Source organism: Exiguobacterium sp. s26 (assembly GCF_018618235.1).
Taxonomy (GTDB): Bacteria; Bacillota; Bacilli; order Exiguobacteriales; family Exiguobacteriaceae; genus Exiguobacterium; species Exiguobacterium chiriqhucha.
This window is the reverse complement of the sequence record NZ_JACSLS010000007.1, coordinates 57,672-115,342: the sequence shown is the minus strand read 5'-3', so window position 1 is coordinate 115,342 and position 57,671 is coordinate 57,672. Positions and strand designations below refer to the sequence as shown.

Here is a 57,671-nt window from a genome sequence, read left to right as displayed (position 1 = left end):
GACGAAGTCGACACGTCCGGCGTTGAGTGCCCCGAGCAGGCTACCGAAGTCCATGTCCTCAATTTTAAGTTCGTAGCCGAGGCGTTCCGTAACCGTTTCGGCAATCTCGATATCGAATCCGACAATCTCGTCTCCGTTCGCCGTATCGACAAACTCATATGGGAAGTAATCGGCGCTCGTTCCCATGACGAGTGTTTTTTTCTCTTCGCCCGTCGTCTCTTGGCTACATCCTGCTAGTAATGCACTTGCCACTAATCCCCCTGTAATGACCCACTTTTTCATGTATGAATTCCTCCTTCAAGATATGAGACTAAGTGTATATGTATGATTATTAATTGTAAAGCATAAAAATACAAATACGATTAAAAAAATACATCCAGGAAAAAGTCACAGGATGCATCAGGTGGTCAATCAATCGCTTGGAGATAGCGATGACTTCGGATAAATACGCTTCGAACGGGCGATTCATATCGATTGTAAGCGTATGCATAAGTGGGTGTTGTGAAGTCGATTCGAGCAGTGCCGTCTTCGGGACATCGTAATCGACGATGACCGCATCCAGTCGTCGAGCGATTTCCCGAGACAGCGTCGATTTGCCGGACCCAGGGAAACCGGACATTTGAAGAAAGAACATGGGATACCCTCACGTTTCGTTTGATTTCCCGCGGCTGAATCCGGCGAACAACCGGCCGCCGAACGGGGTGAGCGTCTCATCGACGTAACGGATGAGCGCGTCGGGTTCGTTCGTTTGATAATACGCCTCAAGGGCAGTGACGAGTTCTCGGGCTGCTTGCGCATCGTAGCGGTCGAGAGCGCGGTACGTCCATTTGGAAGATCCCGTCCATTGTCGATTCGTGCGCAGGATGAACTCGCAGACCAACGTGGCGAGAGTGCCCGCGATGAATAACCCTTCTGCCCGAGTGGTGCATCCAATCAAATCCTCGAGTGCATCGGTCAGGAAGTATCGCTTCATCTCAATCGTCTCGTCCGACCAAGCCTCGGGCCCGCTGTCGAGCAAGGCTCTCGCTTCACGCTTGATGTCTTCGACGATATTTGTGTCCTTCAAGATGATGCCTTCGGTGACCATTCTCGGTAACGATGGAATGGCGCGCCGGCAATCCTGTTCGAAGAACGTCCGATACGACGTCAAGTTATGGGCGAACAGCTCGATGGGCCATCCGGACTCGATGAACGACTCCCGAAAAGACGAGACGAGGGTGTCGTCGAAGATGATGATGTCTAAATCCGACGTTGCGGTCGCCTCACCACGGACGACGCTCCCGGCGAGCAGTGCGGCCCGACAGTGGGGGAAACGCGTTGTGACGAACGTCTTCGCTGCTACAATTGGTTCAAGTTTAGGAATCATAGGTGTTGCTCCGTACCGACGCGCGTTATAAAGTCACGAACCTCTGTCCGTGAATGCAATATGATGACTTGTTTGTTATCAGGAAGGGCTTGCAATCGGTTGATCACAGTCGGGCGTTGCGATTTCGGATAATCCCACACCCATTTCAAGAACTTCGGGTCAAACCGTTCCTCACAACCTGGTCCCATGTCCGGACGTGTCTTGCCACGATAGGAAAGCATGCGCTTCAAGACGCGATACGTACAAATGATCCTCGGCAAGTCGAGAAATACAATCGTGTCGGCAGCATGAAGGCGCAAGTCGAGCGTGCCCCCATAATTGCCGTCGATGATCCATGAATCGCGTCCAATCAATGCGGACTGCGTTCTAATTTGTTCTTGCCGTGTGGCGGGTGACCAATTTGGTTTCCATAGTAAGGCGTCTAAGTGATGGACGTCGATGCCGAGTTGAGTTCCCAACACGCGGGCGAGCGTCGATTTGCCCGAACCTCCTGAGCCGATGAGAAGTATTTTTTGCATCGAATACCACCTTTCAAATGTCAATCTTCATAAATTTACTGACGTCTGTGAAACCGAGTTGTTCATATAGTTGCATCGCCGTTTGATTGTGAGCATACACATTCAGGCGCACATCGGTATAGCCCATCTGTTTGAACGTGGCAAGCGCCTCTCGCATCAATAGTTTGGCATAGCCGTGACCGCGAAACGCGGGCTTGATATACAGGTCGTTCACCCAACCGACCTCTGCACCCGTCAAATAGTCGAACGCTTTATCGATTTGCGTCCAGCCGATGAGCGTCTCACCATCGACGAGACAGAGGAAATAGGCACCAAATTTCGCAGAGTGTTCGTACGCTTCAACCATCTTTTCCCGGTTATCAGCCGAGACGTGATTGGTTGCTTCTTCGCGGTTGACGCCTGCAAGACTATAAATTTCGGTCAGTTGTGATTCGGTTGCTCGTTGAAACGTGAGATTCATATCGATTCCGCCTTTGTTAGGAGTCTGTGGATTCAAGGATACGCCATTTTTCAATGACACCGTCCTCTTCGTATAGGACGCGTACTTCCATCTGGTTCAGTACGAGCCGTTGCTCGCTGGCGAAGAGCACAATCGGATAACCGATTGACAGCGGTTCGTCCGCTTCAAAGACGGGGCTGTGCGCTTGCATGGCATAATAGCCGTCCGAGCGCGTGTTGGCCGCCCCAGCATCGACTTGAATCACCGTATCGAACCCTTGGAGTCGTAACACGTAACTATAAGTCGTGCGCGCCCCGCGTTCGAGCCGCCACTCCTCGATAATTGCCTCGCGGCCATCGTTCACTTCCTCGAGTAACACTTTTTGTGCAGTGTACTCGCGTTCATACGGAATCATCTCCTGAATGTTGACAGCCGTCATGGTGGCGACTTTTTGTGATTCTTCGGATGGAGGTGTGATCAAAATACCGATAAAAATCAAGATTGGAATGAGCAGATAAATGATGACCCGACTTCGCATATGGTTTCACCTGTCCTTTATCGATTTTTTCGCCATCTACCGGCAGAACCCTGCCTGACCGGTGAAATATGTCTAAGGAACACGTTGAAATGTCTCGGATTTCAGGAAGCCATGTATGATGAAGGCGGGAGGGGATTCAATATGCGAATCGGGATTATCGGTGGAGGAGTTGCCGGATTGACGACGGGTGCGCTGGCGAGCCGAATCGGCCATGACGTGACCGTATACGAGTCGTCACGAGAATGGGGTGGTTGTGCCGGAAAATTCGAACGTGGGGACTATCGGTTCCCGGCCGGGGCGACGCTCGGGATGGGATTTGAACCGGGCGGCCTGCATGAGCGAGTCTTGTCCTACTTAGGTGAAACGATTGACGTTCGCCCGTTAACCGAGGTGATGCAGATTCATCTCGACGGACAGACTGTCCATTATCATCAAGACCGGGATCTGTTTTTAGCAGAACTTGAGTCGATATTTCCAGAGCTCGCTCCGCGAATTCGTGCTTTCTTGAATGAAGTGTGGACCGATTTCGAGACGATCCGTCCTTTGTTTGAGACGCTACCGGCGTTGCCGTTTCGGTCGATTCGTGACGCATCGGTTGCGATACGAGCGTTTCGACCGGCACAGCTCCGGTCGTTCCGGAAGCTGTATCGACCACTCGGTACAACGTTAAAACGGCATCGATTGAAAGGGACCGCGTTCGAGCGGGTCATCGACGGGATTTTGCTCGATAGCTTGCAGACCGGTGCCCGCGAGGCGAGCCATTTGCTCGCGGCCGTCGCGCTATCCATTTACCATGAGGGAGCATATTACGTCGATGGGGGATTGTACACACTCGCCCACGCATTGGAGCGGTCGATTCGAAGAGACGATGGAAAAACGATCCTCGGACGACAAATCGTTAAAATCGAGCGGGTTGCTGAAGGCTGGTTGTTGACCGATCGCCGTGGTCGGCTCGACCTCGTCGATGTGGTCGTGTCGGCCATCCCGCTCGAGGCGACCGCTCAGTTGGTCACGGGACAAACGGCTCGACAGTTCCAGAGACAGTACGGCCGTCAACTAGAACGGTCGCAATGGGGAACGTTCAGTCTGTATATCACGTTACCGGAAGCGGCGTGCACGGGACGTCCGCTCTTCCAACAAGTATATAGTGATGATTTGCCGTCAGGTCACGCCTTCATTTCGATGTCGGATGCGGACGATACGCGCCGAACCGAACGGCCGGAACGAACATTGACCGTCTCGACCCATATCGATTTGTCGGAGTGGCAGGCTTGGAAAGACAAGGAGACGTATGAGAAACTAGAGACAGAATGGACCGAGCGCCTCGTCAAGGCAGTGCGACGGGCGTTCCCGAGTTGGACAGGCACATCGTCGTTGTTGCTTCCGGGCGGACCGGGGGCATGGGTGAAATATACGAAACGTCCGCACGGTGCGGTCGGTGGATATGCCCAAACACCGCAACAAGCGTTATTCCATGCGGCGAGCTATCGGACGAACCTTCCGAATTTTTACGTTTGCGGCGACACGGTGTTTCCAGGTGCCGGGACGATTGGGGCGATGACGAGCGGGCTCCACGTCGCCCGAGCGCTCGGTTCGAAGTTATGAGGGGGACAAGTTGAGATGCAGAAAAAACGGTTTGACGAATTGACGACGAGAGAGCTCTATGAGTTATTGGCGCTCCGCACCGAAATCTTTGTCGTGGAACAAGATTGCCCGTACCAAGAAGTCGATGGGAAAGATGTGACGGCGGTCCATTACTGGATTGAGGCAGACGGTCGCCCGATTGCGGCGTTACGTGTCCTCGAGGATGAATCGCCAATCGCCATCGGTCGTGTCGTCACAAAATCGACGCATCGGGGACAAGGCCATTCGCGGCGCTTGATGCAAGAAGCCGTGGCCGACTTTGGGGATCGCGATTTGTATTTGCAAGCGCAAACGTACGTGGAGCCGTTCTATGCAAGCTTTGGGTTCACACGAACGAGCGAGGAGTACTTAGAGGATGGGATTCCCCACGTCGATATGGTTCGGACGGCGACCGTCTCGAAGTGAATCGATGCGGTACCGTTTGCCATAAGTTCGTGGTAGAATGATGAGGAATACTTGCGTGCGTAAAGACGTGCGTTCAATCATAGAGAGCAAAGGGGTTTACGATGGTGACTGATCAAACTGTGATTCAAAAAGCGAGAGAATTAGCCGACTTATTGGCGAGCACGCCGGAAGTGGCCCGCTTCAAAGAAGCGGAAACGAAAGTGAACGAAAGTGAGCGCGTTCAAACGTTGATTAAGCGTATCAAATACTTACAAAAAGAAGCCGTCAACTGCAAGCACTACGGGAAGACGGAAGCACTCGCCAAAGTCGAGCTAAAAATCGACAAGGCGATGGACGAACTCGATTCGATTCCGGTCGTTCAGGCGTTCCAAGAGACGCAAGTCGAAGTGAACGATTTGCTTCAATACGTGACGGTCACACTCGCCAACTCGGTGACAGATCGCATTATCGAATCGACGGACGGTGACGTTCTCGCCGGTAAAACAGGAAGCGGCATGGCAGCGGAGAAATCACGCGGCGGCTGCGGATACTAACAAACAGACAGCTGGCCTTTGGTCAGCTGTTCTAATTTCTAGAGGTGAACACGAATGGAAACGATACATCAAACCCCGATGATGAAACAATATTTTTCAATCAAGGCCGATTATCCAGACGCCTTTCTTTTCTACCGGCTCGGTGACTTTTACGAGCTGTTTTTTGAAGATGCTCAAATCGTCGCCAAAGAGCTCGAATTGACATTGACTGCGAAAAACGGAAAAAACGCCGAGCACCCGATTCCGATGTGCGGGGTCCCGCATCATTCCGCTGCGATTTATATCGAGCAACTCATTGAAAAAGGGTTCAACGTGGCGATTTGTGAGCAGATGGAAGATCCAAAAGCGACGAAAGGACTCGTCAAACGTGAAGTCATTCAAGTCATCACGCCGGGTACATATATGGCCGCGCTCGGTGAGAAAGAGAACCGGTATTTAATATCGGTCGTGAACGTCGCAGACCGTTTTGGGATCGCCCGCGGCGATGTGACGACAGGTGAATCTTGGTTGACGACCTTACCGTCGCGCGAGGCCGTCCTACGCGAAGTCGAAGGGTTGGTCCCGAGTGAAATCATCGTTGATGACGCCGAGTTGGCAGACCATCTCTCATCACTCGGCATTCCGCTGTCGGTGCAGACAGAGCGATTGGCGAGCTCATTGTCGAGCGGCGCCCGCGACGAGGCGCAAGTAAGTGCGTTCGAACTCCTTTTCGCTTACTTGACGCGGACGCAAAAACGCGCCCTCGATCACTTGCAGCCCGCTGTCGCCTATGAGGTTGAGGCCCATATGCAACTCGATGCGAATACGGCCCGCAACTTGGAGCTGTTCCGTTCGGCCCGGTCCGGGGAACGGAAAGGATCACTTCTCGCCCTGCTCGATGAGACGACGACAGCGATGGGGGGACGACTATTGAAACGTTGGCTCGAACAGCCACTCTATACGGAACAGGCGATTCGTGAACGCCAAGATGCCGTCGAAAATTTAGTCGATGATTTCATGCTCCGCGATCAATTACGGGAGCAATTACGTCACGTCTACGATATCGAACGGCTCGTCGCGAAAGTCGGTTACGGGACGGCCAACGCACGTGACCTTGTCCAGTTGCGGAACACGCTTGAACGCATTCCAGCGGTACGAGAGTTGCTCGCGAATGTCACGGCAACGCGATTGCATCACATCGATGCGACGCTCGACACGTTCGACGCGCTATCGGAACGACTTCAGGCGGCGCTCGTCGAGACACCACCCATCTCAATTAAAGAAGGCGGCATGATTCGTTCAGGCTATTCGGCCGAACTTGATGAACTGCTCGAGGCGAAAGCGAACGGGAAGACGTGGATTGCCAATCTCGAGCAACAAGAGCGGCTCGCGACCGGCATCAAGTCGCTGAAAATCGGCTATAACCGTGTCTTTGGCTATTATTTGGAAGTGACGAAAGCGAATGCGCGCTTGCTCGAAGAGGGGCGGTATGAACGGAAACAGACGCTTACGAACGCCGAACGCTATGTCACGCCTGAGTTAAAAGAAAAAGAAGCGCTCATCCTCGGTGCCGAGGAGAAGAGCTGTACGCTTGAATATGACTTGTTCGTCACGTTACGTGAAGAAGTCAAACAAGAGACGAAACCACTTCAACAACTGGCCCGCTCGTTAAGTGAACTCGACGTCCTGCTCGCGCTCGCCATTGTCGCCGAAAAACGGGACTATGTCCGGCCGACGACGTCGAAGCACGTCCAAATCGATCGTGGACGCCATCCGGTCATCGAAACGGTATTGCCTCGTGGTGAATACGTCGCTAACGACTTGACGCTCGATGACACGCGGCGCATGCTCTTGATCACCGGACCGAACATGTCCGGTAAATCGACGTATATGCGTCAGTTCGCACTGATTGCCATCCTGCATCAAATCGGTTCATTCGTGCCGGCCGAAGCGGCCGAACTTCCTTTGTTCGATCGCATCTTTACCCGCATCGGGGCAGCCGATGATTTGGTGAGCGGACAGTCGACGTTCATGGTCGAAATGACGGAGACACGTCAGGCGGTGACGGAAGCAACAGCAGATAGTCTCATCCTTCTCGATGAGATTGGACGAGGAACCTCGACGTATGACGGTATGGCGCTCGCACAGGCCATCGTCGAATATATCGCGGCCACCATCGGCGCGAAAACATTGTTTTCGACCCATTACCACGAGTTGACCGTGCTCGAAGACACAATTCCAGCCCTTGAGAACGTGCACGTCCGTGCCATTGAACGGGACGGACGTGTCGTCTTCCTGCATGAAGTTCATCCGGGACGGGCCGACAAATCGTACGGGATTCATGTCGCTGAACTCGCTGATTTGCCGCCTGATTTGATTGAACGGGCGCGAACGATTTTGTCTGAGCTCGAGACAGAACCGAAACCGGCACGGGCAACTGTAGAACAGCCGGCTCCGGCTGAACCTGTGGCCCAACTGTCACTTTTTGAGACGGAAGATGACATCAAACGACAACTGCTCGACCTCGATTTGCTGGCGATGAACCCGATCGAGGCGATGCAGGCGCTCTATGCGCTCCAACAATCCGCGAAGAAGGAGTGAGTCGATGGGAATCATTCAAGAGTTACCGGAACAACTGGCCAACCGAATCGCTGCCGGGGAAGTCGTCGAACGCCCAGCCTCGGTCGTGAAAGAGCTCGTCGAGAATGCGATTGACGCCGGTGCCACGAAAATCGAAGTCGATTTGGAGGAAGCCGGGATACGTCTCATTAAAGTCCGGGATAACGGGCATGGGTTTTATGAAGAGGATGCTCCGCGAGCTTTTTTACGTCATGCGACGAGCAAAATTCGGGACGAGCACGACTTGTTCCGGATTCGCACGCTCGGCTTCCGTGGGGAGGCCCTCGCCTCGATCGCCTCGGTCAGTCATGTGACGCTGAAGTCACGCCGGACCGAAGAGGACGGATTTGAGATGACGCTCCAAGGGGGTGTCGTTAAGGCGCAAACACCGGCCGCAGCCAACGTCGGAACAGAGATAGCGGTCAGTCAATTGTTCTACAATACACCGGCCCGCCTCAAATACTTGAAGACGTCGGCGACCGAACTCGCGAGCATCACCGATACGTTGAACCGGATCGCCTTGTCCCACCCGGAAGTTCGCCTCACGGCGTTCCATGAAGACAAGGAACTCCTGCGGACGAGTGGCAACGGCGACATCAAGCAAGTCATGCTTGCCATTTATGGGCGTCAAGTTGCGGCGCAAATCGTCACCGCGTCGAGCAAGACGAACGACTATAGTTTGAGCGCCCATCTCGTCCGGCCTGAAGTGACACGTTCGAACAAGCAGTACGTGACGCTCATCTTGAACGGTCGGAGCATCAAGAACTTTGCGTTGACCCAAAGTGTACTCGAGGGCTACCATACGTTACTCCCGATTGGTCGTTATCCGATCGCCGTCCTCGAAGTGAACATGGACCCGATGTTGATTGACGTCAACGTCCATCCGACAAAACGGGAGGTCCGACTCTCGAAAGAGAAAGAGCTGTGCCAGTTGATTCGCGAGACGATCCAACTGACGCTCCGGGAACAGCGTTTAATCCCGTCGGTCAAACCGAAAGAGCAACCGGTCAATCGGACCGAACAAGAGCGACTTGATTTCACGGTCGAACGGACACCTGTCACGGATGAACCGCCGACGTGGAACTATCCGATTCCACGTGAGCCTGTCACGTCACCGAGTCGATGGTCACCGACCCCGCTCGTCAATGAAGCGCCTGCACCGACCGACCCGATTGTCGAATCAGACGCAATTGAGACGAAAGGAGAGCGGTTGCCGCCGCTCGACGTCATCGGCCAATTGCATGCGAGCTATATCGTCTGCGGCGCCGAGGACGGTATGTATGTCATCGACCAACATGCGGCTCAGGAACGGATCAAATACGAATTGTTTTATGAGCAACTCGGGAATCCGGACAAGGAATATCAATTGTTGCTGCTCCCGCTCACGCTCGAATTCACGCAAGAAGAGACGCTCGCGATTGAAGAAGTCGCTCCGCTCTTGAAAGAAGCGGGGCTCGAATTGGAGCCGTTCGGTGGCAACACGTTCCTCGTCCGGGAGATTCCGACGTGGTACCCGCAACATGATTTGGAAGGGACGGTCCGCGATTTGATTGAGATGGCGATTCGGGACCGCTCTGTCAATCTCGCCAAATATCGGGAAGACGCGTCAATCTTGATGGCGTGCAAGCGCTCGATTAAAGCGAACCATCCATTGAACCATGAGATGATGCGGCAATTGCTGCATGACCTCAATCAGACGACGTCCCCGTATACGTGTCCGCACGGGCGACCGATCTTGGTGAAATGGAGCACGTACGAACTTGAGAAGTTGTTCAAACGGGTTATGTGACACGCTTGTAATCTTTTTTTAACCGGCTGTAACGTTTATGTCCTGGTGCCTATGGGAACAATATACACATGTCACTCAACGCATCGAGGTTGAGAGGTGGCTTTTTCACTGCCTCACCCTCAAGATGTAGACATGATCGATAAACCAGTAGGGGGAAAAGATTATGGCAGACACGCTTAAAGTAACGAAACGAGAATTACGACCACGTTCGGTCCGCGCAAACTTGCGTAAAGAAGGTAAAGTACTAGGTGTCGTCTACGGCTATAAAGTCGAGAGCACACCAGTTGCATTCGAGGAGATGGCACTTCGCAAGATTCTCCGCGAACACGGTGACAATGCGTTAATCGAGTTGAACATCGACGGCAAGAAAGTAAACACGCTCGTTCACGGGACAGAAGTTGATCCGTTCACGAACGAATACAAGCACGTCGAGTTCATGGCCGTGAAGATGGACGAAGCGACGGAAGTCGAAGCAGACGTCACACTCGTCGGCGACGCGAAAGGTGTCAAAGAAGGCGGCTTCTTGGCGCAAACGCTCTATAAAGTAACGGTATCGGCGACACCGGCTAACATTCCGGAACGCATTGAACTAGATGTTTCTGAACTCGGTATCGGTGATTCGGTCACGGTAGCTGACATTCCAGAGAACAAAGACTATGACATCGTCTCGGATGGCGAGCTTCAAATCGCATCTGTTAACGAGCCGGTCTCTCTTGAAGAGCTCGAGGCAGACACAGACACAACGACAGAAAGTGAAGCCGAAGCAACTGAAGAAGAGTCAGCTGAGGCATCATCTGAAGAGTCTGAAGAGAAGTCTGCAGACAAAGAATAAGCTGTATCGAACGACCCTTTGCGAAGGGTCGTTTTTTTCGTCACAAATCCGACAAATGTAAACGATTACGATGTGAAAAATGTGTCAACACGGTCCAAGGTCGATTGCAATTTATTGGATTCGGGCTTATATTGTTAATGATTTCACATGTTCGTTCTTATTATATGGGTTCATTCAAACAGAAAGAAGGGTTTGTGACATGGCATCAATGGAAATCCATGCACTCGAATCATTACGGAAAAAAGCTCAGGCATCTTCGCAAATGATTCATTATCGGCCAATGGAATACTTTTTACGGGCAATGCTCGCGGGGATCTTTATCGGATTCGCTTCAATCTTCACACTTAAAGTCGTCAACGGGATGTACTTGATCGATTCGCCGTTCACGACACTCATCGGTGGGTTCTCATTCGGGATCGCCCTTGTCATGATCATCTACGGCGGAGCCGAACTGTTCACGGGGAACACAATGTATTTCACGACCTCGACGTTACGCGGCTATACGACGCTCAGCGACACGATGCTCGTCTGGTTACTTTGTTTCGTCGGGAACGCGCTCGGTGGCGTCTTGTTCGCCTTGTTGCTCGCCCCGACCGGCGTCATCCAAGAACTCGGGATGGACAACTGGCTGTTCGCGGTCGTCGAGAGCAAGATGCATCATACGACGGTCGAGATTTTCTTCCGTGCCATCTTCTGTAACTGGATGGTCTGTCTCGCGATTTTCTTACCAAAACAGATGAAAAATGAGTTCGCTCAAATCTTCTCGATGATTTTCCTCGTCGCCGTCTTCTTCGCGTCAGGATTTGATCACGTCATCGCCAACTTCGTCTTGTTTGCGCTCACGCTCGTCGTCCCACACCCTGAGGCGATTAGCTTTGCCGGCGCCATCCACAACTTGATTCCGGCCACGTTCGGTAACATCATCGGCGGCGCCTTGTTCATGGGTGCGATTTATACGTGGTTGAACGCGAAAGGCTTGCGCGAAGCCCAAGAGTCAGAGGAAAAAGAAGAAGTTGAGTTAAAAATCGTGAAACCGGCAAAAGAATTATAAGTTGGATCACTTGAAAGAACGGTCGAGTCCATATGCGGGCTCGGCTGTTTTTGCGTTTATATCACAACCAACGCTCACAATTTAGACTCCACATCTCTATGCTCAAACATGACATAATCTATATATGGAATTGAAAAGAGTTATGAACTCGATTCATATCAATATATAGTGAGGTGATGCGGAGTGAACATGCTCCAGCTTTATGAAGATGTCTGTGTTCTCCCAGATCAAGATCTCGTACAAGAGAACGCCAACGTCGACGGGAAATCACCACTTGGCAAACTGGCACGATTATCCTCGGAAGTATCGAAACAGCTGTCGACAACGTACTTATTGTCAGAGCGGACACGTCAGGCCGTCGCAGACAACTTTTTGTACATCCATGACGCCGACTATTACGTGACGGGATCGACGACGTGTTGTCAAATCCCGCTCGGCGAGTTGCTGACGAACGGATTTCATACCGGACACGGGACGATTCGACCGCCCCAGGACATCCGTTCGGCGATGGCACTCGCTTCGATCATTCTTCAAGCGAACCAGAATATGCAACACGGGGGTCAAGCGTTCCCGATGTTTGATGTCGATTTAGCGCCATACGTCGAAAAGACGTATGAACGTCAACTCGAGCGGCTCAAGAAACTTCCGGTCGAATGGTCGACCGAGCAACTTCTCGAAGTCGCTGAGACCGAGACAATCACAGCGACGTATCAAGCGTGTGAGGCGTTCATCCATAACGCCAATTCGATGCATTCGCGAGGAGGCGGCCAAGTGCCATTCGTCTCCATCAACTATGGGACTGACACGAGCCGTTGGGGCCGGATTTTCATCCGCGAGTTGTTGCGTGCGACCGAGCGAGGGCTCGGCAACGGGGAGACGCCGATTTTCCCGATTCAAATCTTTAAAGTAAAAGAGGGTGTCAATTTTCATGAAACCGACCCTAACGTTGACTTGTTCCGACTCGCCTGTCGCGTGACGGGCAAGCGTCTATTCCCGAACTTTTCCTTCGTCGATGCCCCGTTCAACTTGCAATATTATGATGGGAGCCATGACTCAGAAGTCGCTTATATGGGGTGTCGGACACGAGTGATGGGGAATCGTCATGGCGCCGAGACGTCAATCGGACGAGGCAATTTATCGTTCTCGACCTTGAACTTGGTTAAGATGGCGCTCGTCGCTTCGGACATCCATACATTTTATGAGACGCTCGACGCCTACGTCGACGTCGCCATCGATCAATTGCTCGAACGGTACGACTACCAAGCGAAGCGTCATGCCGACGAATTCCGCTTCCTTTACGCTCAACACGTCTGGAGGGGCAGCGAGAGACTCCAACCGGAAGAAGAGCTACGGGATGTACTGAAGCAAGGGACGTTGTCCGTCGGTTTCATCGGTCTCGCCGAAGCGCTACGCGTGCTCACAGGCGGCACGCATGCCGATTCACGGGAAGCGGAACGTCTCGGACTCGATATCGTCACTCATTTACGTGATCGGATGAGACAGGCGGCAGAGCAGCACGATTTAAACTTTTCGCTCTTGGCCACGCCGGCCGAAGGATTGTCTGGGAAGTTCGTATTGAAGGACCAGCAGGCGTTCGGGATGATTGAGGGTGTCACCGACCGCGCCTTTTATACGAACTCGTTTCATGTGCCGGTATACCAGTCAGTGTCGATTCGTGACAAGATTCGGTTGGAGGCACCGTACCATGCGCTCTGTGACGCGGGTCATATCACTTATGTCGAAGTCGACGGGTCGCTCGCCCATAACCCGGAAGCGGTCGAAGCGATCGTCCGGCTCATGCGAACCGAAAACGTCGGCTACGGTTCGATTAATCATCCCGTCGACCGGTGCGGTAACTGTGGCCTCGAGGGAACGATCGATGCCGCGTGCCCGACGTGTGGCGAGGAAGAGCAGATTGAACGGATTCGTCGCATCACCGGCTATCTGGTCGGCACGATGGACCGATGGAATTCGGCGAAACGAGATGAAGAACGAGCGAGGGTGAAGCATCATGCGCGTCCTATCCGTACTTGACGAATCGGTTGTCGACGGTCCAGGCATTCGCACGGTCATCTTTACGGCGGGATGCCCTCATCGCTGTCTTGGATGTCACAATCCGGAATCATGGAACCCGCGAGGTGGGGAAGACGTACCAGTCGAGGACCTGCTCGCCCGAATCGAACAATCCGGGTGGGACGGTGTCACCGTCTCGGGCGGAGAGCCGTTCCTGCAACCGGAAGCACTGGCCCGGCTCGTCGACGGGTGCAAGGCGCTTCAGAAAAACGTGTGGGTGTATACAGGCTATACAATCGAACAGTTACAAAGTATGGACGATGAGTACGTCACAAGTGTGCTCGATCGTGCCGATGTCCTTGTCGACGGTCGTTTCGAACAGCCGCTCATGGACCGGTCGCTCCGATTTCGGGGGTCGAGCAATCAGCGAATTATTTTCTTGAACAAAGCGTAATCGGGACCGTCGCGTCCCGATTTTTTGTATACTAGCAAAAAAGGGGGAATTTTGATGAAATGGTGTAGTTTTCAAGTTGAAGGAGAACAAAGGGTCGGTGTCGTGGCAGGGGAGTTTGTCTATGACGTCAGTGACCAATTACATACGACTTCATTGTTAGAGGTCATCGCGCGAGAGTTTGAACCGGATGTCGATTTGGACGTCGCACCTCGGACCGCATTGACCGACGTCACGCTCGTCGCGCCATACCGACCACTCAAAAACGTGATCTGTATCGGCAAGAACTATGAAGAGCATGTGAAAGAGATGGATACGGCGGGAGCCGGCAAACTCGTCATCTTCACGAAAGCACCGACTTCGGTCGTTGGACCAGGGACTGTCGTCGAACGTCATCCTGAACTGACCGACCAACTCGATTACGAAGGCGAGCTCGCCGTCATTATCGGGAAATCAGGACGGGACATCGACGACGTCGACGCCCATATTTTCGGATATACGATTCTGAACGATATCACGGCCCGGGACGTTCAAAAACAGCACGTCCAATTTTTCCGCGGTAAATCCTTCGACACGTTCTGTCCGCTCGGACCGTATATCGTCACACCGGATGAGCTCTCGTTTCCACTTGCGATTCAAACGGTCGTGAACGGTGAGACACGCCAAAACGGGTCGACAGCAGACATGATTCGTCCAATTGAAGAGTTGATTCGGACGTTGTCGAAAGGGATGACGCTAGAAGCTGGTGATATCATCGCCACCGGTACGCCGGCGGGGGTCGGCCATGGGATGAAACCGCCCGTCTATCTCCAATCCGGGGACACAATCGAAGTGAGCATCACGGGACTCGGGACGTTAAAAAACGTTATCGTCTGACCCAATTGACGCAAATTGTGAAGAATCTTGTAATCGATGTCTCATTTCCGCACAACGATGACTATGCCTCTTATACTAAGGGTAGAACAAAAGAGGAAACATCATATAGGAGATGATTACACATGGAACGCAACGATCGTCCAACAGAATCAAATGAACCAAATCGCCGCGAGGATTGGCTCGACACCGAGCTTGGCTCGTCCGAACAACGACAAGAGCCGTCGCGCGCAACACAACCGGCCCGACCTTCATTCGTCGGTCGGATGTTCCCTGGGTTTGTCGGTGGGGTAATCGGTGCTGTCTTGACTGGGGCCATCGCCTTCCCGTTCATCGATCAAGTCCCAACGAACGTGTCTGATACGAACGTGACGTCGGAAGGGTCACCGGTCCAGACAACATCGACGACGGCGGACAGCTCGGTCACCGATGCGGTCGCGACCGCACAACCTGCCGTCGTGACGGTAAACAATTTCGCTTCGAACGGATTATCGAATGAATCGGTCGAAGCTGGTGTCGGCTCGGGTGTCATCTATAAGAAAGACGGTGACTCGGCTTACATCGTCACGAACCATCACGTCGTCAACGGTGCTGACCGTTTGACTGTGACATTCAATGACGGATCGACAGCGGACGCCAAGTTGATGGGCAGTGACGCCACGTACGACTTGGCGGTGCTCGAAGTCGATGCGGACAAAGTCTCATCCGTCATCACGATCGGGAAGTCGAGTGAACTGAAGCCTGGACAGACTGTCATAGCGATCGGCAATCCGCTTGGCCAGTTTGAGAACTCGGTGACGCGCGGGGTCGTCTCGTCGACGTCCCGTCTCGTGCCGGTCGATACGGATGAGAACGGACAAGCCGATTTCAATGCCGAGGTCATCCAGACGGATGCTGCCATCAACCCGGGTAACTCCGGTGGTGCCTTGATTAACGAATCGGGCCAATTGATCGGAATCAACTCGATGAAAATTGCGACCGATTCGGTGGAAGGGGTCGGCTTCTCGATTCCAGTCGATATCGCTTTGCCGCTCATCAATCAAATCGAGCAGACGGGCGAAGTGAATCATCCGTCGCTTGGTGTGTCGCTCCGAGACGTGTCTGAGTTCCCACCAGGGTACTTGACCGAGCAAATCAACTTGCCGGAGTCGGTGACAGCCGGTACAATCGTCGTGGAAGTGCAAGCGAACAGCTCGGCCGCACGGGCCGGACTTGAAGCGCGCGACGTCATCGTGAAAATCAATGATCAAGCCGTCTCGTCGTTCATCGACCTTCGGAGTGAACTGATTCGCGATACGGACGGAACGGTCACAATCGAATACGTTCGTGACGGCAAGACCGAGACGGTCGATGTCGAGATTCAAAATGCGAATGGGGATGCATTGTAAAGATGGGCACGTAGCCCATCTTTTTTGTTATGCTTAGAAAAAAGGAGGGGATTCCATTGATTCGCACACTATACGGGGTTTTATTTTTAGGAGCCGGCATCATGCACTTCGTTCAAGAACGGGCGTTCATGTCGATCATTCCGAAATCATGGCCGTTCAAACGGTTCATGGTTCAGGCGAGCGGGGTCATCGAAGTCGTCTATGGCGCACTGTTGCTCACGAACAAAGGGACACGGTTCGTGAAGGGAACGTTACCGGCATTTTTGATTGCCGTCTTCCCGGCCAATATCAATATGGCGCTCAAACCGTCGAAACTCGGCAAGATGCCGCTCCCGAAATGGGTGACGTGGGCCCGATTGCCGTTGCAATGGGTATTGATTAAAGGGGTCAAAAAAATATAAGTACATATGGGGGATCGATCATGACGAACGTATTGAACTGGTTTGAGCATTTTCATGCCCATCCCGAAGTGAGCTGGAAAGAATTCGAGACGACGAAGACGATTGCCGACATCTTGACGTCATGGCAAGTCCGTCACGAAACGTTTGCCGACGTCACCGGCACCATCGCCGAGATTGGTGAGGGACACGATGTCATCGCTGTCCGAGCCGACATCGACGCGTTATGGCAACAAGTTGACGGGACGTTCCAAGCCAACCATTCATGTGGCCACGATGCCAATATCAGCATGGTGCTCGGCGCACTTGATGCGTTGCGGCACGAATACCTGCCGAAACGGATTCGGTTTATTTTCCAACCGGCGGAAGAACAAGGCAACGGGTCGCTAGCGATGATTCGACACGGGGCGTTAAAAGATGTCAGTCAGCTGTACGGCATTCATTTGCGCCCGCTCGAAGAACTGAAGCGTGGTCAATATGCGGCTGCGATTCAACACGGGGCCGCATTCTTCTTGAAAGGTAGTATCAGCGGAAATGACGCCCATGGTGCGCGGCCACATCAAGGCCAGAACGCGCTCGACGTCATCTTCACGATTCAACAGATGCTCAAAAGTATCTACTTGTCACCGTTCGAGCCGCATTCGATCAAGTTGACGGGCGTCCAGGCCGGAAGTGACAATTTGAACATCATTCCGGGCAACGCGACGTTCTCGATTGACATTCGGGCTCAGCAGAACAAGGAATTGCTCGAGCTGCGCGACCGGGTCGAGACGATGTTGCACCAAATTGCCGCCCTACATGGGGTGACGATTGACTGGGAGTGGCAAGATTTCACACCAGGTGCCTTGATCGGTAAGCGTTCGAGCCAACATGCGGCCGAAGCGATCAGTGAGCGGTTCGGGGCCGATGCGCTCGTCGACCGGATCATCACGTCAGGCAGTGACGATTTTCATTTCTATACGGTCGAACAACCGGGACTCGATGCGACGATGATCGGAATCGGGGCCAATTTGACGCCAGGGCTTCACCATCCACAGATGACGTTCGATCGGGATGTCCTGCCGGAGGCGGCCGGCCTGCTCGCGGATACGTTACGACGGGCCGTCCATACGACATGAACGACAAAATGAACGAGGCGACGTCGCTTCCGTTCATTTTTTTTATTGCCATCTCCGGATGTAAGCGTTATCATCATCTTATTAGCGACAATATAACGACAATTCAGAATTTTTCGCTATCGGGGAGGAAGTCACATGGAAAAACAGGGGAACAAGGTAGACATGAAGCTTCACTGGGCGGTATTGCCACTACTTGTCATGATCGGGGTCATGCTCGTAGCCATCGTTCAATTGGAACAAGGGCCGCACATCCCGCTAATCATCGGGACGGCTGTGGCGGCGCTCGTCGCCTGGAAACACGGGTATAAGTGGAAAGAGATTGAAGAGATGATGTACAAAGGGATTCGGCTTGCCTTGCCGGCGGTCGTCATCATCATCTTGGTCGGATTGACGATCGGGGCGTGGATTGGGGGAGGCGTCGTCGCGACGATGATTTACTATGGGCTGACGATTATCTCACCGGCCTATTTCCTCGTGACGATCTGTATCATCTGTGCCGTCGTCGCGCTCTCAATCGGTAGCTCATGGTCGACGATGGGGACGATTGGCGTCGCCGGGATGGGCATCGGGCTCAGTATGGGGATACCAGCACCGATGGTTGCCGGAGCCGTCATTTCAGGCGCTTATTTTGGGGATAAGATGTCGCCGCTGTCGGATACGACGAACTTGGCGGCAGGTTTGACGCATACCGACCTTTTCGTCCATATCCGTCACATGCTCTATACGACCATTCCGGGCTTGATCATCGCCCTCGGCGCCTACTGGTGGCTCGGCCGTCGCTTCAGCGAGACGACGACGGATTCGTCGGAAATCGTCCAGACGCTTGATATTTTACAAGACAGTTTTGTCATCTCACCGTGGTTGTTAATGATTCCGCTCGCCGTCATCGCGCTCGTCGCGAAAAAAGTGCCGGCCATCCCGGCGCTCGTCGTCGGGATCGCCCTTGGGTTTTTGGCGCAAGTGCTCGTCCAAGGTGGCTCGCTCTCGGACAGTGTCGGGGCGCTTCAAAGTGGATACGTGATCGATACCGGCAATGAACTGGTCGATAACTTGTTCAGTCGGGGCGGTCTCGATGCGATGATGTATACCGTCTCGATGACGATTGTCGCGATGACGTTCGGGGGGATTTTAGAATACTCGGGCATGCTCCAGTCCATCATGAATCAAATCGTCAAACTGGCGAAGACGGCCGGTTCAATGGTCGCTTCGACGATTTTAGCGGCGTTCGCGACGAACGCATCATGTTCCGAGCAATACATCTCGATCGTCGTGCCGTCGCGCATGTTCGCCAGTGCCTATGAGAAGATGGGGCTGCATTCGAAGAACTTGTCACGGGCACTCGAAGACGGCGGCACGCTCACGTCGGTCTTCATCCCATGGAATACGTGCGGTGTGTTCATTCTCGGGACGCTCGGCGTCGGGGCGTTCGAGTACGCGCCATACGCCATTCTCAACTTTATCGTGCCTGTCATTTCAATCATCTATGCGTTCACAGGTTTCACGATTGAGCGGATTGCCGTGTTGAGTACAGAACCACCGATTGATCAACAAGTGGCGCAATGAAAAAATTCCCGGCCTCATGAGGTCGGGAATTTGAATTTGTAGACGGCGCGGGGCCGACCTTGACTATAGCTCATCTCTTCGCCGATGACATCGACGATGCCGGCGTCATGAAGTTTTTTGATGAGCCGTTCCGTCGTCCGTCGCGTCACGTCGAGATAGTCGGTCAACTCTTTTGCCGTGAACTCGTGCTTTCGTTTGGCGAACTGTAAAATCTTCCCGATATTGACGGGGCTGACCCCGGCTTGTTTGATGAAGTCGAAGGCGAGTTGTTCCGTCACGCGATACGGGATGTGCGCGTCACGGGTCGGGAACGATAATCGTTTCGAGTCATCGACGATGCGGATGCGCTCGTCACTCGCGGCAGACAGGGCGATTTGGGCATGTTCGTCCGCCTGTTGATAGTCCGTCCCAAAGCCGATGCCGATGTGATACGTCCCGTTCGGTGCGAGCGTATCTTCATCGAACGCGTTCATCACTTCACCTTTGGTCGTCAATACCGTGATATGACGGTGTTCCGCCGACTCGAGATGTCCACCGAGATACCGGACCGAGGCGAGATGGTCGCGCAACGTCGTGTCATCCGTGTCGTAGCGGATGATGGCGAACTGGGCGGCATCGGCCAACTGTTGGCGAACTTGTTGAATCAACTGGTCGAGATGATGCCTGACGGTCGTTGTCGGCTCGATCATCAGTTGACTGTTGAATCCGGCACGAATGAGTTCGTGATGCACACGCTCGATGCTCGTGATGGCCAACTTCGTTTGCCCGGATTGCTGTCTGGTGTGAAAGGCGATGACGTCCTCGAAGGCGAGATCAGGACGGATGCGCATCACGACGGGGGCGACCCGTTCGTTCGGAAACGAGTCGAGAATGGACGTCAGCCGGTCTGGTTCGACCAAGTCGATGGATACCTGATTGAGCGAAACGGAGTGGGTGAGCGTCGCGTAGAGAAGGGTCGTCAAGAGGACAGTCTCATCTTGGACGACATGGTGTGCTGCCACATGCGTGAGATGAGGGGTCGCATAGGCGAACGGGAACGAGCCGGAAAAAAAGACGCCGTCGAACGAGCCGAGCGTTTGGGCGATGGTCGCCGCCTCGTGCGGATGCTCGTACGGATGATAGGCGAACCGGACGTCCTCTGGTGAACTAAGCGAGCGGATTGTCTCCATGAACTCGTTTGATCCGACGATGGCGATATGGATAGACATCGAAACTCCTCCTTGCAATTTAACGACTATTTAACGACAATATAGCTAATGACACGTAAGAAGTAAAGGAGAATGGAAATGAGAATAGAGAAGATTGAACTGTTTGCGATTCGATTGCCATTAAAAGTACCATTCATCGTCAGTTACCATCGTTACGACGACATGCCGTCGGTAATCGTGAAATTGACGACCGAATGTGGTCACGTCGGCTATGGCGAGGCTGTCGCCGATGAACACGTAACAGGCGAGTCGCTCGACAGTACAATCAGTGTGATTCGACATGTGCTCGGACCGCTCTTGATTGGTGAGAATCCGTTGCAGATGGAACGGATTCACGATTTGATGGACCGGGCCATCCGTGACGTGCCGGCGGCGAAGGCGGCGCTCGATATCGCTTGTCATGACGTCGTCGGGAAAAAACTCGGGCTTCCGGTGTATGATTTGCTCGGCGGACGGTACCATGACGCCTTTCCGGTCACACACGTCCTCAGTATCGGCGAACCTGAGGCGATGGCGGCCGAGGCTCGCGAACAAATTGAGCAAGGGTACACGGCCGTCAAAATGAAAGTCGGCGTCGACGTCGTCTCTGACGTGCGCCGTGTCGAGGCAGTCCGATGTGCCGTCGGTCCAGACGTGCCGATTCGGGTAGACGTAAATCAAGGCTGGGTCAATGCCGCCAAGACACTCCAAGCGATGAAGCAGCTCGAACCGTTCCACATCGATTGGGTGGAACAGCCGGTCAAAGCTGACGATTTTGAAGGCATGGTCGAAGTGAAAGGGAAAATCTCGGTGCCGCTCATGATTGACGAAGGCGTGCGCGGCGTGACCGAGATGCGTCGGTTGACGATGATGCAGGCCGCCCACAAAGTGAATATCAAATTGATGAAGTGTGGCGGCATCTATCCGGCGAAAAAACTTGTGCATATGGCCGAAATGTCGGGCATCGAGTGTCAAATCGGTTCGATGGTCGAGTCGTCGGTCGCCTCGAGCGCGGGCTTCCATGTCGCCTTCTCGAGCAAAATTGTCCAATCGGTTGAATTGACGGGACCGCTCCGTTTCGCTGAAGACATCGGTAACTTGACGTACGACTTGCCGTTCATCCGTCTGACCGACGGGCCTGGTCTCGGTGTCGACGTCGATGAGGACGTCTTGTCGCGTCTGACGACGGCGACGTACGTCGTCGGAGGGGCCGACCATGTGGCGCGGTGATTGTAACGGCCTCGACATCGTGGTCAACTATTTGACGATGGCAGAGCTCGATCAAATCGAGGCGGTGCAACGGTGCGTCATGGACGCGTTGACGGAAGGAAGTCAGTACCAGTCGCTCACGACCGAAGAGTTCATGAAGCTGTTGAGCGACCGCACGTTGATTGGGGCGTATCACAAAGGGACGTTGATTGCGTTTCGGGCCCTGCTCATTCCGCCGCTCGACGCCGATCATCTCGGCTATGATATCGGTTATCCGTTGGAGATGCTCGACCGCGTCTTGTACCAAGAAGTGACGAATGTCCATCCGGACTATCGCGGTTACGGTCTGCAGCAACATCTCGGCAAGCTCCTTATGAAAGAGCTTGAACAGGACAGTCGGTTCAACCTCGTATGCGCGACCGTGGCGCCGTTCAATATCCCTAGTCTGAAGGACAAGTTCGCGCTCGGCCTTCGTATCGGTGCTCTCAAACCTAAATACGGCGGCAAGTTGCGCTACATTTTTATGAAGGAACTGCACAGCGATTGGAAACCGGCGGGTGACACGACTTGGCTCGACATGGGCGAGACGGAGCAACAAGTTGCTCTATTGAAGGCGGGCTGGTTCGGGACGACGATGACACGCGACGGGAATCGTTGGCTCGTCAAATATGAACGATGAAAACATGGCCTGATCGTCGCGATCAGGCCATGTTGCTTACTCGAGGATGAACAGCACGTCCTCGGCTAACTTGTCATACGTGCGGTCGCTCGGATGGAACTGGTCGGTCGCGAGGTCACGGCCGACGTCAGAGACGTAAGCGAATGGATCGATCACATCGATGCGTTGCGCGTTGCCGTACGTGGCGGCCGAGGCGTTCCAATCGAGAATCAATTGGTTGAACGCCTCGCCGTTCTCGTTCGCTTGGAACGGGTTATAGAGCGCGATATAGACGATTTGCGCCGTATCGTTCAACCCGCGGACTTGTTCGAAAATCTCATTCAAGTTCGTCTTTGCATCGGTCACGACTTGTTCGATATCGACCGATTCGAAATTGTCGACGTTCTCGCCACGATTGAACAAGTCATTGCCGCCAATCGTGAGCGTGATATAGCGGGCGTTCTCAATCGTGCGTCTGACTTCGGGTTGTTCGAGCTGCGCCAATAGGTCTTCCGTTCGGGCACCAGAGACGGCCAGGTTCTGCGTACGGATATCATCTTCTTCGAGCGCTTCACCAACCGGTTGGACATATCCAGCACCCGAAGTCGAGCCGACGCCGCGTGTCAATGAATCTCCAAGTGCGACGTAGACGTCACCGACCGGTTCGGGTCTCGCGTCTTCGCTGACCGAGAGTGTCCGTTCCGGCGGATTGACGATATCTTGATAACCGATCCATAACCCGTAAAGGGCGATGCCCGTCAAGAAGACAGAACCGATTAAAAACGTATACCATTTCCCATTTTTCATGTGATGACCTCACTTTCTATAGAACTATCATATCAAATAAGTTTGAACCTGCCCTATGTGAATGTTCGAATAGGACAGATGCGGTCGAGTCCGATAGAATGTAGATGAGGTGAGATGATGCAACCAACATTGAAAATAGACCATTTGACAAAAGTAATCGGTAAGAAAACAATCATCGATGACATCTCGTTCGATGTTTTCCCCGGAGAAGTGTTTGGGTTCTTAGGTCCGAACGGGGCCGGTAAGACGACGACGATCCGGATGATCGTCGGATTGATTAAGCCGACGAACGGGACTGTCTCAATTTGTGGGTTCAGCGTCGAACGTCAATTCGTGCAGGCGATGAATCAAATCGGCGCTATCGTCGAGAACCCCGAACTGTACAAGTTCATGAGCGGGCGTGAGAACTTAAACGCCTTCGCCCGGATGTTACCCGGTGTCGATGAGGCCCGCATTCAAGAAGTGATTGACCTCGTCGATTTGACGGCGCGAATCGATGACAAAGTGAAGACGTACTCGCTCGGGATGCGGCAACGGCTCGGTATCGCCCAGGCCATGTTGAACAATCCACGCGTCTTGATTCTCGATGAGCCGACGAACGGGCTCGACCCAATGGGGATTCGTGACCTTCGACTCTTCATCCGCCGTCTCGTCGAAGAAACGGGCTTGAGCGTCCTCGTCTCTAGCCACATCTTGGCTGAAATCGAACTGCTCGCCGACCGTGTCGCCATCATGTCGCGCGGGAAAATTGTCAAAGTCGGGACGGTCGAGGAGCTGATTCATGAGTTGGCGTCGACGGTCGATGTCCATGTGGCCGACAGTTTCGAAGTCTTGCCGATTATCCGTGGATTCGAATCAATCGACCAGGCCGACGTCGTCGATGAACGGACGATTCGGGTCTCGATGAATCTGGAAGATACGGCCCGATTGAATCGCTACTTGCTCGATCGAGGCGTCGACGTGTTCGGTTTGGAACGACGCGTCCAGACGCTCGAAGAATTGTTTATCTCATTGACTGGGGGTGACCATATTGTCTAATCCGTCAATCCTTGGCCTCATTCGAAACGAAGTCTTAAAAATTCATAAGAAACGTCGGCTTCTCGTCGTGTCGATCATTCTCATCGTGCTCGTCTCGATGTTCACGTACGCCAACTACCGGCAAATCGAGAAGCAGCGCGAAGAACAAGGAACGATCGACTGGCGTGTCGATTTACAGCAAGAGATCGTCGATACGCAAAACCGGCTCGCCTCGGCGAACGTTCAGGACGAGTTCCGTCAAATTCTAGAGTTCCAGGTCCAACAGAATCAATACTACTTAGATAATGACATTAATCCGAACTACCCGGGTGCGCCGACGTTCATGCGTGTCTTCTTCTCGCAAGGGACGACGCTCGTGTTGCCGCTATTTATCATCGTCTTGATGGCGGATATCGTCAGCGGTGAGCACAATGACGGCACGATTAAGACGCTGTTGTCCCGTCCGGTCCGACGCTTCAAGATTTTGCTCGCCAAATGGATGACGACGCTCTTATATACGTCGATTCTCATCTTTATCACCGCACTCGTCAGTTATGCCATCTCCGGCATCGTGCTCGGTTGGGACGGTTGGACCGCCCCGATTTTGACAGGATTCCAAGCCTCGGCGACCGGTACGTTCTCGACCGACTTCGTCCATACGCTGCCGATGTGGCAATATTTGCTCATGTCGGTCGGACTATCCTGGTTCGTTGTCGCGGCCGTCGGGACGATTGCCCTCATGATCTCGGTCATCGTCAAAAATACGGCGACTGGGATTGGGATTATGATGGCCGTCCTCATTTCAGGACCGCTCCTCACGTCGCTCGGGTCGAATTGGGACAGCTCGAAATATTTGGTGAACGTCAACTTCGGTCTTCATACCTATCTCGAGGGGCAAGCCCCACCGATCGAGGGGATGACATTACCGTTCTCGCTCATCGTCATATTTGTCTGGTCGCTCGCCGCTCTCGCATATGCGTTTTATCATTTCACTCAAAAAGATGTCTATTGATGACTAGCGTCACCGTTCCCGGTGACGCTTTTTTTGTCATGGCTGAAATGACTAGAGAAGACGAAGAAGTAGGACAAATGTCTTAATAATTCGAATTGTCAAAATAATTAGATAGTTGGATACATTAAATGTGGGAAACTATGTAAAGTAGGAGACACCACATAAGGAGGGAAACACACATGAAAAAAGTTTTATCTACATCACTCATCGCAGGCGTATTGCTCGTGCCGCAACTTGTCGGCGCAGCGGAGCTCAAGTCGGGCACGTTGACGAAACCATCAAACGAGGCTCCGACGACAATCGTCAAAGAGTATGCGAAAGCGAAAGGCGAATTCAAAACGCTCGAATCAAAGCGTGACAAAGTCGGACAAGTCGTCAAATTACAACAGACGGTGGACGGGGTACCAGTCTTCGGCGGAATCGTCGTCGGTGTCGTCGATAACGATGGCCAATTGAAAACGGTCGTCGATGACACGAAACAACTCAAAGGACTACATAAGTCGATCAAGCTGAACGAACAAAAAGCGGTCGCTCGTTATAAAGAGCTTGTCGGCCACAAAGGCGCATACGAGCTTGAGCCAGCAGCGGAACTCGTCGTCTATCCAAACGGGGAAGAGGCAGTCTACGCGTATGAAGTGACCGGGACGATTCTTGACGCGGATGAGCCGTCACGTTGGACGTACTTCATCGATGCGGCAAGCGGGAACGTATTGAACAAATACAACCAATTGGCGCACGCCAAACCGACGAATGGTGTCACAGGTACGACGTATACGGGAACGGGAATCGACGTCCTTGGTCAAAGTCAAACGTTCAAGACGACGAAGAGCGGCTCATACTACTATCTCCAAGACTCGACACGTGGCAAAGGGATCTATACGTACGATGCCAAAAACCGGACGACACTTCCTGGATCACTATGGGCCGATGTCGATAACGTCTTGAACACGACGTACGACCGGGCCGCGGTCAGCGCCCATGTCAACGCGACGAAGACGTATGACTTCTTCAAGAACACGTACGGTCGTAACAGCTATGACAATAACGGTGCGGCTCTCAACTCGACGGTCCACTATAGCCGCAGCTACAACAACGCGTTCTGGGATGGTAGCAAGATGGTATACGGTGACGGGGACGGCCAAACGTTCACATACCTCTCAGGCGCACTTGACGTCGTCGCTCACGAATTGTCACATGCGGTCACAGAGTACACGGCCGGTTTGATCTATCAGAACGAATCAGGAGCGATCAACGAGGCGATCTCTGATATCTTCGGTACGGTCGCGGAGTACAGCGTCGGCTCAAACTTCGACTGGTTGGTCGGGGAAGACATCTATACGCCGGGTATCGCCGGGGACGGTCTCCGTTCGATGTCGAACCCAGCGGCTAATGGTGACCCGGACCACTACTCGGTCCGCTACACAGGGACGCAAGATAACGGTGGCGTCCACATCAACTCAGGTATCGTCAACAAGGCGGCCTACTTGTTCGCGAGCGGTGGCTCACACTACGGCGTATCGGTTCAAGGCATCGGCGTCAAGCAAATGGGGGATGTATACTACCGTGCACTCACCGTCTACTTGACACCGACATCGAACTTCTCGAGCCTACGTCAAGCAGTCGTACAGTCAGCTAAAGACTTGTACGGTTCAACGAGTACACAAGCGGTCGCGGCGGCGAAATCGTTCGACGCGGTCGGCATCAACTAAACGTGATTCAATCCTTTTCGCTTCGGCGGAAAGGATTTTTTTGTCGCTATTTTTTGAAAGAATAGGGTAAATACAGATTGTACGTAAAATTTGTCGCAATCAAGGAGGATATATGGACATTCAATCATTTCGCATTGACCATAAAAACGGGATTCGTCTGGACGATTACCCAACCACGATCAAGGACCGCCCATCGGACGAGACGTTGCAAAACGAGCTGATTCCGGAGAGCGTCGAAAGATTGAAAGAGTTGCATTGGAAACTATATGCCGAAGCCAAAAAAGGTGTCGTCGTCGTCTTACAGGCGCTCGATGCGGGCGGTAAAGATGAGGCAATCAGTTATATCTTTTCCAATCTGAACGCGCAAGGGTTGAAGACGAACGCGTTCCAAAAACCATCGGATACGGAAAAGAAACATGACTATCTATGGCGGATGCATGACCTCATGCCGGAGCGAGGCCAAGTCGGTATTTTGAACCGCTCCCATTATGAGGAAGTGATCGCCCCGCGCGTCCATGATTTGCTCGGAGAAGAGGTCATTCCGGATGAGGAGGATAAAGAATCGGTATGGAAAGTCCGCTATCGCCAAATCAATGACTTTGAACAATATTTAGATGAGAACGGGTTTAAGGTCATCAAATTTTTCTTTAACGTCTCAAAAGAAGTCCAGCGCGATCGTTTGCTCGAACGTCTGAAAGATCCGAGTAAAAACTGGGAATTCTCGTTCAGCGACGTCGAAGAACGCAAGCATTGGGACGATTATCAAGCCATCTTTGAGGAGATGTTATCGAACACAGCGACAGAACTCTCCCCGTGGTATGTGCTACCGGCAGATGATGACTGGTATGCCCGTTATATCGTCTCGACGGTTATGATTGACGTGTTAGAAGACATTGATCCGCAGTTTCCGACGTTCACCGAAGACGAACAGGAACGCATCGACGAGGCGATTGCGACGCTCGAAAACGAGTGACGTTTGTCGAGTCGGTGAACGTCCATTTCTCCGCTTGCACTGAAAGCGAATTCACGTTACAGTGGACGTAGATAAAATTAGACGTCAGACATCTGTACGAAGGAGCAATGAGTGTGGGAAATATAAGTTTATTATTTGGAGGCGTGGCACTGTTCATCAACAGCCTCGTTTTGTTTGGAAAAGTGGACGTTAAGAGTGCGGGTGTGTTTAGTCTGTTCACAGGCCTGTTGCAGACGTTTATCGCGACGTGGCTCGTCATCGGGGCGAGTTCGGCGGAGATGTTTGGATATGCGAGCATCTACTTGTTCGCGTTCACGTATTTGTACGTCGGTGTGACGTTCCTGTTCGATTTGGACGGTCGGGGCGTCGGATGGTTCTCGCTCTTCGTATCGATTTCGGCCGTCTTCTATGCGGTGATCGGATTCACGACGGGCGATGTGATGGGAGCAGTCACGTGGTTGTTCTGGTCGCTCTTGTGGGGACTGTTCTTCATGGGGATGGGCCTAGGGCGGCAGATTGACGGATTGACGGCCCGGGTCGCATTCGTGCTCGCCTGGTTGACGTTGATTATTCCGGCACTGTTCGGTCTCGCGAATTTGATGACGCCGCTCTATGGCGTTATGTGGTGGGCCGCGAGCGGCACCGCGATCCTTTATTTTGGATTGACGATGTGGCGCCAGCGCCGTTTAGTAGAAGTGACACAATGAACGGTGCTCCTTTGGGAGCGTCGTTTTTTTGCGCATTCATTTGTGTCTAAAATGTGAAAAGTGGGAATGAGATACGTAAAGGAGGCGACCTCGGATGAGTGACGGCTTAATTTTACTGATGGGACTATTATTATGCGGATGGATGCTGTTTGCGGTCGTGTTTGATGATACAATTAAAAGAAGAATTTAACGGGCCGTTTCCTTTAAGGGACGGTCTTTCGTTTGAGGAGTGACAAGGATGGAAAAGACACCAGTCATCGTCCTCGTCGGACCGACGGCTGTCGGAAAGACGAAGACAGGGATTGAGCTCGCCAAAGCGTTCAACGGTGAAATCGTATCGGGCGACTCGGTCCAAGTGTACCGCGGGATGGATATCGGTTCGGCAAAAGTGACGGTCGAGGAGGCGGAAGGGGTTCCGCATCATTTGATTGATATATGCGACCCGGACGAGGCGATGAGCGTCGCCACTTTCCAAAAGTTGGCCCGGGCGGCGATCGATGATATTTATGCGCGCGGAAAATTGCCCATTCTGGTCGGCGGGACAGGTCTCTACATCCGTGCGATTCTCTATGACTATGAGTTCACAGAACGACCGGTCAATCACGAATTGCGAGAAGCGCTCGAGTTAGAAGCTGAGACGGATGGACCTGAGGCGCTGCATGCGCGTCTGCAATCGCTCGATCCAAAACGGGCCGAGAGCATTCATCCGAATAACGTCCGCCGCGTCATCCGGGCCCTTGAAGTCGCGCTCCAAGGCGACGCCCAGGCGATGGACAGCCTCCCGTCGGAACATTACGCCTATAAACTGTTCATCTTGCATGCGGACCGGGACGTGCTCTACTCGCGCATCAACCATCGTGTCGACTTGATGCTCGAAGCGGGCCTCATCGAGGAAGTCGAGCGCTTGCTCGCGGCTGGTTACCGGGACACGCAAGCGATGCGCGCCATCGGTTACAAGGAAGTCGTTCCGTATCTTGATGGATTGATGACCCGAGAGCAGATGAGCGAGACGCTCAAACAGCACACGCGCAAGTTCGCAAAACGTCAATTGACATGGTTCCGTCATCAATTTAATGGGATTTGGGTCGATATGGGACGAAAATCATTTGAACTATCGTATCAAAATATTTATGATGAAGTTGAGGAGTTTTTTCGAAAATTCCGATTATTTCAAAGAGACATAGACTAGGGGGAATGCAACATGAAGGCTAGCTATAACATTCAAGACCATTTTTTGAATCAATTACGTAAAGAAATGGTGCCGACGACCGTGTTTTTAGTCAGCGGGTTTCAAATTCGGGGAGTCATTAAATCGTTTGACAACTTCACGGTCATCGTCGAATCGGAAGGGCGCCAACAGTTGATTTATAAACATGCGATTTCAACGTTCTCACCAGCACGGAACGTCACATTGTTCGAACCGGAAGCGGTTGAAGTGACAGAAGGCTAATGAACGGCATAAAAAAAAGAAGCGGCCCGGGGACCGCTCTTTTTTATGCCGTTTTTACGTTCGAATCGAAATCGATGGCTTCGAGCACACGATGGACGGCACAACCGCCGAGGAGTGAGTCGAGTTGGTCACAGAGCTGGCTCGGTGCCGAGCGGTATAAGTGTGTATACGTTCGTTTCCATGACCGTTCGGCCGACTGGATGCGCACGAGTAGGTCGGCATGACCAAGTTCTTTCAGCTTCTCGATATTCATCCGGTTCGTCCGGGCGAACGCCGATAAGACGACGGCCTTGGCGAGCGGTGTTTGAATCGGATAGCCGGCAACGACGAGGACGGCCATCGCGCCTTTCATCTCATGCTCGATGACCGAGTCGACGAGCTGGTCCGGCGTATATGGGTTGCCGGCATGTCCTGAGACCGCCGCGACGAGTTCGTGATGTGAGACCGGGCAAGTCGATGCTTGTAATATACTGTCGATTGTTGAGTGCGTAGTGGCATAACGTGTCGCTTCCCCTGTTGCGATCAATCGTTCGTACGTATCTACCAATGAAATCATGTGAGTTCCCCCTTTATCTAGCTATCTTTATCGTATCAATTCTAGTAAGCGCTTTCAATATAATTTAGGAAACTTCATGACCTATAACGAAAGTATGTTCGCCTCGAAGTGGAAAACACGATACAATGGGCAAAGAGAAGAAGGAGGGGATTGTATATGAATTATTACCAACAGATTGATCCGATCACGGGGAGCGGCTTCGACCGGACTCGGTTCCAACTCCCGACCGTCGAAAAAGCGTCGACGCGATTGACTGACCTTACGGACGGGACACCGGTCCAGACGAAAGCGCTCGTCAGTACAGTCGAAGTGAGAGAAGGCAAATCGGGTGCCAAATGGCTGCAACTGAATTTGACGACATCGAGCGGACTCATCCGTGCCAAGCAATGGTTGCGTGGCAACGAAGAGCAGCTGTTACCGATTTACGAGTCTGGTGTGATCGAGCTTGAAGGGAAAATCGATGTCTATCCGAAACCGGACGGCGCCAAGTCAATCACAATCGACCGGGCCAAACCGATTGCCCGGGACGAGGCCGTCTCATTGTTGCCAGGTCTTCCTGGAGACGAGACGATGGATCAATACGCCGACGAGCTGTTCGCGATTCTGTCGACGCTCTCGCCTGACTATCAAGCAATCGCGATGTCGCTACTCGACCGCTATTGGGACGATTTCGTTCTCGCACCGGCTGCACTGTATCATCATCATAACTATGTCGGCGGCCTCTTGAAGCACACGGTCTGTATGCTTCGACTCGGTTATCGCATCCAAGAACAGGACGACCATTTGGCGATGGCGTTTCGGGTCATCAAAGAAGCCGAGCAGTTGCACAAAGTAGACGTATGGAATACGATGAACGGTGTAAAAGTTGAACAGGCGTTCCGGGGCACGTTTGAGTCGCTCTATGCGGCCTGCGAGGCCATCGCAGAATTGAAGGAGCCGCTCCGTTGGGACGAACTCGCGCTCGGGATTTTATTCCATGATATCGGCAAGTTGTTCGAGTACAGTCACTTGCTGTCGTCCCCGAAACGGTTCGAGCAACTGTTCTCGGTCAACGGTACGAGTGAGACGACCGGCATCTCGATCAATCCGATGGGAAGCTTGATCGGACATATGCCGTACGGCGGACTGTTGTTCGAGAAGAGTCAACAGGCCGCAAGCGTCACGTTGTCGCTCGACGCCCATCATCGGATTTGGCATATGATTTTATCCCACCACGGCAAGCGCGAGTGGGGCTCGAGCGTGTTACCGGTCACGACAGAAGCGTGGATGCTTCATTTGATTGACTTGCTGGATGCGCGCTATGAGAAATGGGCGCGAGTTCACGAAAATTTATAAGGTGAGGTGCAGTACATGATTCCCGTGCAATTGGTGACCGGTTTTTTAGGCGCCGGAAAAACGACCTATATGAATCGCTTGCTAGAAGCGACGGACGAGCGGCTGCTCGTCATCGTCAACGAGCTCGGGTCGGTGAATATCGACGAACAGTTGATCGTCAAGATGGACCAAGAGCAGATCGAGTTGTCGAACGGTTGCATCTGTTGCTCGATTCAAAGCGATTTAAGCAAGACGTTCTATCAGCTCGCATCAAAGGATACGTTCGACCGCATCGTCATCGAGACGACCGGTGTGGCCGACCCGGCACCGATCATTCAGACGATTTATTATGACGACTACTTACGCACGCGTTTCAAGTTGACGGCGATTTTGACGGTCGTCGATGCCAGTCAACTGGACCGTGAGCTATTTATTGAAGGAATTCATCAAATCGCCTATGCGGACGTAATTTTGTTGAATAAAGTCGACCTCGTCGATGCGGATGCGCTCGAACAGGCGCATGAGCGGATTAATGCGCTGAATCCGACCGTTCGAGTCATCGAGACGGTTCAGACGGTCGGCGACTATGACTTGACGGAGAATACGTTCCAGCTCTCACGAATCGACGAACAGCTCCTCGGGCAACTGACGGCCGGGCACTCCTCGGTCTCATCACTTCGGGCCATCACGCTCACGACGGACGTGCCGCTCAAACGGGAACGCGTCACTCAATACGTCCGAGAAGTGCTCATGCACTATGAAGATGATGTCTATCGCTTGAAGGCGATTGTCCGTTTAGACGGAGAAACATCAAAATTCGTCGTCCAAGCGACGAATCAACTGATGGGGGCGACGTTCGCGAACGAACCGAGCGACGACTCGCGTTCCGTCTTCGTCTGGATTGGAAAGAATCTCGACCGGGACGCGCTCACGCGCGGATTACAAGCTTGTGAGGTGAATGCATGATGAAATTGATGTTGGTCGACGGGTTTAACCTCCTGTCACGTTATTATTTTGCCACAGAGCGTCGTCGGGCTCTCGACCCCGATGTGACGTTGAAGGGGTTACTTCGAAAAGTTGACGGGTGGACGAACGACTTCACGCATATCGCCTTCTTTTGGGACGGACCACGCGAAACGACGCATCGTTACGCCCTCTTTCCGGACTATAAAGCGACTCGCACCGGCTTACCGGAACCGTTGTTCCACGATTACGTCAAGTTGCGGGCAGCGTTGACCGAGCGCGGGATTTTTCAGTCTGAGCTCGCCGGGTACGAAGCCGATGACTTGATTGGGGCCGTCGCGACCGCGTTCCCGGGCGAATCGTATATGTATTCGTCAGACCGCGATTTGCATCAGTTGCTTTCCCCGAACGTGTTTCAAATCGTTCCGAAAAAAGGGGAAGAGATGATCATGAATCGGGAAGTGTTCGTTGCGACGTACGGCGTCCGACCAGAGCAGTTCGTCGATGTGAAGGCGCTCCAAGGCGACGCCTCAGATAATATTCCCGGTGTCCGCGGCATTGGACCGAAGACAGCGACCATTCTTGTCCAGTCGTATGACACGGTCGAAACACTATACGACATCGTGAGACAAGAAGCGCTCCAAGAGGCGCATCAGAAGTATGCGAAGAAACTCGACGGGCAAGAAGAAGTGGCGCTCTTGTCGAAACGTCTCTCGCTCATCGATATTCATGCACCGATTGAGACCGATTGGGAGGCGTATCGCTTTGGTTCACATTTATTTTGATGCGGCGACGAACCAGGAGGCGGGTGAGAACGGTCTTGGCGTCTGGATCAAGACGACCGACGGCACGGTGTCCACGTATATCGCCAAACGCGTCGGGTTGACCAGCGTTCAGGCGGAGCTCGCCGCGCTCGCGTTCGCCCTCGAACAAGCACACGAACTGACGGGCGAATTGACATTTATGTTCTATTCAGACGCCGAGACGGTCGTACGGGCGCTTGAACAGCGCTTCCTCAAAGACCAATCGATGCGTCCGTTGTTCGTCAAGGTGCTAACGCTGTATGACGAATTGCCGAATAAGTTCATCAAATGGATTCCGCGAGCAGAGAACCGGGCTCACGACGTGGCGAAACGGGCATTGATGACAGGCTAAAAGTCGGGCGCGGGCCCGACTTTTTGTCAATTGCAGGGGAATGATTTCTTTTTTGCAAAAGTTTCGCTAAAATGAAAGCGTAGTCAAAAAAAGAGGGGGAATTTTCATGGAATATCGGATCGAACGGGACACGATGGGGGAAATCAACGTTCCGGCTTCAGCCAAATGGGGAGCCCAAACACAGCGCAGTCTAGAGAACTTTAAAATCGGGACGGAAAAAATGCCGCTTGAGGTCGTGCATGCCTTCGCGATTTTGAAAAAAGGTGCCGCACTCGCCAACGCTGAGCTCGGTGTGTTGGAGCAAGCGAAAGCCGACGTCATCGCCGAAGTCGCAGATGAGATCGTCGCTGGGCAACATGACGCCGAGTTTCCACTCGTCGTCTGGCAGACGGGTTCAGGGACACAGTCGAACATGAACGTCAACGAAGTCATCGCCCACTTGGCGAACGATAAGTTGAAGGAGCGTGGTCAGACGCTTACGATCCATCCGAATGACGACGTCAACAAGTCGCAAAGCTCGAACGACACGTATCCGACGGCGATGCACATTGCGGCCATCCTAGCAGTCGAGGATCATGTGTTGCCGTCAATCGAGGCGCTCCACGCGACGCTCGCGAAGAAAGCCGAGTCATTCATGGACATCGTGAAGATCGGTCGGACGCACTTGCAAGACGCGACGCCGGTTACGCTCGGTCAAGAGATTAGCGGTTGGGTCCGTATGCTCGAGCTGTCGAAACAGATGATTGAGCGTACGCTCGAACCGTTGACAGAGCTCGCTCTCGGCGGAACGGCAGTCGGGACGGGCATCAACGCCCATCCGCAGTTCGGCGAAGTTGTGGCCGAGAAAATCTCCCAAGAGACCGGCAAACAGTTCATCACGGCCGTCAACAAGTTCCATGCGCTCACGAGCCACGATCAGCTCGTATTCACACATGGTGCCTTGAAAGCACTCGCCATGGACGCGATGAAGATCGCCAACGACGTCCGTTGGCTCGCTTCTGGTCCGCGTGCCGGTATCGGCGAAATTTTGATTCCGGAAAACGAACCGGGCAGCTCGATCATGCCTGGAAAAGTCAACCCGACGCAGAGCGAGGCGTTGACGATGGTCGCGGCTCAAGTGCTCGGCAATGATGCGACAATCGGATTCGGGGCGAGCCAAGGAAACTTCGAGTTGAACGTGTTCAAGCCTGTCATCATGTACAACTTCCTCCAGACGTGCCGTCTGTTGACGGACAGTCTACATTCGTTCGACTTGCATTGCGCCGTCGGCATCGAACCGGATTTGGACGTCATCGCACACAACGTGGAACGGTCGCTCATGCTCGTGACGGCACTCAACCCGCATATCGGTTACGAGAACGCAGCCAAAATCGCGAAGCTCGCCCATAAAAATGGGACGTCGTTGAAGGAAGCGGCGCTCGAGACTGGACTATTGACGGAAGAGCAGTTCGATCAATGGATTCGTCCGGAAGAGATGACATCTCCTAACCTAAAAGTTGGTAAATAAGGGAAGGGCGGTCCATGACCGCTCTTTAATTATTGTCTATTAGGTCGTAAGCACTAACTTTTTGTAAAACAATAGGGAAAAAATAAGTAAATAGTTGTATTTTCGTGGATGAAGTCGCATAATCATAGTCAGTAGCGAATATCGGGAGAACGAAACTGGGGGGTCGGGAATGAAGCAGCAACTCACAGATCGTATACATAAGATTTTGGCGCAAATCACGAGCGCGAGACAGATTCAAACAACAGACATCGAGTTTTTATTGGATTGGATGAAACAAGAAGTGAAACAGCGACGATTCATGCACTTGCTTGAAATCTTCAGTCGTGTCGAATCTGACGTGCGTGAGTTGCCGGCCGTCCTGACGCAAGCAGAAGCGATGGCCTTAATTGCCCCGGTGAAACGATATATCCATACGATCCTCGGCATCGAGCAAGAAGACGAGGACCTCGTCTTGATTTTGTCGAACAATTTTGCGACGTTCAGCCGTTATAAGCCGCGGGTGGAAAAGCTCGGGGCGCGTCCTGTCTTTTTACAGACGTTAGAAGAAGCCGTCGAATACGATTATGAAGATGTGCCGAAGGCGATCATCATGGATGTCGAACTGTGGGCACGCTTCCCGGAGCGGGCAATCCAATCGTTCGTCAGCAAGATGAAGAAGCTGTACGTCCCGCTCATCGTGATCGGAACGAATGAACATTATCGACTCGCCGCCTACTCGTATGGGTTCGATGATTATTGGGAAGAATGGATCCCGATGGAAGAGCGGCTCGTGCGGCTCGGACATCATATCGAGAAGGCACGGCTCGTCTCGAATGCGCTGCTCGTCGACGAATTGACAGGCGCCTTCAACCGTAAATATTTGAAAGCGACGTTCAGTCGCTTCATGTCCCGTCTAGAGCGGTCCGGTGAAAGCTTCACCCTCGCGCTGCTCGACATCGACCATTTCAAGCAGTTGAACGATACGTTTGGTCATGCGTATGGGGACGAGGTGCTGCATCGCGTCGCCGAGGAGGTTCGTTTGGCGATTCGCTCGAGTGACGAGTTGATTCGTTACGGCGGGGAAGAATTCCTCATCATTTTGAACGTGTCCGAGCGCCACGTCGTCGATGCGGTGCTCGAACGGGTCCGCAGCCGAATCGAAGAGATGACGTTTACATACGAGCATCACGTGACGGTGTCCATCGGCTATACGCGTGTCTGTCAGACCGGGATGACACTCGGGGAGTGGTGCGCTTACGCCGACGAGGCGCTCTACAAGGCGAAGCGTGACGGTCGCAATCGAATCATCCGTTATTCGACGGCGGTCCGGGAAGAAAAACGGCTCGCTTACGTGACGATGAGCCCGGAGAAGTACACCATGCTCGCCGAACAGTTGCCGAAACAGCATCGACGTTACGAGGTCATCTATCGTCCTTACGACCGTTACGCCTGTAACGATCATATGGAGATGTTCATTTTAGACGAATCGAGTACGACGGAGACGAGAGGGACGCTCTCGGCCGTCAAAGAGCAGCGTGGCAAGTACAGTCATGTGTTAGCGTTGTCGAAACGGACGGCACTCGAGCTCGGTACGCTATACGACGACTTGGCCGAACAGGACCATCATGATGTCATCACTGAAAAAATTGAGCAATGGCTCGAAAAATTGCCCGACTAAAAAGGGACGTCGACTCAGTCGATGTCCCTTTTGTCATATTGACGGAAAGTGAAGCTATAGGCATGCCGCTCGTCGACCGGATGGAACTGTTCGTCCGTCACGGTGAGCCCGTCCGGCAGCGGTGGATAATACGTGTCCGCCTCGAACGTGCCGTCGACCTCAGTAACATAGAACCGGTCCGTCATCGAGAGTGTTTGCTCATAAAGCGTCGCGCCGCCGATGATGTAAAGGTCTGTCGTCTCGGTGTTGAGCGACTCGAGGTCGTGCCAGACATCGACACCTTCAGCTGAAAACGATCGTTCTGACGTGACGACGATATTGCGGCGGTTCGGTAACGGACGACCGATCGATTCGAACGTTTTACGACCCATGACGACCGTTTGGCCCGTCGTGATGGCTTTGAACTGCTTCAAGTCATCGGGCAGGCGCCACAACAAGGCGTTATCTTTCCCGATTTCTCGATTGCTTCCGATGGCGACGACGTGGACGATCATACGCTGACCGCTCCTTTGATATGAGGATGCGGGTCATAGCCGACGATTTCGAAGTCCTCGAAACGGAAGTCCTCGATCGACGTCACATCTCGCAAGATATTCAATGTCGGGAGCGGGCGTGGCTCACGTGTCAATTGAAGGTTCACTTGTTCGAGGTGGTTATGGTAAATGTGGGCGTCGCCGAGCGTATGGACAAAGTCGCCAACCTCAAGGCCGGTCACATGGGCGACCATGTGCGTGAGCAAGGCGTATGACGCGATGTTGAATGGTACGCCGAGGAACGTGTCAGCGCTACGTTGATAGAGCTGGCATGATAGTTTGCCGTCCGCGACGTAAAATTGGAACAACAGGTGGCACGGCGGGAGCGCCATGTCCTCGAGTTGCCCTGGATTCCATGCCGAGACGATGAGGCGACGCGAATCAGGGTTCGTCTTAATCTGCTCGATCACTTGCGCGAGTTGGTCGACACTCGTGCCGTCTGGTTTCGGGAACGAGCGCCACTGCGCCCCGTAGACAGGGCCGAGATTGCCGTCTTCGTCTGCCCACTCGTTCCAAATGCGGACACCGTTATCTTGAAGATACTTGACGTTCGTATCGCCGGTGATGAACCAGAGCAGTTCATGGATGATTGAGCGGGTATGTAGTTTTTTCGTCGTGACCAGGGGGAATCCGTCCTGAAGATTGAACCGCATCTGGTAACCGAACACGCTCGTCGTCCCGGTCCCGGTGCGGTCCTCTTTGACGACACCGTGCTCGAGGATATGGGTGCATAAATCATGGTATTGTTTCATAGTAGAAATACCTCCTTCGTTCATTCTTCTTTACCCTATCAAAAAATAGTAAGATTTCATATAAAATATCAGTAAATGACACAATATATAGTAGAGCTACGTCACAGATAAGTGTATTTCAATTTTTTTATACGCTGACGTTTCACAAGTTGAAGATGTGACAATAGTAGATTAAACCGTGCAAAAATCCTTTGTCGTGACAGCTCATTGTTTTGTTCAGTCTTGTGAGGAGGAACATGATGAAAGCAGTGATTTGTACCGCATATGGACCACCGGACGTGTTGCAACTCCAAGAGGTCGACAAGCCTGTGCCAAAATCGGACGAGTTATTGATTCAAGTCCATACGACAGCCGTCCATTCAGGTGACCGGCGGTTGCGGTCACTCGATGTACCGGCTCTAGGCAAGCTGCCGATGCGAATCGTCGTCGGTTTCAAGGCACCGCGCCAACCGATTCTCGGTGTCGTCTTGGCAGGCGAGGTCGTCGAGACGGGCAGTCGTGTCGAGCAGTTCAAGGTCGGCGACCGCGTCTATGCACTGACCGGGATGCGGTTCGGCGGCTATGCTGAATATGCGTGTGTCAAAGCGAGTAAATGTGTCGAGCGCATGCCGAACAACGCTAGTTTTGTCGAAGCAGCCAGCTTGCCGTTCGGCGGGACGACGACTCTTCACTTTTTGCGTAAAGCGAACATCGAACAAGCGAAGACCGTATTAATTTACGGGGCGTCCGGGGCAGTCGGTTCGATGGCCGTTCAAATCGCGAAATATTACGGGGCTCACGTAACGGCAGTCTGTCGGGAGCGAAACTTCGAACTTGTCAGAAATCTCGGCGCGGACGTGATGATTGACTACACCATAGACGGCTACGACGAGAAACTGACCACATACGACGCTGTGTTCGATGCGGCTGGTAAAATCGATAAGCGGATGGCCCGGAAACATGTCGCCGCACACGGGAAATTCAGTTCTGTCGCTGGGCAAGGACCTGCCAGTGAACGGAAAGAGGATTTGGCTTTCTTGAACGAGCTGTTTGAAGCCGGCCGGTTAAAGGCTGTCATCGATTCGGTTTATCCGCTCGAGGACATCGTCGCGGCGCACCGATACGTTGATGCCGGAGGAAAGGCTGGAAATGTGATCGTGACCGTGACACAAACAAATTGATTCAATCGAGAGCGAGATGCGCACTTGGCGGACAGTCCCTGTTTTCGCCACGTGGCTTATGGGGTATACTTGTGAAAGACAAATAAAGGGAGGGATTCGATGCAATTAGAAGGTAAGAATGTCCTGCAAATCGTCAGCGACGACTTTGAAGATTTAGAATTATGGTATCCGGTCCATCGGTTGCGCGAGGAAGGCGCAAACGTCATCCTGGCCGGCGAGAAGGCGGATCACGCCTATATCGGCAAGTACGGCGTCCCGGCAAAATCGGACATCGCGTTCGATGATGTCGACATCTCATCATACGACGCTATCCTCGTCCCAGGTGGCTGGTCCCCAGACTTGTTGCGCCGATTTGATTCGGTGAAAGGGTTCGTCCGTTATATGCATGACGAGAAGCGGCCGATCGGTCAAATCTGTCACGCGGGCTGGGTGTTGATTTCAGCCAAAATTCTCGATGGTGTCAACGTCACGAGCACACCGGGCATTAAAGATGATATGGAAAACGCCGGTGCGATTTGGCATGATGAGCCGGTCGTCGTTGATGGCCATATCGTCTCGAGCCGCCGTCCACCTGACCTGCCTGACTATATGCGGGAATTCATCAAAGTCATGGCCAAACACTGAAAATAGAATAAAGGGGTTAACGACAGTTGAGACTTAAATCGAATCCAGTTCTCCGTAAATCGATGGAGACAACAGCTTATAGCACCACGCCGATGACGAAAGCCGGCACGTGGTCGAAAGTGTTCACACTACTCTTGCTCGTCACGGCAGCCGCCGGGACGACGTGGATGCTCGTACCGACGATCGGAGAAGCATTGCTGTTCCCGCTCATGATTGGTTCGCTCATTCTCGGCTTAATTTTGGCGCTCGTCATCACGTTCAAACCGAGAACGGCACCCGTCGTCGCACCGTTGTACGGCATCGTCGAAGGTGTGTTCGTCGGATTGATTTCCTATTTCTTCGAAGCGATGCTTCCGGGCATCGTCGGGCGCGCCGTCTTGACGACGTTCATCGTCGCGTTCGCGATGTGGTTCGTCTACTCGACGGGTCTCGTCAAAGTAACGCAAAAGTTCCGTGCCGGCGTCACGGCCGCGATCTTTACGGTCATGTTGCTTTATCTCGTTCAAATCGGGATGAGTTTCTTCGGTTCAGGACTCCCGTTCATGACGGGCTCGTCACCGCTCGCCATCGGCGTACAATTTGTGATTGTCATCATCGCCTCACTCGCGCTCGTGCTTGATTTCGACTATATCGCTCGTCAAGTCGAGAGCCGGGCTCCGAAAGAGCTCGAATGGGTCGCAGCGTTCGGTTTGATTGTGACGCTCATCTGGCTCTATATTGAAATTCTTGATTTACTGTATCGCCTCGCCATGCGCGACTGATCATCGGCCTTCGGGCCGGTGATTTTTTATGAAAGGATGTGAAGCCGACATCGAACCGATGAAGGCGCAGCTGTTATGAAAAAAGTGATTGTAATTGGATCAGGAATCGTCGGCATCTCGACCGCTTACCATTTAGCCGGGAAAGCCGACGTCACCGTCATCGACCGGAAAGAGAAGGGCCGTGCCACCGACGCCGCGGCAGGCATCGTCTGCCCATGGATTGCCCAGCGTCGCAATAAGGCATGGTACGCGCTCGCCAAAGGCGGCGCTCACTACTATGCGACGGTCGTCGAGGACTTGAAACAAGAAGGCGAGACGGAGACCGGCTACAAACGTGTCGGGACGCTCGCCTTGCATGAAGACAAGAAATTGAACGAGATGCAAGAACGGACGGCGCTACGCCGGGAAGAAGCACCAGAAATCGGGGAGTTGACCCGGATGACAGCGGAAGAAGCGAGAGCGCTATTTCCACCGCTCTCGGACGAATATGACGCCCTCCTTGTCGAAGGCGGGGCTCGTGTGGATGGAGAGAAATTGCGAGCGGCCCTCGAACGGGTCGCCGTGAAGCGTGGCGTGACCTTGGTCGACGGTTCGGCCGTCCTCGTCGAAACGGACGGCTATCATGTCGAGTGCGACGGTGTCCGCTTTGAGGCGGATGAGATTGTGCTCGCCTGTGGGGCGTGGTTGCCCGATTTGATGGAGCCGATCGGCTATACGGCCCGTGTCGCCGGGGAGAAAGCGCAAATCGTGCACGTGCAGCTGCCGGACACGGATGCGTCTGATTGGCCGGTCGTCATGCCACCACGGCGTCGTTATTTGCTCGGGTTTGAAGAAGGGCGAATCGTCATCGGTTCGACGCATGAGCGTGACAAGGCGTTCGACGCACGGCCGACGGCAATCGGAATTCATGAAGTGCTCTCGAAAGGGCTGGAATCGGCCCCTGGACTCGCTGAGGCCGAACTGATTGAGACGCGGGTCGGCTTTCGCCCGGTCACCCCGAACTCGATTCCGATTCTCGGACGCGTTCCGGGAGCGGAGCAGTTGCTCGTCGCGAACGGTCTCGGCTCGTCCGGTTTGACGGTCGGTCCGTTCATCGGGAAAGTGCTCGCCGACCTCGTTATGACCGGGGACTGCGAGCTTGACCTGTCACTCTATCCAATCGAGGAATCCGTGTTCCGAACGAACGATAAATAACAATGAAATATAAAAAGTCGCCTACCCCCTTACTATATACATAAGAAGGGGAAGGCGACTTTTTAGTTATGTTTCCGGATGATGCCGTGAAGGAAAAATCGGAAATAATCTTGCATCGAATCGGTCATCGGTGACGTCGACAGGCTCGGGTCGGATAAAATCGCCTGCTGCACGAGTTGGACGTACCGTATATACGAATCGGTCGACAGCTCCGGGTCGATGGCCCCGCTCGTCTTTCCATATTCAATCAATTGCCGGAATGCGGCGTAGCCTCGACCGGCCAACTGTTGCCACGATGGGTCCGCTTGAATCATTGTCGTGATCGTCTCGTCGAACAGCCCAGCCGTCTCAATTTTACGAGACAAAATCTCGATCAGCAATTGATCGAACGGGACATGGTCAGCGATTTGTGACTCAATCCATCCCATCTGTTCTTCCGTCATCTCGGTCAAGACGGCGATGATTACTTGTTCTTTCGATCCGAAATAATTATAAATCGATACCGGTGAGACCGACGCGGCGCGGGCAAGCTCGCTCACCGTGAAACGGGACTGTTTCACGGCCATCAGTCGAACGGCAGCGTCTAAAATCGCGCGTCGCTTCGTCTCGGTCCGTTTTGTGAATCCATCCATGGGCATCCTCGCTTCTTTTGTAGTTTTGTAACCAATATACCATTTCCATTTCAAAAAATAACGTGATATACTAGTTTTGTAATCATATAAACTATATATTTCAAAACTAAGGAGTGAGGACAGTGATTCAATTGAAAGGATTGACGAAACGGTTTGATTCATCCCACGGCATCTTCGACGTGTCGTTCACCGTCGAACCTGGTACCGTCTTCGGTTTCATCGGGCCGAACGGGGCAGGGAAATCAACGACGATTCGTCACTTGATGGGATTGCTCCACGCCGATTCCGGTATTGCCACCGTTATGGGTCACGACTGTTGGAACGAGAGCGAGACGGTGAAGGCGCTCGTCGGTTATTTACCGGGCGAAATCAATTACCCTCAGGATATGACCGGTGAGGACGTCATCCGTCTTACCCGAAAGCTTCATGCGACAAGTGCTGAGCGCGAACGGACGTTGCGTGACGTGTTCGCTTTTGACACATCGCTCAAAGTGCGTAAGATGTCGAAAGGGATGAAACAAAAGCTCGCCATCGTCACGTGTTTCATGAAAGATGTGCCCGTGTATATTCTCGATGAACCGACGAGCGGACTCGATCCGCTCATGCAGGAACGGCTCGTCGATTGGGTGATCTCGGAGAAGGCTGCGGGCAAGGCAGTGTTGATGAGTTCGCACCACTTTCCCGAGATGGAGAAGACATGCGACCGGGCCGCGCTCATCCGCGACGGTCGGATGATTATCGAAGCGGAGATGACAGAGTTGAAACGGCATAGTCAGAAGACGTATCGAATCGAATTGAAGGACGAGGTGGCAGCTCAGCGCTTGAGCGAAGAAATTGGTGTGCGGGACGGAGTGGTCGTCACTGTCAACTTGTCGACGGTCGAGGAGTTGAACGACTTGATTCATCGGCTCACTCGTCATGAGGTCCAATCGTTGTCGAGCGGCACCGACGAGCTTGAGCATCTATTCATGCAATATTACGGGGAGGCGAACTAAATGGTTCTCATTTCGGCACTGTTCAAACAAAACCGGAGCTGGATTTTTGGCTACTCGCTCGGGACGAGTCTCTACTTGTTCTTTTTGGCGGCGGTGTTCCCGTCTATCCAAGAGACGGGGCTGATTGAAGGCAAATTGGATTCGTTGCCACCTGAGCTGCTCGATGTGTTCAAAATCGATCCGAATATGGCGATGGACAACGTCATGAATTTATTGGCCGGCAATTACTATGGGCTCATCTTTTACGTGTTGGCGATTCTGTTCGCGCTCACATTCGCCTCACGGCTCATGGCCAAACCAGTCGACTCTGGCGAGGTCATGCTCTATTTGGCCGCACCGATTTCGCGCAGCGGTTACGTGACGGCCAGTCTGATCGTGCTCTTGATGGCGTCAACCTTGCTCGTCGGACTGAATGGGCTTAGTCTCATGCTCGCCAACGTGTTGTTTGATTTACAGATTGACCTCGGCTTATTGTGGACACTTCAGTTGAACGCGGGTCTGATGCTGCTCGTGCTCGGAACGCTCGCTTATGTGCTCGCGAGCCTGTTCGACGACAGTTCGCGGTCCTACATGGTCACGGGAGGGATATTCGCCCTCTTCTTAATGGCGAACGTGTTCTCGGGATTTAGTGACCAGCTCGACTGGTTGAATGCGCTGTCGATTTTCTCGTTGTTTGACGCCAACGCACAAATCCAAGGGGATTCCACGCTTCGTTCTTTCTTCTTGTTGGCGGGGATTCTCGTCGTCGCAATGCTCCTATCTTATGGACGCTTCACGCGAAAAGATTTGACGATTTAGTTTTTCGAAATAGAATGACGGGTATGATACAATCAGCTCGAACAGATTGGAAAGGGGAATGATTGTATGCAACTCGCAACGTTACGCAACGGTGTCAAAATTCCAATGATCGGCTTTGGGGTATGGCAAGTCGACAACGAGACGGAGGCGCCACAGGCCGTCGCCGAGGCACTCAAAGTCGGATATCGCCATATCGATACGGCAGCCGTCTATAAGAATGAAGAGGGTGTCGCCAAAGGGATTCAAGAATCAGGCGTCGCTCGTGAAGATATCTTTTTGACGTCGAAGATTTGGAACGAAGACATTCGCCAACGCCGGACGAAAGAGGCGTTTGACGAATCACTCGCTCGACTCGAGACTGACTATTTAGATCTTTGTCTGCTCCACTGGCCAGTCGACGGGTTCGTCGAGGCATGGAAAGATTTGATCGATCTCTATGAGGCCGGTAAAATCAAGGCGATCGGCGTGTCGAACTTCAAAGAGCATCATCTCGAGACGTTGAAACAGGAAGGTCTCATGACGCCGCTCATCAACCAAATCGAGCTCCATCCGCAACTCCCGCAACCTGATCTCGTCGAATATTGCCAAGACGAGGGCATCCAAGTCGAGGCATGGAGCCCGCTCATGCAAGGGAAGTTTCTCGATATCCCGGCCTTTGCCGAGATTGCTGAGAAACATGGGAAGACGCCGGCTCAAGTCGTGCTTCGCTGGCATTTAGACACGGGGAACGTCGCGCTTCCGAAATCGGTCACACCGCACCGGATTCAAGAGAACTTCGATGTGTTCGACTTCGCGCTCGATGCAGACGATTTGGCAAAAATCGATGCCGTGGCAACACATGACCGTCTCGGTCCAGACCCGGACGAGATTGATTTCTAAACAATTGATGCTTTTGTCCATGAACTCAGGTGGGCAATCTCGAATGTGGTGACACTGCCGCTTCTTCGAAACGACTCCGGTTAAGGCCGGGGTCGTTTTGTTATGTGTCTAACGATTTATTTAGGAACAAGTCGAGAAGTGTATGAGCGTTGGCACATGGGTATAGAAAACTATGCTAAAAAAGGAGGTGTCAGGTCTTCTTCGGAGGATCGTACTTATGGACTTATCAAAATGGCCTTTAATCAACTGGCTGGCATTTTTGGCGACGGTCGTCATCAACTACTTCGCGAGCGGTGAAAACGCTGCTGTGTCGGACCGCATCGACATTTATTTCAAACCGGCTGGCTATGCGTTCTCAATTTGGGGTGTGATTTATATCGCGCTCGCCGTCTGGCTCGTCTTGCAATTGAAGAAAGGGTCGGTCGCGAACCGGCAGGCGAATCGGATGAAAGCGGGCTTTCTTGTCTCGTGCATCTTGAACGGCCTTTGGTTGCTCACGTTCACGAACGAGTGGTTCATCGCCTCGCTCGTCGTCATGGTCGCTTTCTTGGCGACGCTCGCCTGGCTCTATTACATCGCCTTCCGGACGTCGACGAGCTGGCTCGACCGGTTCCCATTCTCGATATATATCGGCTGGGTGTCCGTCGCGACGATCGTCAACGTGTTCGTCGTCATGAATCGGGAGCGGGCCACAACCGTGCTCGGACTCGACGAGCTTGCTTGGACGTCGCTCATGCTCATGGTCGGGGTCGTCCTAGCACTCGTCTTCATGTGGTGGCATCGTGACTTCATCTATCCGCTCGTCTTCGTCTGGGCGTACATTGCCATCTTCGCGCGAATCGAGGAAGCGACGCTTTACGTCGTCCTCGTCAGCGCCTTGATTTTGCTCACGCTCGGTTATGTAGGCTTGATCATTTGGAAGAAGCCACGGGCATTTTTACACCATTCTCGCAAGACGGTCGAATAAGTTGGTTGAAGTTGAAGCGGTAGCCTAATTTGGTTATCGTTTTTTCTTGTGAATATTTAAGTTCTTGTGAACCTATATACTAATATATTTGATGGATAATTATTCTTTATAGATTATAAGTGGTTTTCATTAATAGCTTGATAAAGCTAATGAATCCGCTTTCAATTATGACTTTGACGATTTGTGTTATGCAGAATAGTATACAACCCACTTGATTTATCAGAATATTTAGAACAAAATAAAATTTACGAAACAAGATCGAGAGAGAGGGGTTGATTCGATGAAGCGAACAGGCTTGTACGATTCACGATTCGAAAAAGACGCATGTGGCATTGGGCTATATGTCAACCTAAATGGAGAGAAAAAACATGACATCGTTAGTAAATCGCTGTCGATGCTCTGCAAGCTAGAACACCGAGGCGGGCAAGGCGTCATCGATGCCGGTGACGGCGCGGGAATCATGACCGAGCTGCCGCACGAACTGTTCCTGGAGACGATGAATTTGCCGACACCAGGTCGCTATGCCGTCGGAATGGTCTTTTTCCAACCGGATGAGTCGAGACTGCAGGATAAGCAACGTCAGATGGAAGCGATTGCCGACGAATTTGATTTCGCGACCATCGCCTGGCGCGAAGTCCCGGTCAATCCAAATGCGATCGGTGAGCATGCCCGCGTGACACAGCCGACCATCTACCAATGGTTCGTCTCGTGCCCGTTCGCGGACTATGACTCAAACGAGCGGACACTCTATCAGCTCCGGCGGACGATTGAAAAGACCGAAGCGTTGAACCTGTACATGCCGAGCTTGTCGACGAAGACGATCGTCTACAAAGGGATGCTCACGCCGGAACAAATCGAGCGCTTTTATCTCGATTTACAGGCGCCGTCCTTCAAGAGCACGTTCGGCATCGTCCATTCCCGCTTCTCGACGAACACGTTCCCGTCATGGGAGCGGGCTCATCCGAACCGCATGATCGTCCATAACGGGGAAATCAATACGCTCCGCGGAAACATCGATGCGATGCGGGCTCGTGAAGGCGTGACCTCGACCGATTTGTTCGAGGATGTCAATCAGCTGTTCCCGGTCCTTCAAGAGACGGGAAGCGACTCGTCGATGCTCGACAACGCCTTCGAGTTCTTCACACGCACCGGACGTTCCATCGCCCATACGGCGATGATGCTCATCCCTGAGCCGTTCGCGGAAGTAAAAATAGACCCGTTCAAAAAAGACTTCTATCAATATCATTCGTCGATCATGGAGCCTTGGGATGGGCCGACCGGTGTCGTCTTCACGGACGGCCGTCAAATCGGGGCCATCTTGGATCGAAACGGACTACGACCGATGCGCTATATCGAGACACTGGATGGTGAGCTCATTTTGTCGTCAGAGAGCGGCGTCATCCCGGTACAAGCCGAGAACGTGAAGTCGAAGCAACGACTCCGTCCTGGGCAGCTGTTATTAATCGACTTGGAGTCGAAACGACTCATCCCGGACGCGGAAATCAAACAGACGATCGCACGGGCCGAGCCTTACGGTAAATGGTTGAAGCAGATGACCGAGCTCAGCGATGGACCGGTCGACGAGCCGTTCGTCGCCGACCTGCATCGGAAGCAACGTGCGTTCGGATACACGAAAGAGGACATTGAACAATATCTCGTCCCGCTCATCCTCGAGAAAAAGGATCCAATCGGGTCGATGGGACATGACCAACCGGTCGCGGTGTTGTCTGAGCGGCCACGCTCTTTGTTCCATTACTTCAAACAGCACTTCGCCCAAGTCACGAACCCGCCGATCGATGCATTGCGTGAGAAAATCGTCACGGCGACATTCACATGGCTCGGGCCACAAGCGAACCCGGTCCATACCGGCCGTGGTCATGCCCGTCGCGTCTGGCTCAAGCACCCGTTCCTCGATGCGGTCGCACTCGAAAAAGTGAACGAGACGTTGCGCGTCGAACGGGTCGATACGTCATATACACACGATTTGGAGGCTTCGTTAGAGGCGTTGTTCGGGCGAGTCGAGGCGCTCATCCGCGACGGTGCCGACGTCATCGTCTTGTCGGACCGAAACATGAATGAAGATATGCTCGCGATGCCAGCGCTCCTCGTATTGAGCGCCGTCCACCAGCACTTGATTCGCGTCGATCTACGGGCATCCTGCAGTCTCGTCTCTGAGAGCGGTGAAGTTCGCGAGGTCCATCAAGCGGCCGCCTTAATCGGTTACGGCGCCGACGCCGTCTATCCGTATCTCGCCTATGCGACAATCGCCGAGGCGGTCGAAGCCGGTCAACTTTCGTACTCGTTCGATGAGGCGGTCCGCCGCTATCAGACGGCCTCAGTCGACGGCATCGTGAAAATCATGTCGAAGATGGGCATCTCGACCGTACAAAGTTACCGCGGTGCCCAAATCTTCGAGGCGGTCGGCATCGACCGCGCCTTGATTGAACGCCATTTCCGTGGGACGACGTCACAGTTGTCCGGTGTCGGTTTCACCGAACTTGAAGACGAGTCGCGCCGGCAGCACGAATCCGCCTATAAGCGCGAGAGACCACTCGAGGCCGGGACCGACTTCCAGTGGCGCGCCGATGGGGAAGAGCACGCCTTCAATCCGAAGACGATTCACCTCTTACAACGAGCCTGCCGCGAGAACGAGCGCCGGTATTATGACGCCTACGTCAAGCTCCATGAGTCATCAGGTCAATTCTTGCGCCAATTGTTCGCATTTAAACAACAGGATGCAATTCCGCTCGACGAGGTCGAGTCGGTCGCATCGATCGTCAGTCGCTTCAAGACGGGAGCGATGTCGTTCGGATCTTTGTCAAAAGAGGCCCATGAAACACTCGCCATCGCCATGAACCGAATCGGCGGCAAGAGTAACTCAGGGGAAGGCGGGGAAGACCGGAAGCGGTTCACCCCTGACGAGGACGGCAGTGAACGCGTCAGTCGCATCAAGCAAGTCGCGAGTGGACGTTTCGGCGTGACGGCCGAATACTTGTATCACGCCGATGAGATTCAAATCAAGATGGCGCAAGGGGCGAAACCGGGTGAGGGCGGACAATTGCCCGGGAACAAAGTATATCCATGGGTCGCCGAAGTGCGCGGCTCCGTCCCAGGTGTCGGTCTCATCTCGCCGCCACCACACCACGACATCTATTCGATTGAAGATTTAGCGCAACTCATCTTCGACTTGAAGCATGTCAATCCGAACGCGAAAATCAGCGTCAAACTCGTCTCGAAGTCAGGCGTCGGGACAATTGCAGCCGGTGTCGCCAAGGCAAACGCCGATACGATCGTCATCAGCGGTTATGACGGTGGAACCGGGGCGTCGCCGCGGACGTCAATCAAGCATACGGGACTCCCGTGGGAGCTCGGTCTGCTCGAGACGCACCAGACGCTCGCGTTGAACGGGCTTCGGGGCCGCGTCACGCTCGAGACTGACGGCAAACTCATGACCGGACGCGATATAGTCCTCGCCGCCATTTTCGGTGCCGAGGAATACGCATTCGCGACGGCACCGCTCGTCGTGCTCGGTTGCATCATGATGCGGGCGTGTCACCTCGATACGTGTCCTGTCGGTGTCGCGACCCAAGATCCGGCGTTGCGTGCGAAGTTCATGGGGAAACCCGAACATGTCGTCAACTTGATGACGTTTCTCGCCGAGGAAGTAAGGGAGATTTTAGCCTCGCTCGGAGCGACCTCGCTTCGTGACGTCATCGGTCGGACCGATTTATTGGAGGAGAGTGCCTGGAAACAAGCTCATCCGAAAGCGAAAACGCTCGATTTGACGCCGATGTTGTCGATTCCGACGGCTTTGCCGGAGAAAGAGGAGTTGGCCCATCCGGCCTATCAGTCGTATGATCACCGCAAATTGATTCCAGCCGTCTCGCGTTCCATCAAATCGCTCCAACCGACGTTCTTCGTCGGACGTGTCCGCAATACGGACCGCGCCGTCGGAACGATGCTCGGTCATGAAGTGACGAAAGTGCATGGCAACGTCGGACTCGCCGAGGACACGATTTCACTCCGACTCAGCGGCTCGGCCGGACAAAGCCTTGGTGCCTTCTTGCCGAACGGGATCACCATCTCGGTTATCGGCGACGCCAACGACTATGTCGGGAAAGGCTTGAGCGGCGGAAAGCTCGCCGTCATCGCCGAGAAACATGCCCCGTTCGAAGAGAGTGAACAAGTCATCGCTGGGAACGTCTGTCTCTACGGGGCGACGTCCGGGATGGCGTTCTTCAACGGTCACGTCGGAGAACGGTTTGCCGTCCGTAACTCGGGTGCCGTCGCCGTGACCGAAGGGGTAGGCGACCATGGCTGTGAATATATGACCGGCGGCACGGTCGTCGTACTCGGGGATGTCGGACGTAACTTTGGGGCCGGGATGTCGGGCGGGGTCGCCTATCTGTACGGGGACCAAGCGTACGAACAGCTCGTCAACCAAGAGCTCGTCTCGGTCGACCGTGAATTGACCGACGAGGATGCCGAACAGATTTACGCACTGCTCGAGATGCACCAGTTCCATACGGACAGTGTCAAAGCGAGAGCCGTGCTCGAGGGGTTCGAGCAAGAACGCAAACGTTTCGTCAAAATCGTGCCGCGTGACTATGCGAACGTGCTTGACGTCATGCGTCACATCGAGGCGACGCGTCCGGAATTGAGTGACGCCGACCGTGCCCTCGAACTATTCCGTGTCGTGACTGAAGGAGGGGGAGTATGAGACATAAATTTATCGATATCCCACGACAGACATTGCCGGAGCGTTCTGTCGTCGAACGGGTTCATGATTATAAAGAATACGCTTCCCGCATGGAAGACGGACCAATCGTCAAACAAGCCGAGCGCTGCATGGATTGCGGCACCCCGTTCTGTCACGTCGGGGACATGATCGGACAAGAGACGATCGGTTGTCCGATCCATAACTTGATTCCGGAGTGGAACAAGCTTGTCTCGGATCAAGATTGGTATCGGGCCTACGAGCGATTGATGGAGACGAATAACTTCCCGGAGTTCACGGGTCGTGTCTGTCCGGCGCCGTGTGAAGGCTCGTGTACGCTCGGCATCAGTGAGGACCCGGTCGCCATCAAATCGATCGAACGGACGATTATCGACCGGGCGTTCGAGGAAGGCTGGGTCAAACCTCGTCACGTCGAGAAACGGACCGGACGCCGTGTCGCCATCATCGGTAGCGGGCCGGCCGGGCTCGCGGCGGCCGATCAGTTGAATCAGCTCGGTCATGCGGTCACGATTTATGAGAAAGCGGATGAGGCGGGCGGCCTGTTGTTCTATGGCATCCCGAACATGAAGCTCGAGAAAGATGTCGTCCGGCGTCGTGTACGTTTACTCGAGGCGGAGGGGATCCGCTTCAAGACGGGCGTCAACGTCGGGACCGATGTGACGATTGAGTCACTCCGTCACACTTACGATGCCGTCATTCTCGCGACGGGGGCTCAAAAGCAACGTACGCTCGGCATCGATGGGGATGATGCCACAGGCGTTGAGCCGGCGATGGATTATTTGACCGAGTCGACGCGTACGCTCGGCGGGAAATCGCTCGACGCCCGATACGACGCGAACGGGAAAGACGTCATCGTCATCGGTGGCGGTGACACGGGCGCGGACTGTGTGGCGACGGCGATCCGTCAAGGCGCCAAGTCGGTGACACAGTTTGGAAAGCACCCGGAGAAAGGCATGTTCCGGGCACCGGAACGGCCATGGCCGCTCCAGCCGGACACGTTGTCGACCGATTATGCCTATGCGGAAGCAATCGAACACTTCGACCGTGACCCGCGTACGTATTTGATTCGTTCGAACCGGGTCATCAAACAAGGGGATCAGGTCGTCGGGATTGAGACGGAACGGATGGAGAAAATCGTCAAACCGGACGGACAGGCGACATTCTTCGTCGTCGACGGTTCGGTCGAGACATATCCAGCCGATCTCGTGCTTGTCGCCATCGGATTCGAACGACCGGAACGTGAACTCCGGAAGGTCGGCATCGAGGCGAACCATGACTATACGTCGAACGTCGAAGGTGTGTTTGTCGCAGGGGATGCGAGACGGGGACAAAGTTTGATCGTTTGGGCGATCCGGGAAGGTCGCGAAGTCGCGGATACCGTCGACGGATACTTGAACACTTGTCAACAACAGCTAAAAACTTCATCATAAAAAGGAGCGACGCGATGTCGCTCCTTTTTTACATGGATATTTAGGAGGAGTTAGCAATGATTATCGAAATCCTCATGTATACCGGGATTTGGTTTTTACTCGTGCTCGTCTTGCTCGGCACGATTTACGCGCGGCGAAATCGGAAGTGATTACAATACCATGGCGGCAATCAAACCGAAGATGATGAGCGGGATATTGTAGTGGAGGAACGTCGGCCACACGGTCTCACGCAAGTGGTCGTGTTGACCGTCGGCGTTCAAGCCGCTCGTCGGGCCGAGTGTCGAGTCACTCGCTGGGCTACCGGCGTCACCGAGCGCACCGGCCGTCCCGATGATGGCGATTGTCGCCTCGACCGAGAAACCGTACTGGGTGCAAAGCGGGACGAAGATGGCCGCGATGATTGGAACCGTCGAGAAACTCGAACCGATGCCGAGCGTGATGACGAGTCCGACGAGGAGCATGACGAGGGCGGCTACAAATTGTGAGTCACCCATAATGCCGCTCGCACCACTGACGAGTGGTTCGATGGCACCGGTCGCGCGGATGACGGCGGCGAAACCGCTTGCTGCAATCATGACGAAACCGATAAAGGCCATCATGCGCATGCCGCTCGTGAAAATGTCATCGGCCTCTGACCAAGGGATGAGGCGAAGTAACGTCAACAAGATGAGTCCTGTGACGGCCGAGGCGATCATCGACTCGGTTTGAAGCTGTACGACGAGCACGACGAGGATGACAACGGCCGTGAGCCAAATCTTGAGCGGGCTCAACGTCCGGACCTCATAGTCGCTTGGTCCGAGTTGAATCGTCTCATACGAACGCGGCTTCCGATAGTGGAAGAAGGCGGTGATGAGACCGACGAGCATACCGAGGGCCGGGATGGCCATGATGCTGACGATGTTGACATCACCGACGGTCATGCCGTTCGTTTCCACGTTCGGCAGCAAAATCTCATTCAAGTAAATGCCGCCGAATCCGACCGGGAGTAACATGTACGGGGTGACGAGACCGAATGTGAGAATCGTCGCCACGAGACGGCGGTCGAGCTTCAACTCGTTAAACAGCACGAGGAGCGGCGGGATGACGATCGGGATGAACGCGATGTGAATCGGTAGCGCATTCTGCGAACTGATTGCTAGTAATAAGAGGAACGATAGCAACAATGCCTTGACCCGGGTCACACTTTTGCCTGTGACGTCGCGGCCTGACATGCTGATTAACTTTTCAGCCAGGACGTCTGGGAGCCCTGTTTTTGATAGACCGACGGCAAATGCGCCGAGCAACGCGTAACTGAGGGCGATCGTCGCACCTCCGCCGAGCCCGTCACTGAAGGCGGTCAACGTCTCATTAAACCCGAGACCTCCGACCAGACCACCGACGACCGCGGCAAGGATGAGCGATAAGACGATGTGAACTCGACTGATCGCAAGAGCGAATAATACGATAACAGCTAATAAGACAGCATTCATCATTTCCAACACCTTTCATTCAAAACTCTTTCTCTTGTTATCACTTTAATATGATAAAGACTTTTGAAATTTAACATACGTGTTTCGGGTTGTCAAATCGATTGTTCAAAAAAAGCGATAACTCCGAAAAGTTATCGCTCGTTCGTCATCCTTCAACGTTATGGTATACCTGGCGCACGTCTTCGAGGTCTTCGAGGACGTCGAGTAGTTTTTCGAACTGTTCTTTCGACTCGTTGTCGAGGGCAATCTCGTTTTGTGGCAGCATCGTCAACTCGGCGACCTCAAACGTCTCGATGCCTGCTGCTTTGAAGGCAGTCTGGACGGCATGGAACGCTTCTGGTTCCGCATAGACGATCACCGTCTCATCTTCTTCGATGACATCACGGACGCCGAGGTCGTGCTCCATCATGAGTTCGAGTACGTCGTCAGCAGACATGCCGTTGACACCGATGACAGCCGTCGCGTCGAACATGTAAGCGACTGACCCGCTGACACCCATGTTGCCGCCGTTTTTACCGAAAGCGGCGCGGACTTCAGACGCCGTCCGGTTGACGTTGTTCGTGAGCGTGTCGACGATGAGCATCGAGCCGTTCGGTCCGAATCCTTCATAGCGGAGCTCATCGAAGTTCTCTTCGTCGCCGCCCTTCGCTTTGTCGATGGCGCGGTCGATGATTGCGCGCGGGACGTTGTACGTCTTCGCTCGTTCGACGACGAACTTGAGTGCTTGGTTTGATTCTGGATCTGGTTCCCCTTGACGGGCGACTACGTAGATTTCACGGCCGAACTTCGCATAGATGCGACTCGTATTGGCGTCTTTTGACGCCTTTTTCTCTTTAATGTTGTTCCATTTACGACCCATTACATGTCATCTCTCTTTCCATTGTTCGATTGATTCATCCTCGATTATATAAGAAGACGTGGATGTTGACGAGCAAAAATCATCCCTCGCTTTTATCCATCTTCTCGACGATCTCCGTCAACGTCTTCAAACTGTCGATTAGGCGGTCCGTCTCTTCCTCGTTCAGAAACGCGAGACGGTCCTCGAACAGGCGACGGAACGAATCGCGACGCTCGCGGAGGACGAGTTCGCCCTTTTCGGTCAGTTGATTCCAGATGACACGACGATCGCGTTCGTCCGGGACGCGGGTGATGTAGCCCTCATCGACGAGCTTCGTGATGAGCGGCGTCACGTTCGGCGGGGCAATCGATAACGTCTCACTGATGTGTCCGTTCGTGACCGCGCCTTCATCTTCAATCAACATGAGGAGATGAAAGTGGGAAAAGTTTAAGTTTGGGATTTGCGGAAGGTCGGAACGACGTAATAACTTCCGGCGAATTAATGGGATCAGTTTTACGAACTGATCGGCTGCGTCTTGTCTCGGCATAATCATGTCACTTCCTAATTAGGTTCTTTCTTCATTATACACGACCGAGCGCAGGGTGGACGACCAATCCTCATCCCGTGACATTTTGCACAGCGCATTCGCCTCATCATGGACACAATAGATGAAAGCGTTTACATATCGCATATGCTTTATTTTCATGAAAACGCATTCGATTTTACTGAGCGTCATATGAAAAAGCAAGACCTATCCTCATTCTCCTAAAAAATATTGTGAAAGAGTTCACATTGTTGTCACGCACAAAATGCGAGAAACGTTGTATTCTATGAATGTGAAGGAAAGCACAAACTCTTCTCAAACCAACTGATTGCCCCGTGCTCTCCATCAAGTCAACAGTATAAGCTCTCATTCATGAGGAGGAAACCAACATGGCAGTTAAAGAGAAAGCAGTAGTAGAAACATCAGCAGAACAGATGGTCGACACGCTCGTCACTAGAGCCCACACGGCGCTCGAGACATTGATGACGTTCGACCAAGAGAAAATCGATGCGATTGTTCAAGCGATGGCGTTAGCCGGTCTCGAACAACACGTCGCCCTCGCGAAACATGCATATGAAGAAACAGGTCGCGGTGTGTTTGAAGATAAAATGATCAAAAACATCTTTGCGACAGAATATATTTATAACTCACTCCGTGGCGAGAAGACGGTCGGCGTCATCGAGGACGATGAGCAAAACGGCATCACGTACATCGCAGAACCAGTCGGAGTCGTCGCCGGGGTCACACCGGTCACGAACCCGACATCAACGACGATGTTCAAAGCAATCATCGCCATCAAAACACGTAACCCGATCATCTTCGGTTTCCACCCGTCGGCACAACAGTGTTCAAGTGAAGCGGCACGCATCCTTCGTGACGCAGCCATCGAAGCGGGAGCTCCGGAACACTTGATTCAATGGGTTGAAAAACCGTCACTCGACGCGACGAAAGCGCTCATGAACCACCCAGGAGTCGCCATGGTCCTCGCAACTGGTGGAGCGGCGATGGTCAAATCAGCCTACTCGACTGGTAAACCAGCCCTTGGCGTCGGTCCTGGTAACGTTCCGGCCTACATCGACAAAACAGCAAAAGTAAAACGTGCCATCTCGGACGTCATCTTGTCGAAAACGTTCGATAACGGGATGATCTGTGCATCTGAACAAGCGATTATCGTCGACCAAGAAGTGTACGAAGAAGTGAAAGCCGAAATGACGGCGCTCGGTTGCTACTTCTGCTCACCAGAAGAGAAAGCAAAACTCGAGACACTCGTCATTAAAACAGACTCTTGTGCGGTCAACCCGGAAATCGTCGGGAAGCCTGCAGCCTGGATCGCCGAACGAGCTGGACTCACAGTCCCGGCCGATACGAAAATCTTGATCGCCGAACTCGAGACGGTCGGTGCGACAGAGTTGCTCTCACATGAGAAACTCAGCCCAGTACTCGGAGCCTACAAAGTCCAATCGCGTGAAGAAGGATTCGCCATCGCTGAGAAGATGCTTGAAATCGGTGGTCTCGGACATACGGCAGCCATCCACTCGACTGACGACGCCGCCATCCTCGCATTCGGACTCCGGATGAAAGCTTGCCGCATCATCGTCAACTCGCCAACGGCACACGGCGGGATCGGTGATCTCTATAACGAAATGACACCATCACTCACACTCGGTTGTGGGTCGTACGGTAAAAACTCCGTCTCTGAGAACGTGACGGCGAAACATCTACTCAACGTGAAAAAGGTGGCGAGACGTCGCGTGAATATGCAATGGTTTAAAGTCCCTGAAAAGATTTACTTTGAGAAAAACTCGGTCCAATACCTTCAATCGCTCACATCGAAAAAACGGGCGATGATCGTCACGGATGAAATGATGGTCAAACTCGGATTTGCTGATAAAGTCGTCAAAAACTTGCCGGCTGGCGTCGAGTACCGCATCTTCGACCAAGTCGAGCCAGACCCGTCAG

Annotated in this window: 54 protein-coding genes and 1 pseudogene (2 of these 55 cut by a window edge); 40 read left to right on the top strand and 15 right to left on the bottom strand. The window is 53.2% G+C overall.

Going from position 1 to position 57,671, the window contains the following annotated elements:
• The 6 genes and pseudogenes from KNP82_RS11805 to KNP82_RS11780 all read right to left on the bottom strand — a co-directional run.
• Positions 1 to 282, bottom strand: partial view of a transporter substrate-binding domain-containing protein gene (locus tag KNP82_RS11805; protein ID WP_021067270.1) — the beginning only. Its footprint begins 477 nt before the window's first position; the window shows 282 of its 759 coding nt (coding positions 1-282); it begins with the start codon at positions 280 to 282; the stop codon falls past the left edge of the window.
• A 226-nt stretch (positions 283 to 508) separates the two neighbouring features.
• Positions 509 to 634, bottom strand: a pseudogene (locus KNP82_RS15570) (P-loop nucleotide/nucleoside kinase family protein); the annotation flags it as partial.
• A gap of 9 nt (positions 635 to 643) precedes the next feature.
• On the bottom strand, positions 644 to 1,366 hold the full coding sequence (locus KNP82_RS11795; protein WP_029595617.1) for a nucleotidyltransferase domain-containing protein: 723 nt from the start codon (positions 1,364 to 1,366) through the stop codon (positions 644 to 646).
• Positions 1,363 to 1,884 (bottom strand): DNA topology modulation protein, encoded by a 522-nt coding sequence (locus KNP82_RS11790; protein ID WP_029595616.1) that lies wholly within the window; start codon positions 1,882 to 1,884, stop codon positions 1,363 to 1,365. The genes KNP82_RS11795 and KNP82_RS11790 overlap by 4 nt, the downstream gene beginning before the upstream one ends.
• Positions 1,885 to 1,897: 13 nt before the next feature.
• Positions 1,898 to 2,344: a GNAT family N-acetyltransferase gene (locus KNP82_RS11785; protein WP_051627733.1), complete on the bottom strand. Its 447-nt coding sequence runs from the start codon at positions 2,342 to 2,344 to the stop codon at positions 1,898 to 1,900.
• A 16-nt stretch (positions 2,345 to 2,360) separates the two neighbouring features.
• Positions 2,361 to 2,861, bottom strand: a complete 501-nt coding sequence (locus KNP82_RS11780) for a hypothetical protein (RefSeq protein WP_029595614.1) — start codon at positions 2,859 to 2,861, stop codon at positions 2,361 to 2,363.
• A gap of 141 nt (positions 2,862 to 3,002) precedes the next feature.
• Between KNP82_RS11780 and KNP82_RS11775 the strand changes: the two genes are divergently transcribed.
• From KNP82_RS11775 to nhaC, 14 genes are all read left to right on the top strand, one after another.
• Positions 3,003 to 4,466, top strand: a complete 1,464-nt coding sequence (locus tag KNP82_RS11775; RefSeq protein WP_029595613.1) for a phytoene desaturase family protein — start codon at positions 3,003 to 3,005, stop codon at positions 4,464 to 4,466.
• 15 nt (positions 4,467 to 4,481) lie between these two features.
• Positions 4,482 to 4,910, top strand: coding sequence for a GNAT family N-acetyltransferase (locus KNP82_RS11770; protein WP_029595612.1), 429 nt, complete (start codon positions 4,482 to 4,484; stop codon positions 4,908 to 4,910).
• Positions 4,911 to 5,011: 101 nt separating this feature from the next.
• On the top strand, positions 5,012 to 5,443 hold the full coding sequence (locus KNP82_RS11765) for a YlbF/YmcA family competence regulator (protein ID WP_021067281.1): 432 nt from the start codon (positions 5,012 to 5,014) through the stop codon (positions 5,441 to 5,443).
• 54 nt (positions 5,444 to 5,497) lie between these two features.
• On the top strand, positions 5,498 to 8,023 hold the full coding sequence (mutS, locus tag KNP82_RS11760) for a DNA mismatch repair protein MutS (protein WP_029595611.1): 2,526 nt from the start codon (positions 5,498 to 5,500) through the stop codon (positions 8,021 to 8,023).
• Positions 8,024 to 8,027: 4 nt separating this feature from the next.
• The gene (mutL, locus tag KNP82_RS11755; RefSeq protein ID WP_029595610.1) at positions 8,028 to 9,830 is read left to right on the top strand and encodes a DNA mismatch repair endonuclease MutL; all 1,803 of its coding nucleotides are present in this window, start codon (positions 8,028 to 8,030) and stop codon (positions 9,828 to 9,830) included.
• A 163-nt stretch (positions 9,831 to 9,993) separates the two neighbouring features.
• Positions 9,994 to 10,662, top strand: a complete 669-nt coding sequence (locus KNP82_RS11750) for a 50S ribosomal protein L25/general stress protein Ctc (protein ID WP_029595609.1) — start codon at positions 9,994 to 9,996, stop codon at positions 10,660 to 10,662.
• A 208-nt stretch (positions 10,663 to 10,870) separates the two neighbouring features.
• On the top strand, positions 10,871 to 11,713 hold the full coding sequence (locus KNP82_RS11745) for a formate/nitrite transporter family protein (RefSeq protein WP_029595608.1): 843 nt from the start codon (positions 10,871 to 10,873) through the stop codon (positions 11,711 to 11,713).
• A gap of 189 nt (positions 11,714 to 11,902) precedes the next feature.
• Positions 11,903 to 13,747, top strand: coding sequence for an anaerobic ribonucleoside triphosphate reductase (locus tag KNP82_RS11740; RefSeq protein WP_029595607.1), 1,845 nt, complete (start codon positions 11,903 to 11,905; stop codon positions 13,745 to 13,747).
• On the top strand, positions 13,725 to 14,180 hold the full coding sequence (gene nrdG / locus KNP82_RS11735) for an anaerobic ribonucleoside-triphosphate reductase activating protein (RefSeq protein ID WP_029595606.1): 456 nt from the start codon (positions 13,725 to 13,727) through the stop codon (positions 14,178 to 14,180). Before KNP82_RS11740 ends, nrdG begins: the two co-directional genes overlap by 23 nt.
• A 54-nt stretch (positions 14,181 to 14,234) precedes the next feature.
• The gene (locus tag KNP82_RS11730) at positions 14,235 to 15,053 is read left to right on the top strand and encodes a fumarylacetoacetate hydrolase family protein (protein WP_029595605.1); all 819 of its coding nucleotides are present in this window, start codon (positions 14,235 to 14,237) and stop codon (positions 15,051 to 15,053) included.
• Positions 15,054 to 15,175: 122 nt separating this feature from the next.
• A complete protein-coding gene (locus KNP82_RS11725) occupies positions 15,176 to 16,438 on the top strand; it encodes a S1C family serine protease (RefSeq protein ID WP_029595604.1) in 1,263 nt (420 codons plus the stop codon).
• A gap of 56 nt (positions 16,439 to 16,494) precedes the next feature.
• Positions 16,495 to 16,839, top strand: coding sequence for a DoxX family protein (locus tag KNP82_RS11720; protein WP_198922698.1), 345 nt, complete (start codon positions 16,495 to 16,497; stop codon positions 16,837 to 16,839).
• Between the two features lie 20 nt (positions 16,840 to 16,859).
• A complete protein-coding gene (locus KNP82_RS11715) occupies positions 16,860 to 17,954 on the top strand; it encodes an amidohydrolase (protein ID WP_214828107.1) in 1,095 nt (364 codons plus the stop codon).
• A gap of 162 nt (positions 17,955 to 18,116) precedes the next feature.
• Positions 18,117 to 19,517 (top strand): Na+/H+ antiporter NhaC, encoded by a 1,401-nt coding sequence (gene nhaC, locus KNP82_RS11710; protein WP_214828121.1) that lies wholly within the window; start codon positions 18,117 to 18,119, stop codon positions 19,515 to 19,517.
• Between the two features lie 14 nt (positions 19,518 to 19,531).
• On the opposite strand, the gene KNP82_RS11705 is transcribed toward nhaC, so the two are convergent.
• Positions 19,532 to 20,725 carry an HTH domain-containing protein gene (locus KNP82_RS11705; RefSeq protein ID WP_214828102.1) on the bottom strand — a complete coding sequence of 398 codons (1,194 nt, stop codon included), beginning with the start codon at positions 20,723 to 20,725 and terminating at the stop codon, positions 19,532 to 19,534.
• 78 nt (positions 20,726 to 20,803) lie between these two features.
• Here KNP82_RS11705 and KNP82_RS11700 point away from each other — a divergent pair, with 78 nt between their 5' ends.
• Both KNP82_RS11700 and KNP82_RS11695 read left to right on the top strand, forming a co-directional pair.
• The gene (locus tag KNP82_RS11700) at positions 20,804 to 21,934 is read left to right on the top strand and encodes a mandelate racemase/muconate lactonizing enzyme family protein (RefSeq protein ID WP_214828099.1); all 1,131 of its coding nucleotides are present in this window, start codon (positions 20,804 to 20,806) and stop codon (positions 21,932 to 21,934) included.
• Complete coding sequence (locus tag KNP82_RS11695; protein WP_214828096.1) at positions 21,921 to 22,592, top strand: GNAT family protein; 672 nt, start codon at positions 21,921 to 21,923, stop codon at positions 22,590 to 22,592. The genes KNP82_RS11700 and KNP82_RS11695 overlap by 14 nt, the downstream gene beginning before the upstream one ends.
• 36 nt (positions 22,593 to 22,628) lie before the next feature.
• On the opposite strand, the gene KNP82_RS11690 is transcribed toward KNP82_RS11695, so the two are convergent.
• Positions 22,629 to 23,378: a GDSL-type esterase/lipase family protein gene (locus tag KNP82_RS11690; RefSeq protein ID WP_029595597.1), complete on the bottom strand. Its 750-nt coding sequence runs from the start codon at positions 23,376 to 23,378 to the stop codon at positions 22,629 to 22,631.
• A gap of 117 nt (positions 23,379 to 23,495) precedes the next feature.
• Here KNP82_RS11690 and KNP82_RS11685 point away from each other — a divergent pair, with 117 nt between their 5' ends.
• The 7 genes from KNP82_RS11685 to hfq all read left to right on the top strand — a co-directional run bounded on the left by KNP82_RS11685 (position 23,496) and on the right by hfq (position 30,246).
• Positions 23,496 to 24,416 carry an ABC transporter ATP-binding protein gene (locus KNP82_RS11685; RefSeq protein ID WP_029595596.1) on the top strand — a complete coding sequence of 307 codons (921 nt, stop codon included), beginning with the start codon at positions 23,496 to 23,498 and terminating at the stop codon, positions 24,414 to 24,416.
• The gene (locus tag KNP82_RS11680; RefSeq protein WP_035385675.1) at positions 24,409 to 25,407 is read left to right on the top strand and encodes an ABC transporter permease; all 999 of its coding nucleotides are present in this window, start codon (positions 24,409 to 24,411) and stop codon (positions 25,405 to 25,407) included. The genes KNP82_RS11685 and KNP82_RS11680 overlap by 8 nt, the downstream gene beginning before the upstream one ends.
• 179 nt (positions 25,408 to 25,586) lie before the next feature.
• Positions 25,587 to 27,116: a M4 family metallopeptidase gene (locus tag KNP82_RS11675; protein WP_214828094.1), complete on the top strand. Its 1,530-nt coding sequence runs from the start codon at positions 25,587 to 25,589 to the stop codon at positions 27,114 to 27,116.
• Positions 27,117 to 27,228: 112 nt separating this feature from the next.
• Positions 27,229 to 28,089 carry a PPK2 family polyphosphate kinase gene (locus tag KNP82_RS11670; RefSeq protein WP_058763503.1) on the top strand — a complete coding sequence of 287 codons (861 nt, stop codon included), beginning with the start codon at positions 27,229 to 27,231 and terminating at the stop codon, positions 28,087 to 28,089.
• A 113-nt stretch (positions 28,090 to 28,202) separates the two neighbouring features.
• Entirely contained in the window at positions 28,203 to 28,796 is a 594-nt protein-coding gene (locus KNP82_RS11665) for an AmiS/UreI family transporter (RefSeq protein WP_214828092.1), read from the top strand.
• 238 nt (positions 28,797 to 29,034) lie between these two features.
• Positions 29,035 to 29,985 (top strand): tRNA (adenosine(37)-N6)-dimethylallyltransferase MiaA, encoded by a 951-nt coding sequence (gene miaA / locus KNP82_RS11660; protein WP_058763507.1) that lies wholly within the window; start codon positions 29,035 to 29,037, stop codon positions 29,983 to 29,985.
• Between the two features lie 12 nt (positions 29,986 to 29,997).
• Complete coding sequence (hfq, locus tag KNP82_RS11655; protein ID WP_021067304.1) at positions 29,998 to 30,246, top strand: RNA chaperone Hfq; 249 nt, start codon at positions 29,998 to 30,000, stop codon at positions 30,244 to 30,246.
• A gap of 43 nt (positions 30,247 to 30,289) precedes the next feature.
• On the opposite strand, the gene KNP82_RS11650 is transcribed toward hfq, so the two are convergent.
• Positions 30,290 to 30,802, bottom strand: coding sequence for a hypothetical protein (locus KNP82_RS11650; RefSeq protein ID WP_214828091.1), 513 nt, complete (start codon positions 30,800 to 30,802; stop codon positions 30,290 to 30,292).
• A gap of 156 nt (positions 30,803 to 30,958) precedes the next feature.
• Between KNP82_RS11650 and KNP82_RS11645 the strand changes: the two genes are divergently transcribed.
• The 6 genes from KNP82_RS11645 to KNP82_RS11620 all read left to right on the top strand — a co-directional run bounded on the left by KNP82_RS11645 (position 30,959) and on the right by KNP82_RS11620 (position 37,398).
• The gene (locus KNP82_RS11645; protein WP_029595589.1) at positions 30,959 to 32,137 is read left to right on the top strand and encodes a DNA-binding protein; all 1,179 of its coding nucleotides are present in this window, start codon (positions 30,959 to 30,961) and stop codon (positions 32,135 to 32,137) included.
• 15 nt (positions 32,138 to 32,152) lie between these two features.
• Entirely contained in the window at positions 32,153 to 33,082 is a 930-nt protein-coding gene (locus tag KNP82_RS11640; RefSeq protein ID WP_029595588.1) for a CobW family GTP-binding protein, read from the top strand.
• Complete coding sequence (locus KNP82_RS11635) at positions 33,079 to 33,864, top strand: 5'-3' exonuclease (RefSeq protein WP_251128732.1); 786 nt, start codon at positions 33,079 to 33,081, stop codon at positions 33,862 to 33,864. The genes KNP82_RS11640 and KNP82_RS11635 overlap by 4 nt, the downstream gene beginning before the upstream one ends.
• Positions 33,845 to 34,234, top strand: coding sequence for a reverse transcriptase-like protein (locus tag KNP82_RS11630; protein ID WP_214828088.1), 390 nt, complete (start codon positions 33,845 to 33,847; stop codon positions 34,232 to 34,234). The genes KNP82_RS11635 and KNP82_RS11630 overlap by 20 nt, the downstream gene beginning before the upstream one ends.
• 106 nt (positions 34,235 to 34,340) lie before the next feature.
• Positions 34,341 to 35,741 (top strand): class II fumarate hydratase, encoded by a 1,401-nt coding sequence (gene fumC / locus KNP82_RS11625; protein ID WP_214828086.1) that lies wholly within the window; start codon positions 34,341 to 34,343, stop codon positions 35,739 to 35,741.
• Between the two features lie 169 nt (positions 35,742 to 35,910).
• Positions 35,911 to 37,398, top strand: coding sequence for a GGDEF domain-containing protein (locus tag KNP82_RS11620; protein ID WP_029595586.1), 1,488 nt, complete (start codon positions 35,911 to 35,913; stop codon positions 37,396 to 37,398).
• Positions 37,399 to 37,412: 14 nt separating this feature from the next.
• Here KNP82_RS11620 and KNP82_RS11615 read toward each other — a convergent pair whose 3' ends face one another.
• Positions 37,413 to 37,892 (bottom strand): dihydrofolate reductase, encoded by a 480-nt coding sequence (locus KNP82_RS11615; RefSeq protein WP_214713697.1) that lies wholly within the window; start codon positions 37,890 to 37,892, stop codon positions 37,413 to 37,415.
• Positions 37,889 to 38,683 (bottom strand): thymidylate synthase, encoded by a 795-nt coding sequence (locus KNP82_RS11610; RefSeq protein WP_029595584.1) that lies wholly within the window; start codon positions 38,681 to 38,683, stop codon positions 37,889 to 37,891. Before KNP82_RS11610 ends, KNP82_RS11615 begins: the two co-directional genes overlap by 4 nt.
• Positions 38,684 to 38,922: 239 nt before the next feature.
• On the opposite strand from KNP82_RS11610, the gene KNP82_RS11605 reads away from it, so the two are divergent.
• The 4 genes from KNP82_RS11605 to KNP82_RS11590 all read left to right on the top strand — a co-directional run bounded on the left by KNP82_RS11605 (position 38,923) and on the right by KNP82_RS11590 (position 42,422).
• The gene (locus KNP82_RS11605) at positions 38,923 to 39,843 is read left to right on the top strand and encodes an NAD(P)-dependent alcohol dehydrogenase (RefSeq protein WP_214713695.1); all 921 of its coding nucleotides are present in this window, start codon (positions 38,923 to 38,925) and stop codon (positions 39,841 to 39,843) included.
• Positions 39,844 to 39,942: 99 nt separating this feature from the next.
• Positions 39,943 to 40,467 carry a type 1 glutamine amidotransferase domain-containing protein gene (locus tag KNP82_RS11600; RefSeq protein ID WP_058763525.1) on the top strand — a complete coding sequence of 175 codons (525 nt, stop codon included), beginning with the start codon at positions 39,943 to 39,945 and terminating at the stop codon, positions 40,465 to 40,467.
• 26 nt (positions 40,468 to 40,493) lie between these two features.
• Positions 40,494 to 41,228, top strand: coding sequence for a Bax inhibitor-1/YccA family protein (locus KNP82_RS11595; RefSeq protein WP_031200225.1), 735 nt, complete (start codon positions 40,494 to 40,496; stop codon positions 41,226 to 41,228).
• 75 nt (positions 41,229 to 41,303) lie between these two features.
• Complete coding sequence (locus tag KNP82_RS11590; RefSeq protein ID WP_214755900.1) at positions 41,304 to 42,422, top strand: NAD(P)/FAD-dependent oxidoreductase; 1,119 nt, start codon at positions 41,304 to 41,306, stop codon at positions 42,420 to 42,422.
• Positions 42,423 to 42,484: 62 nt separating this feature from the next.
• Here KNP82_RS11590 and KNP82_RS11585 read toward each other — a convergent pair whose 3' ends face one another.
• Complete coding sequence (locus tag KNP82_RS11585; protein WP_214755901.1) at positions 42,485 to 43,054, bottom strand: TetR/AcrR family transcriptional regulator; 570 nt, start codon at positions 43,052 to 43,054, stop codon at positions 42,485 to 42,487.
• A gap of 122 nt (positions 43,055 to 43,176) precedes the next feature.
• On the opposite strand from KNP82_RS11585, the gene KNP82_RS11580 reads away from it, so the two are divergent.
• From KNP82_RS11580 to KNP82_RS11555, 6 genes are all read left to right on the top strand, one after another.
• Positions 43,177 to 44,049 (top strand): ABC transporter ATP-binding protein, encoded by an 873-nt coding sequence (locus KNP82_RS11580; protein ID WP_214799708.1) that lies wholly within the window; start codon positions 43,177 to 43,179, stop codon positions 44,047 to 44,049.
• The gene (locus KNP82_RS11575) at positions 44,050 to 44,847 is read left to right on the top strand and encodes an ABC transporter permease subunit (protein ID WP_214799710.1); all 798 of its coding nucleotides are present in this window, start codon (positions 44,050 to 44,052) and stop codon (positions 44,845 to 44,847) included.
• Positions 44,848 to 44,913: 66 nt separating this feature from the next.
• Positions 44,914 to 45,726 (top strand): aldo/keto reductase, encoded by an 813-nt coding sequence (locus KNP82_RS11570; RefSeq protein WP_058763538.1) that lies wholly within the window; start codon positions 44,914 to 44,916, stop codon positions 45,724 to 45,726.
• 217 nt (positions 45,727 to 45,943) lie between these two features.
• Positions 45,944 to 46,693: a TspO/MBR family protein gene (locus KNP82_RS11565; protein ID WP_214828084.1), complete on the top strand. Its 750-nt coding sequence runs from the start codon at positions 45,944 to 45,946 to the stop codon at positions 46,691 to 46,693.
• A gap of 280 nt (positions 46,694 to 46,973) precedes the next feature.
• Positions 46,974 to 51,413: a glutamate synthase large subunit gene (gene gltB / locus KNP82_RS11560; protein ID WP_214828082.1), complete on the top strand. Its 4,440-nt coding sequence runs from the start codon at positions 46,974 to 46,976 to the stop codon at positions 51,411 to 51,413.
• Positions 51,410 to 52,861 (top strand): glutamate synthase subunit beta, encoded by a 1,452-nt coding sequence (locus KNP82_RS11555; protein WP_214713682.1) that lies wholly within the window; start codon positions 51,410 to 51,412, stop codon positions 52,859 to 52,861. Before gltB ends, KNP82_RS11555 begins: the two co-directional genes overlap by 4 nt.
• A gap of 149 nt (positions 52,862 to 53,010) precedes the next feature.
• Here the strand turns inward: KNP82_RS11555 and KNP82_RS11550 are convergent, their stop codons facing one another.
• The 3 genes from KNP82_RS11550 to KNP82_RS11540 all read right to left on the bottom strand — a co-directional run bounded on the left by KNP82_RS11550 (position 53,011) and on the right by KNP82_RS11540 (position 55,715).
• Positions 53,011 to 54,330 carry a Na+/H+ antiporter family protein gene (locus KNP82_RS11550; RefSeq protein ID WP_214828079.1) on the bottom strand — a complete coding sequence of 440 codons (1,320 nt, stop codon included), beginning with the start codon at positions 54,328 to 54,330 and terminating at the stop codon, positions 53,011 to 53,013.
• 145 nt (positions 54,331 to 54,475) lie between these two features.
• A complete protein-coding gene (locus tag KNP82_RS11545; RefSeq protein WP_214755907.1) occupies positions 54,476 to 55,189 on the bottom strand; it encodes a YebC/PmpR family DNA-binding transcriptional regulator in 714 nt (237 codons plus the stop codon).
• Positions 55,190 to 55,268: 79 nt separating this feature from the next.
• A complete protein-coding gene (locus KNP82_RS11540) occupies positions 55,269 to 55,715 on the bottom strand; it encodes a MarR family winged helix-turn-helix transcriptional regulator (protein ID WP_021067328.1) in 447 nt (148 codons plus the stop codon).
• 386 nt (positions 55,716 to 56,101) lie between these two features.
• Here KNP82_RS11540 and adhE point away from each other — a divergent pair, with 386 nt between their 5' ends.
• Positions 56,102 to 57,671: the 5' portion of a bifunctional acetaldehyde-CoA/alcohol dehydrogenase gene (gene adhE / locus KNP82_RS11535; RefSeq protein ID WP_214799720.1), read on the top strand. 1,022 nt of this gene lie beyond the right edge of the window; only the first 1,570 of its 2,592 coding nucleotides appear in the window; it begins with the start codon at positions 56,102 to 56,104; its stop codon lies off the right edge, out of view.

Coding starts and splice junctions, on each gene's coding strand:
- KNP82_RS11695 (WP_214828096.1), top strand. CDS start 21,921: ATGTGGCGCGGTGATTGTAACGGCCTCGACATCGTGGTCAACTATTTG.
- KNP82_RS11725 (WP_029595604.1), top strand. CDS start 15,176: ATGGAACGCAACGATCGTCCAACAGAATCAAATGAACCAAATCGCCGC.
- nhaC (WP_214828121.1), top strand. CDS start 18,117: ATGAAGCTTCACTGGGCGGTATTGCCACTACTTGTCATGATCGGGGTC.
- KNP82_RS11745 (WP_029595608.1), top strand. CDS start 10,871: ATGGAAATCCATGCACTCGAATCATTACGGAAAAAAGCTCAGGCATCT.
- KNP82_RS11650 (WP_214828091.1), bottom strand. CDS start 30,802: ATGATTTCATTGGTAGATACGTACGAACGATTGATCGCAACAGGGGAA.
- KNP82_RS11675 (WP_214828094.1), top strand. CDS start 25,587: ATGAAAAAAGTTTTATCTACATCACTCATCGCAGGCGTATTGCTCGTG.
- KNP82_RS11605 (WP_214713695.1), top strand. CDS start 38,923: ATGAAAGCAGTGATTTGTACCGCATATGGACCACCGGACGTGTTGCAA.
- KNP82_RS11635 (WP_251128732.1), top strand. CDS start 33,079: ATGATGAAATTGATGTTGGTCGACGGGTTTAACCTCCTGTCACGTTAT.
- KNP82_RS11600 (WP_058763525.1), top strand. CDS start 39,943: ATGCAATTAGAAGGTAAGAATGTCCTGCAAATCGTCAGCGACGACTTT.
- KNP82_RS11615 (WP_214713697.1), bottom strand. CDS start 37,892: ATGATCGTCCACGTCGTCGCCATCGGAAGCAATCGAGAAATCGGGAAA.
- KNP82_RS11785 (WP_051627733.1), bottom strand. CDS start 2,344: ATGAATCTCACGTTTCAACGAGCAACCGAATCACAACTGACCGAAATT.
- KNP82_RS11545 (WP_214755907.1), bottom strand. CDS start 55,189: ATGGGTCGTAAATGGAACAACATTAAAGAGAAAAAGGCGTCAAAAGAC.
- mutL (WP_029595610.1), top strand. CDS start 8,028: ATGGGAATCATTCAAGAGTTACCGGAACAACTGGCCAACCGAATCGCT.
- gltB (WP_214828082.1), top strand. CDS start 46,974: ATGAAGCGAACAGGCTTGTACGATTCACGATTCGAAAAAGACGCATGT.
- mutS (WP_029595611.1), top strand. CDS start 5,498: ATGGAAACGATACATCAAACCCCGATGATGAAACAATATTTTTCAATC.
- KNP82_RS11620 (WP_029595586.1), top strand. CDS start 35,911: ATGAAGCAGCAACTCACAGATCGTATACATAAGATTTTGGCGCAAATC.
- KNP82_RS11770 (WP_029595612.1), top strand. CDS start 4,482: ATGCAGAAAAAACGGTTTGACGAATTGACGACGAGAGAGCTCTATGAG.
- KNP82_RS11740 (WP_029595607.1), top strand. CDS start 11,903: ATGCTCCAGCTTTATGAAGATGTCTGTGTTCTCCCAGATCAAGATCTC.
- KNP82_RS11565 (WP_214828084.1), top strand. CDS start 45,944: ATGGACTTATCAAAATGGCCTTTAATCAACTGGCTGGCATTTTTGGCG.
- KNP82_RS11715 (WP_214828107.1), top strand. CDS start 16,860: ATGACGAACGTATTGAACTGGTTTGAGCATTTTCATGCCCATCCCGAA.
- KNP82_RS11645 (WP_029595589.1), top strand. CDS start 30,959: ATGAATTATTACCAACAGATTGATCCGATCACGGGGAGCGGCTTCGAC.
- KNP82_RS11690 (WP_029595597.1), bottom strand. CDS start 23,378: ATGAAAAATGGGAAATGGTATACGTTTTTAATCGGTTCTGTCTTCTTG.
- KNP82_RS11765 (WP_021067281.1), top strand. CDS start 5,012: ATGGTGACTGATCAAACTGTGATTCAAAAAGCGAGAGAATTAGCCGAC.
- hfq (WP_021067304.1), top strand. CDS start 29,998: ATGAAGGCTAGCTATAACATTCAAGACCATTTTTTGAATCAATTACGT.
- KNP82_RS11750 (WP_029595609.1), top strand. CDS start 9,994: ATGGCAGACACGCTTAAAGTAACGAAACGAGAATTACGACCACGTTCG.
- KNP82_RS11540 (WP_021067328.1), bottom strand. CDS start 55,715: ATGCCGAGACAAGACGCAGCCGATCAGTTCGTAAAACTGATCCCATTA.
- KNP82_RS11670 (WP_058763503.1), top strand. CDS start 27,229: ATGGACATTCAATCATTTCGCATTGACCATAAAAACGGGATTCGTCTG.
- nrdG (WP_029595606.1), top strand. CDS start 13,725: ATGCGCGTCCTATCCGTACTTGACGAATCGGTTGTCGACGGTCCAGGC.
- KNP82_RS11610 (WP_029595584.1), bottom strand. CDS start 38,683: ATGAAACAATACCATGATTTATGCACCCATATCCTCGAGCACGGTGTC.
- KNP82_RS11575 (WP_214799710.1), top strand. CDS start 44,050: ATGGTTCTCATTTCGGCACTGTTCAAACAAAACCGGAGCTGGATTTTT.
- KNP82_RS11790 (WP_029595616.1), bottom strand. CDS start 1,884: ATGCAAAAAATACTTCTCATCGGCTCAGGAGGTTCGGGCAAATCGACG.
- KNP82_RS11705 (WP_214828102.1), bottom strand. CDS start 20,725: ATGTCTATCCATATCGCCATCGTCGGATCAAACGAGTTCATGGAGACA.
- KNP82_RS11555 (WP_214713682.1), top strand. CDS start 51,410: ATGAGACATAAATTTATCGATATCCCACGACAGACATTGCCGGAGCGT.
- fumC (WP_214828086.1), top strand. CDS start 34,341: ATGGAATATCGGATCGAACGGGACACGATGGGGGAAATCAACGTTCCG.
- KNP82_RS11780 (WP_029595614.1), bottom strand. CDS start 2,861: ATGCGAAGTCGGGTCATCATTTATCTGCTCATTCCAATCTTGATTTTT.
- KNP82_RS11585 (WP_214755901.1), bottom strand. CDS start 43,054: ATGGATGGATTCACAAAACGGACCGAGACGAAGCGACGCGCGATTTTA.
- KNP82_RS11795 (WP_029595617.1), bottom strand. CDS start 1,366: ATGATTCCTAAACTTGAACCAATTGTAGCAGCGAAGACGTTCGTCACA.
- KNP82_RS11700 (WP_214828099.1), top strand. CDS start 20,804: ATGAGAATAGAGAAGATTGAACTGTTTGCGATTCGATTGCCATTAAAA.
- KNP82_RS11685 (WP_029595596.1), top strand. CDS start 23,496: ATGCAACCAACATTGAAAATAGACCATTTGACAAAAGTAATCGGTAAG.
- KNP82_RS11590 (WP_214755900.1), top strand. CDS start 41,304: ATGAAAAAAGTGATTGTAATTGGATCAGGAATCGTCGGCATCTCGACC.
- KNP82_RS11550 (WP_214828079.1), bottom strand. CDS start 54,330: ATGAATGCTGTCTTATTAGCTGTTATCGTATTATTCGCTCTTGCGATC.
- miaA (WP_058763507.1), top strand. CDS start 29,035: ATGGAAAAGACACCAGTCATCGTCCTCGTCGGACCGACGGCTGTCGGA.
- KNP82_RS11570 (WP_058763538.1), top strand. CDS start 44,914: ATGCAACTCGCAACGTTACGCAACGGTGTCAAAATTCCAATGATCGGC.
- KNP82_RS11730 (WP_029595605.1), top strand. CDS start 14,235: ATGAAATGGTGTAGTTTTCAAGTTGAAGGAGAACAAAGGGTCGGTGTC.
- KNP82_RS11775 (WP_029595613.1), top strand. CDS start 3,003: ATGCGAATCGGGATTATCGGTGGAGGAGTTGCCGGATTGACGACGGGT.
- KNP82_RS11640 (WP_029595588.1), top strand. CDS start 32,153: ATGATTCCCGTGCAATTGGTGACCGGTTTTTTAGGCGCCGGAAAAACG.